54 protein-coding genes, 2 pseudogenes, 1 CRISPR repeat array and 1 riboswitch (2 of these 58 cut by a window edge) are annotated in these 57,671 nt (G+C 46.6%); of the genes and pseudogenes, 11 read left to right on the forward strand and 45 right to left on the reverse strand.

Features of this window, described 5'->3' with window-relative positions:
- The 31 genes from AC1S8V_RS27335 to AC1S8V_RS27485 all read right to left on the reverse strand — a co-directional run.
- Positions 1–488, reverse strand: the 5' portion of a protein-coding gene (locus AC1S8V_RS27335; RefSeq protein ID WP_482071491.1) for a peptidoglycan DD-metalloendopeptidase family protein. Its footprint begins 253 nt before the window's first position; 488 of the gene's 741 nt are visible here — the first part of the coding sequence; the start codon lies at positions 486–488; its stop codon lies beyond the left edge, outside the window.
- A 478-nt stretch (positions 489–966) separates the two neighbouring features.
- On the reverse strand, positions 967–2,301 hold the full coding sequence (gene spoIID / locus AC1S8V_RS27340) for a stage II sporulation protein D (protein WP_482071492.1): 1,335 nt from the start codon (positions 2,299–2,301) through the stop codon (positions 967–969).
- A gap of 470 nt (positions 2,302–2,771) precedes the next feature.
- Complete coding sequence (gene murA / locus AC1S8V_RS27345; RefSeq protein ID WP_082762960.1) at positions 2,772–4,118, reverse strand: UDP-N-acetylglucosamine 1-carboxyvinyltransferase; 1,347 nt, start codon at positions 4,116–4,118, stop codon at positions 2,772–2,774.
- Between the two features lie 521 nt (positions 4,119–4,639).
- The gene (locus AC1S8V_RS27350; RefSeq protein WP_017691941.1) at positions 4,640–4,897 is read right to left on the reverse strand and encodes a DUF1146 family protein; all 258 of its coding nucleotides are present in this window, start codon (positions 4,895–4,897) and stop codon (positions 4,640–4,642) included.
- 609 nt (positions 4,898–5,506) lie between these two features.
- Positions 5,507–5,911, reverse strand: a complete 405-nt coding sequence (locus AC1S8V_RS27355) for a F0F1 ATP synthase subunit epsilon (protein ID WP_482071493.1) — start codon at positions 5,909–5,911, stop codon at positions 5,507–5,509.
- Between the two features lie 60 nt (positions 5,912–5,971).
- Positions 5,972–7,375, reverse strand: coding sequence for a F0F1 ATP synthase subunit beta (gene atpD / locus AC1S8V_RS27360; protein ID WP_047840699.1), 1,404 nt, complete (start codon positions 7,373–7,375; stop codon positions 5,972–5,974).
- Between the two features lie 95 nt (positions 7,376–7,470).
- Positions 7,471–8,343 (reverse strand): ATP synthase F1 subunit gamma, encoded by an 873-nt coding sequence (gene atpG, locus AC1S8V_RS27365; RefSeq protein ID WP_482071494.1) that lies wholly within the window; start codon positions 8,341–8,343, stop codon positions 7,471–7,473.
- Positions 8,344–8,513: 170 nt separating this feature from the next.
- The gene (atpA, locus tag AC1S8V_RS27370) at positions 8,514–10,028 is read right to left on the reverse strand and encodes a F0F1 ATP synthase subunit alpha (RefSeq protein ID WP_047840700.1); all 1,515 of its coding nucleotides are present in this window, start codon (positions 10,026–10,028) and stop codon (positions 8,514–8,516) included.
- A gap of 16 nt (positions 10,029–10,044) precedes the next feature.
- Positions 10,045–10,593 carry a F0F1 ATP synthase subunit delta gene (locus AC1S8V_RS27375; protein ID WP_482071495.1) on the reverse strand — a complete coding sequence of 183 codons (549 nt, stop codon included), beginning with the start codon at positions 10,591–10,593 and terminating at the stop codon, positions 10,045–10,047.
- Positions 10,590–11,078 (reverse strand): F0F1 ATP synthase subunit B, encoded by a 489-nt coding sequence (gene atpF / locus AC1S8V_RS27380; RefSeq protein WP_482071496.1) that lies wholly within the window; start codon positions 11,076–11,078, stop codon positions 10,590–10,592. The genes AC1S8V_RS27375 and atpF overlap by 4 nt, the downstream gene beginning before the upstream one ends.
- A 115-nt stretch (positions 11,079–11,193) precedes the next feature.
- Positions 11,194–11,418, reverse strand: a complete 225-nt coding sequence (gene atpE, locus AC1S8V_RS27385; protein ID WP_090922866.1) for a F0F1 ATP synthase subunit C — start codon at positions 11,416–11,418, stop codon at positions 11,194–11,196.
- A gap of 77 nt (positions 11,419–11,495) precedes the next feature.
- Positions 11,496–12,314, reverse strand: a complete 819-nt coding sequence (gene atpB, locus AC1S8V_RS27390) for a F0F1 ATP synthase subunit A (RefSeq protein WP_482071497.1) — start codon at positions 12,312–12,314, stop codon at positions 11,496–11,498.
- 45 nt (positions 12,315–12,359) lie between these two features.
- Positions 12,360–12,737 carry an ATP synthase subunit I gene (locus AC1S8V_RS27395; RefSeq protein ID WP_482071498.1) on the reverse strand — a complete coding sequence of 126 codons (378 nt, stop codon included), beginning with the start codon at positions 12,735–12,737 and terminating at the stop codon, positions 12,360–12,362.
- A complete protein-coding gene (locus AC1S8V_RS27400) occupies positions 12,730–12,984 on the reverse strand; it encodes an AtpZ/AtpI family protein (RefSeq protein WP_145324430.1) in 255 nt (84 codons plus the stop codon). The genes AC1S8V_RS27395 and AC1S8V_RS27400 overlap by 8 nt, the downstream gene beginning before the upstream one ends.
- 186 nt (positions 12,985–13,170) lie before the next feature.
- Positions 13,171–14,328 carry a non-hydrolyzing UDP-N-acetylglucosamine 2-epimerase gene (wecB, locus tag AC1S8V_RS27405; RefSeq protein WP_482071499.1) on the reverse strand — a complete coding sequence of 386 codons (1,158 nt, stop codon included), beginning with the start codon at positions 14,326–14,328 and terminating at the stop codon, positions 13,171–13,173.
- 56 nt (positions 14,329–14,384) lie between these two features.
- Positions 14,385–15,014: a uracil phosphoribosyltransferase gene (gene upp, locus AC1S8V_RS27410; RefSeq protein ID WP_017691929.1), complete on the reverse strand. Its 630-nt coding sequence runs from the start codon at positions 15,012–15,014 to the stop codon at positions 14,385–14,387.
- Between the two features lie 443 nt (positions 15,015–15,457).
- Positions 15,458–16,705: a serine hydroxymethyltransferase gene (locus AC1S8V_RS27415; RefSeq protein ID WP_165980299.1), complete on the reverse strand. Its 1,248-nt coding sequence runs from the start codon at positions 16,703–16,705 to the stop codon at positions 15,458–15,460.
- A gap of 272 nt (positions 16,706–16,977) precedes the next feature.
- Positions 16,978–17,571, reverse strand: a complete 594-nt coding sequence (locus tag AC1S8V_RS27420) for a TIGR01440 family protein (RefSeq protein WP_427465425.1) — start codon at positions 17,569–17,571, stop codon at positions 16,978–16,980.
- Between the two features lie 141 nt (positions 17,572–17,712).
- A riboswitch (ZMP/ZTP riboswitch) is annotated at positions 17,713–17,794 on the reverse strand.
- A 96-nt stretch (positions 17,795–17,890) separates the two neighbouring features.
- Positions 17,891–18,463, reverse strand: coding sequence for a low molecular weight protein arginine phosphatase (locus AC1S8V_RS27425; protein ID WP_036612575.1), 573 nt, complete (start codon positions 18,461–18,463; stop codon positions 17,891–17,893).
- Positions 18,464–18,521: 58 nt separating this feature from the next.
- On the reverse strand, positions 18,522–19,082 hold the full coding sequence (locus AC1S8V_RS27430; RefSeq protein WP_482071500.1) for a manganese efflux pump MntP: 561 nt from the start codon (positions 19,080–19,082) through the stop codon (positions 18,522–18,524).
- Positions 19,083–19,228: 146 nt separating this feature from the next.
- Entirely contained in the window at positions 19,229–19,741 is a 513-nt protein-coding gene (locus tag AC1S8V_RS27435) for a hypothetical protein (RefSeq protein ID WP_482071501.1), read from the reverse strand.
- Positions 19,713–20,432 (reverse strand): HipA domain-containing protein, encoded by a 720-nt coding sequence (locus AC1S8V_RS27440; protein WP_482071502.1) that lies wholly within the window; start codon positions 20,430–20,432, stop codon positions 19,713–19,715. Before AC1S8V_RS27440 ends, AC1S8V_RS27435 begins: the two co-directional genes overlap by 29 nt.
- 120 nt (positions 20,433–20,552) lie before the next feature.
- Positions 20,553–21,662: an L-threonylcarbamoyladenylate synthase gene (locus AC1S8V_RS27445; RefSeq protein WP_482071503.1), complete on the reverse strand. Its 1,110-nt coding sequence runs from the start codon at positions 21,660–21,662 to the stop codon at positions 20,553–20,555.
- Positions 21,663–22,223: 561 nt separating this feature from the next.
- On the reverse strand, positions 22,224–22,883 hold the full coding sequence (gene spoIIR, locus AC1S8V_RS27450; protein WP_482071504.1) for a stage II sporulation protein R: 660 nt from the start codon (positions 22,881–22,883) through the stop codon (positions 22,224–22,226).
- 256 nt (positions 22,884–23,139) lie between these two features.
- The gene (locus AC1S8V_RS27455; RefSeq protein ID WP_482071505.1) at positions 23,140–24,360 is read right to left on the reverse strand and encodes an FtsW/RodA/SpoVE family cell cycle protein; all 1,221 of its coding nucleotides are present in this window, start codon (positions 24,358–24,360) and stop codon (positions 23,140–23,142) included.
- A gap of 457 nt (positions 24,361–24,817) precedes the next feature.
- Positions 24,818–26,038, reverse strand: coding sequence for an FtsW/RodA/SpoVE family cell cycle protein (locus AC1S8V_RS27460; RefSeq protein WP_482071506.1), 1,221 nt, complete (start codon positions 26,036–26,038; stop codon positions 24,818–24,820).
- Between the two features lie 85 nt (positions 26,039–26,123).
- A complete protein-coding gene (gene prmC / locus AC1S8V_RS27465) occupies positions 26,124–27,008 on the reverse strand; it encodes a peptide chain release factor N(5)-glutamine methyltransferase (protein ID WP_482074595.1) in 885 nt (294 codons plus the stop codon).
- A 24-nt stretch (positions 27,009–27,032) separates the two neighbouring features.
- Entirely contained in the window at positions 27,033–28,100 is a 1,068-nt protein-coding gene (gene prfA, locus AC1S8V_RS27470; protein ID WP_017691918.1) for a peptide chain release factor 1, read from the reverse strand.
- 552 nt (positions 28,101–28,652) lie between these two features.
- Positions 28,653–28,781, reverse strand: coding sequence for a hypothetical protein (locus tag AC1S8V_RS27475; RefSeq protein WP_482071507.1), 129 nt, complete (start codon positions 28,779–28,781; stop codon positions 28,653–28,655).
- Between the two features lie 259 nt (positions 28,782–29,040).
- Complete coding sequence (gene ychF / locus AC1S8V_RS27480; protein ID WP_340399644.1) at positions 29,041–30,141, reverse strand: redox-regulated ATPase YchF; 1,101 nt, start codon at positions 30,139–30,141, stop codon at positions 29,041–29,043.
- Positions 30,142–30,333: 192 nt separating this feature from the next.
- Positions 30,334–30,804 (reverse strand): GNAT family N-acetyltransferase, encoded by a 471-nt coding sequence (locus AC1S8V_RS27485; RefSeq protein ID WP_482071508.1) that lies wholly within the window; start codon positions 30,802–30,804, stop codon positions 30,334–30,336.
- 536 nt (positions 30,805–31,340) lie between these two features.
- Here AC1S8V_RS27485 and AC1S8V_RS27490 point away from each other — a divergent pair.
- Both AC1S8V_RS27490 and AC1S8V_RS27495 read left to right on the forward strand, forming a co-directional pair.
- A complete protein-coding gene (locus tag AC1S8V_RS27490) occupies positions 31,341–31,718 on the forward strand; it encodes a hypothetical protein (protein WP_482071509.1) in 378 nt (125 codons plus the stop codon).
- Between the two features lie 595 nt (positions 31,719–32,313).
- Positions 32,314–32,748, forward strand: a complete 435-nt coding sequence (locus tag AC1S8V_RS27495) for a hypothetical protein (RefSeq protein WP_482071510.1) — start codon at positions 32,314–32,316, stop codon at positions 32,746–32,748.
- A gap of 81 nt (positions 32,749–32,829) precedes the next feature.
- Here AC1S8V_RS27495 and AC1S8V_RS27500 read toward each other — a convergent pair whose 3' ends face one another.
- The 6 genes and pseudogenes from AC1S8V_RS27500 to AC1S8V_RS27525 form a co-directional block, all read right to left on the reverse strand.
- Positions 32,830–33,000: an aspartyl-phosphate phosphatase Spo0E family protein gene (locus AC1S8V_RS27500; RefSeq protein ID WP_482071511.1), complete on the reverse strand. Its 171-nt coding sequence runs from the start codon at positions 32,998–33,000 to the stop codon at positions 32,830–32,832.
- 291 nt (positions 33,001–33,291) lie between these two features.
- Positions 33,292–34,629 carry a transcriptional regulator gene (locus AC1S8V_RS27505; protein WP_482071512.1) on the reverse strand — a complete coding sequence of 446 codons (1,338 nt, stop codon included), beginning with the start codon at positions 34,627–34,629 and terminating at the stop codon, positions 33,292–33,294.
- Positions 34,630–34,811: 182 nt separating this feature from the next.
- Positions 34,812–35,609 carry a hypothetical protein gene (locus tag AC1S8V_RS27510; RefSeq protein WP_482071513.1) on the reverse strand — a complete coding sequence of 266 codons (798 nt, stop codon included), beginning with the start codon at positions 35,607–35,609 and terminating at the stop codon, positions 34,812–34,814.
- An 89-nt stretch (positions 35,610–35,698) separates the two neighbouring features.
- Positions 35,699–35,917 carry a hypothetical protein gene (locus AC1S8V_RS27515; protein ID WP_482071514.1) on the reverse strand — a complete coding sequence of 73 codons (219 nt, stop codon included), beginning with the start codon at positions 35,915–35,917 and terminating at the stop codon, positions 35,699–35,701.
- Positions 35,895–36,908: pseudogene (locus AC1S8V_RS27520) on the reverse strand (IS1182 family transposase); the annotation flags it as partial. The pseudogene AC1S8V_RS27520 and the gene AC1S8V_RS27515, both read right to left, overlap by 23 nt.
- Positions 36,909–37,092: 184 nt before the next feature.
- Positions 37,093–38,361, reverse strand: coding sequence for a hypothetical protein (locus AC1S8V_RS27525; RefSeq protein WP_482071515.1), 1,269 nt, complete (start codon positions 38,359–38,361; stop codon positions 37,093–37,095).
- Between the two features lie 287 nt (positions 38,362–38,648).
- Between AC1S8V_RS27525 and AC1S8V_RS27530 the strand changes: the two genes are divergently transcribed.
- Positions 38,649–39,134, forward strand: a complete 486-nt coding sequence (locus AC1S8V_RS27530) for a hypothetical protein (RefSeq protein ID WP_482071516.1) — start codon at positions 38,649–38,651, stop codon at positions 39,132–39,134.
- A gap of 426 nt (positions 39,135–39,560) precedes the next feature.
- Positions 39,561–40,540: a CRISPR direct-repeat array (repeat unit 33 nt; unit sequence ATTTCAATCCACGCACTCCATACGGAATGCGAC).
- Positions 40,541–40,750: 210 nt separating this feature from the next.
- Here the strand turns inward: AC1S8V_RS27530 and fni are convergent.
- The 5 genes and pseudogenes from fni to AC1S8V_RS27555 form a co-directional block, all read right to left on the reverse strand.
- Positions 40,751–41,818, reverse strand: coding sequence for a type 2 isopentenyl-diphosphate Delta-isomerase (gene fni / locus AC1S8V_RS27535; RefSeq protein WP_482071517.1), 1,068 nt, complete (start codon positions 41,816–41,818; stop codon positions 40,751–40,753).
- Positions 41,819–42,149: 331 nt separating this feature from the next.
- Positions 42,150–43,631 (reverse strand): phytoene desaturase family protein, encoded by a 1,482-nt coding sequence (locus AC1S8V_RS27540; RefSeq protein ID WP_482071518.1) that lies wholly within the window; start codon positions 43,629–43,631, stop codon positions 42,150–42,152.
- On the reverse strand, positions 43,628–44,368 hold the full coding sequence (locus tag AC1S8V_RS27545; protein ID WP_482071519.1) for a glycosyltransferase family 2 protein: 741 nt from the start codon (positions 44,366–44,368) through the stop codon (positions 43,628–43,630). The genes AC1S8V_RS27540 and AC1S8V_RS27545 overlap by 4 nt, the downstream gene beginning before the upstream one ends.
- Positions 44,289–44,468, reverse strand: a pseudogene (locus AC1S8V_RS27550) (NAD(P)-binding protein); the annotation flags it as partial. The pseudogene AC1S8V_RS27550 and the gene AC1S8V_RS27545, both read right to left, overlap by 80 nt.
- Positions 44,469–44,735: 267 nt before the next feature.
- The gene (locus tag AC1S8V_RS27555; RefSeq protein ID WP_482071520.1) at positions 44,736–45,683 is read right to left on the reverse strand and encodes a MerR family transcriptional regulator; all 948 of its coding nucleotides are present in this window, start codon (positions 45,681–45,683) and stop codon (positions 44,736–44,738) included.
- A gap of 266 nt (positions 45,684–45,949) precedes the next feature.
- On the opposite strand from AC1S8V_RS27555, the gene AC1S8V_RS27560 reads away from it, so the two are divergent.
- The 8 genes from AC1S8V_RS27560 (at position 45,950) to AC1S8V_RS27595 (ending at position 55,566) form a co-directional block, all read left to right on the forward strand.
- On the forward strand, positions 45,950–47,425 hold the full coding sequence (locus tag AC1S8V_RS27560; RefSeq protein WP_482071521.1) for a phospholipase D family protein: 1,476 nt from the start codon (positions 45,950–45,952) through the stop codon (positions 47,423–47,425).
- A 125-nt stretch (positions 47,426–47,550) separates the two neighbouring features.
- The gene (locus AC1S8V_RS27565) at positions 47,551–48,174 is read left to right on the forward strand and encodes a TetR/AcrR family transcriptional regulator (RefSeq protein WP_482071522.1); all 624 of its coding nucleotides are present in this window, start codon (positions 47,551–47,553) and stop codon (positions 48,172–48,174) included.
- Positions 48,171–48,512: a DMT family transporter gene (locus AC1S8V_RS27570; protein ID WP_017691902.1), complete on the forward strand. Its 342-nt coding sequence runs from the start codon at positions 48,171–48,173 to the stop codon at positions 48,510–48,512. The genes AC1S8V_RS27565 and AC1S8V_RS27570 overlap by 4 nt, the downstream gene beginning before the upstream one ends.
- Entirely contained in the window at positions 48,512–48,826 is a 315-nt protein-coding gene (locus AC1S8V_RS27575; protein WP_062836933.1) for a DMT family transporter, read from the forward strand. Before AC1S8V_RS27570 ends, AC1S8V_RS27575 begins: the two co-directional genes overlap by 1 nt.
- 163 nt (positions 48,827–48,989) lie before the next feature.
- Entirely contained in the window at positions 48,990–49,121 is a 132-nt protein-coding gene (locus AC1S8V_RS27580) for a hypothetical protein (RefSeq protein WP_482071523.1), read from the forward strand.
- 211 nt (positions 49,122–49,332) lie between these two features.
- Positions 49,333–50,280 carry a TetR/AcrR family transcriptional regulator gene (locus AC1S8V_RS27585; RefSeq protein ID WP_482071524.1) on the forward strand — a complete coding sequence of 316 codons (948 nt, stop codon included), beginning with the start codon at positions 49,333–49,335 and terminating at the stop codon, positions 50,278–50,280.
- Positions 50,281–50,313: 33 nt separating this feature from the next.
- A complete protein-coding gene (locus AC1S8V_RS27590; protein WP_482071525.1) occupies positions 50,314–53,550 on the forward strand; it encodes an efflux RND transporter permease subunit in 3,237 nt (1,078 codons plus the stop codon).
- Positions 53,551–53,901: 351 nt separating this feature from the next.
- Positions 53,902–55,566, forward strand: coding sequence for a PucR family transcriptional regulator (locus AC1S8V_RS27595; protein ID WP_482071526.1), 1,665 nt, complete (start codon positions 53,902–53,904; stop codon positions 55,564–55,566).
- Positions 55,567–55,581: 15 nt separating this feature from the next.
- Here AC1S8V_RS27595 and AC1S8V_RS27600 read toward each other — a convergent pair whose 3' ends face one another.
- The 3 genes in view from AC1S8V_RS27600 to preA are tightly spaced (each overlapping or abutting the next) and all read right to left on the reverse strand, a layout consistent with a single transcriptional unit that may run on beyond the window.
- Complete coding sequence (locus tag AC1S8V_RS27600) at positions 55,582–55,809, reverse strand: hypothetical protein (RefSeq protein WP_062836929.1); 228 nt, start codon at positions 55,807–55,809, stop codon at positions 55,582–55,584.
- On the reverse strand, positions 55,809–57,254 hold the full coding sequence (gene hydA, locus AC1S8V_RS27605; RefSeq protein ID WP_482071527.1) for a dihydropyrimidinase: 1,446 nt from the start codon (positions 57,252–57,254) through the stop codon (positions 55,809–55,811). The genes AC1S8V_RS27600 and hydA overlap by 1 nt, the downstream gene beginning before the upstream one ends.
- On the reverse strand, positions 57,251–57,671 hold the final stretch of the coding sequence (gene preA, locus AC1S8V_RS27610; RefSeq protein ID WP_482071528.1) for an NAD-dependent dihydropyrimidine dehydrogenase subunit PreA. It continues 875 nt past the right edge of the window; only the last 421 of its 1,296 coding nucleotides appear in the window; its start codon lies off the right edge, out of view; it ends in the stop codon at positions 57,251–57,253. The genes hydA and preA overlap by 4 nt, the downstream gene beginning before the upstream one ends.

The following is a 57,671-nucleotide window of genomic DNA, read 5'->3' on the forward strand; positions in this document are numbered from 1 at the left end:
CCGGCAAGTGCTGCTTTTACTTCAAACGTTTTGTTATCCCCACGTGCCAGATCCACACCCGTGTTCGGGATGAATGTATCATTGTACTGCACCATTGCCGCTTCATGTTCCTCAGTTGAAGCTTCGCTGTCATAGAAAGGTTTCACTACTGAAATTTCGGACGGTACCGCTACCGGCCATACAAAATTCTCCGACTTTGCAACAACTTCCACACTTTCTTCTTCTCCGCCTACTGCTGTTTCTTCTGTACCCGCCGTTGCACCTGTTTCTACTACCCCGCTAGCAGGGTCCGAGTTCAGCGTCTTGTCGCCTGTGCCCTGATAGACCCACACTAAGGTTAGTATAATACCTGCTGCTGCGATGTAGGCTGCCGGGAAGACCCAGCGTTTGGACATTGCTCTTCTCCATGAAGAGGGCTGGCTAGCCGGTACCCCTTGAGTTGTTTTAGGAGTTTCTTCTTGGATTGTTTTTTTGTTTTGTTCATTCATCTTAATCACCTCAGTAACAAGTGTTACCGGGTGCAACTCTTTTATACACGCGCGACTCTAATTATTTTCACGGAGGTTTCAGAGAGTGCTATATATATTTGGAGATGAGTGTTAGTTCATGCGCCGCTTCGGGGCCAGAAAACCTTTCGACCGCTGGTTACTACCAGATTTCTTCTATCACCTTCTCAAAGGTGAAATCCGGTAGTAAAGGCGGACACTTCGTTTCTACAGGTCTTTTCTGTCCCCTGCGCTCTCCATACGCTAGCACTCTCCGCACCTATAGCCGAATCTCGAAAGCTCCGGAATGGGTGGCTGGTAGAGAAGACTGGATTGCTGGTTTGGCTGTGATGGTCAACCCTTCTATGAAGTAAGTTTATCGGCTGAGAGCGAAATGATATAGGATGTGACTGAGATACCACGCGTCTGAGATTCGTTAGCGTATCCATTCGAATTAATTCGCCATCCCTGTTCATCTCTCCTACTTCGCTGCCAGCATCTTGGATGCCTGTCCGAATGAGATGCCGGTATAGTAATGTTTGAGAATCTGGGTGGCGGTGTGACCCTCCTGCGCCATACCGTTTGCTCCCCATTGGCTCATACCCACACCATGCCCATAACCGTACGTTGTAATCTCAACCTCATCTCCCACGGCCTTCCAACTGAACTGACTGGACCTTAACCCAAGCAGCTTGCGAACCTCAGGACCGTTGAATGTTTCACCTGCGATCTGCATTTCCTTAATTCGATGCCCTTTGGTTGTAGATAATACTTCCATCCACGATCCATCCTTCTGAGCAGTAACCGGAATAGCATCCAGATTCAATTTCTGCAGAATCTCGCTACGTTTCATCGTAACGGTCTGTTTGAAGCCCGGAGCCAGACTTTTATCCCATGGACTGTCTACACTTTGCAGATACGGTACAGCGTTCCCCCATACATCCTCCGCATTCTCGGTATACCCATTACTTGTGGAGAAAAAGGATGCCGTGATCGCTTTGCCCTGATATGTCATGACCACATCTCGACTTTCGCGTACAGCCTGTTGCAGCTTCTCCCATTCCTTCGCCTTCCCCAGACGAGTCCATTCCGATTTCACCTGATCTGGAGGAATAAACACCTGGTGGCTGACCGTATCCGTCACATCCGCCGCACCCGATGGAACACCGCTTGTATCACTCGCAGCGAGTCTTCGTACGATAAATGTGCGCGCTGCGATCGCCTGCGCCTTTAACGCCTCCAGTCTGAATTCCGCCGGCATCTCTGCTGCCACTACCCCGGTAACATAGTCTTCCAATGGCAGATTCATCGTTGTCCCCGTTGCAGACAGGTATACGCGTACTTTGGGTTCAGGGTAGGTAACAGGAACTGCTGGTGCAGGAGCTGGGGTTCTTGTACTGCTGTCATCGGTTGGAGCAGGGATTGGCTTTGGTGATTCGTTCGTCCGTGGCCATACCAGAATTACCGGAATCAGCAATGCCATTGCCAATAATGCAGATACAGCGGCAGCCGGTTGCCATCGTGTAGAGTTGCGTCCCCATCGGCGTTTTCGTCCGAATGTCCGCATTCGACGACGCTTCACCCGGCGGAACTGGTCCAACTCAATAACAGGTATATGGATGTGCTCGGCTGCCTGTCGGTCTAGTTTATCTGTCGACATCCGTTCTGGGCTTGAACATTTTGCAGGCTGTGATGGGACAGCCCTCAGATTCACTGGGGCAAGCTTGTCAACTCCAGAAACGATATTCTCCTCTGGCTCTTGCATACCCGGACGAGGGACAAGGGGTACCTTTACCTGTACACGAGCTTCTTTCATTGGAATATAACCCTCCGTTGTCTATGGCCGGTTAGGTGCCGGTTGTGTTGTTCAAATCCATAGTTTAGGGTATGAGCTGGCTTGATCTGATAGAACCTGATTTAAGAGAAACGGGGCCCTTTTCGTTCCGATAACTTTCCAGCTTTCTTTTACTATGTACATCTTAAAAAGGTTGATCTGTCGCTGAATACCGGTGTTTAGCTGGATACGACACCCTATATAAAGTACGCTCTTTCATTTTGTTCAGAATCGATACAGAATACGATGTTATGCTATACAAGTTAGGACCAGCTATTAATAGAATCAGGTATCAAACATTACGTCCGTCTTCTTGAAAATAAACACAAAAAAAGCCAAGCCGGATGGCTTAGCTTTATCATCTTTTACAACATATGTTCCATCGCATGTGTAATCCACACAACCGTGTGACTCAATACTACAGAACAGTATTCTTCTAATTCAATCCAGTGTTAAGCCAAAGTCGGTTGTACCTTAAACATCGGTACTTCTTTCTCCACTTTTTCACTAGGTGCTTTGGTTGCTTCCAGCTTAGGCTCATCAACCGAGATCCGATAGATGTCAGCTCCAAGTCCGTTAAGCTTCTCAGCGAGATGTACATAGCCACGGTCGATGTGATGAACACCGCCCACTTCCGTTGTACCTTCAGCAACAAGACCTGCAATAATGAGTGCGGCACCCGCACGCAAATCTGTAGCCGTTACTTTGGCACCCTTCAGTTTGGCATTCCCTGTGATGATGGACGAACGTCCTTCAACCTTGATCTCCGCATTCATCAATTGGAATTCATCCACATGCATGAATCGGTTTTCAAAAACAGTCTCTGTCACGACACTTGTTCCTTCAGATGCGAGCAAGAGCGCCATCATCTGAGATTGCATATCTGTCGGGAATCCTGGGTATGGTAATGTTTTTACATCCACAGCCTTAAGAGGACGATCTGCGATTACACGCACGCCATTCTCATCCGGTTGGATCGTTACACCCATCTCTTCAAGCTTCGCAATAACGGAGCCCAGGTGGTCAGAGATTGCACCTTCAATGTACACGTCACCACCAGAGATTGCAGCAGCAGCCATATACGTACCAGCTTCTACCCGATCCGGAATGACCGTGTGTGTAACACCTGTCAGTTTCTCCACACCTTCAATGCGGATTACTCCAGTACCAGCACCACGTACGATGGCGCCCATTCCATTCAGGAAGTTGGCAAGATCCACAATTTCAGGTTCTTTTGCCGCGTTCTCCAGAACAGTTACACCTTCAGCCAATGTTGCAGCCATCATAATATTTTGAGTGGCACCTACGGAAGCCACATCCAGATAAATTTTCGCGCCACGCAACCGACCTTGGCTACGAGCTTCGATATAACCCTGGCCCAAGCTGATCTCTGCGCCCATGGCTTCAAAACCTTTCAAATGCTGGTCAATAGGCCGTGTACCGATGGCACATCCACCAGGAAGTGAGATTCTTGTATGACCCATTCGCGTCAACAAAGGCCCCATGACCAGGAAAGACGCCCGCATTTTACTTACCCATTCATACGGGGCTTCACAGGAAGTAAGTTTCTCCGCATTTACGGTAATCACTTCGTCCCGGTATGTAACTCCCGCTCCCAGCGATTCCAACACCTTGTTAATCGTCATCACATCGTCTAGAGGAGGTGCGTCAATAATAACGCTTTGTCCTTCTTCCCCTAAGAGAGAGGCAGCGATGATCGGAAGAACAGAATTTTTAGCGCCGCTAACTTTGACACTTCCGGTCAACCTTTTGCCACCGCGGACGATAAATTTGCTCATCATGGTTCCCTCCGCGCTTTTATTCCCTTTTCTTCATTCCGGAATACGTAAGCCCCACTGTGGTAGAAAGGACTGTTGCTGTGTGTGGAATTTCGACATATTCTGGCATATTGCCACAGATGTCTGTTCAGAAAAGAATTGGTTTTTATAATCGATATCAATAATACCATGTGCCGTGCACCTGACAATTCAGCATGTAAAATCTGTGTTTACAAGCCAGCAGAGCATCAGAACAGACAGAGTGGGATGGTTATTGGCCGGCATGAACCGGATATCCCGTTTATAACTACAATATAAGTGAACAATTGTGAATTCCCTAACTTCCATCATAACATTGTTGAATTGTACGATACAAGCATTTTTTACTTAAAACATCTCAAATTCATCCAATTTTACGTCACATTTTTTTCTTAATTTCTTTACCGACAACTCATACTCTAATTGTTAACACAATTAATCGATGTTATTCGACAATGAGCACCTTGAAGATCCTCACAGATGATTAACCAACCATCTCAACATTAAAACAAATTACGCAACATTTGAGTCCAGGACAAGTAGTCAATGACAAAGCCAGCAACGGCATGCCCCAAAATAATGGCGAGCAACAAATGCAACAGTCTTCCCTGAGCACCTCGTGGTTGCCTGATGATTAAATCCAGTTTGAGATTTGTCAAAGCCCACCAAGACAACGCAATACATAACAGGGAGACGATGATTGAGACCAAGCCATTGGTGCTTAACGCCTGGTTCACCTGATTCGTCAGATCAGTATCCATATATTCTTTACCTCCACATTTGTTGCAGCGATCAGCATATCATATGCCCGGCACCCATAACTTGTTAGTATTACTGGAATGTCTTGAGCACAACATACTGAGCGTACTGTCAGATTTACTCCTGCCAGGCAGGAATCTCCTGATGCCCAATGGGCGAGCAGCAACAATCCGGCTGTGCATGACTATGGAATCTACTACGCAGCTTCCTGCTTCTGCTGACTCTATGGAATATAGGCTCTTTCATCATACATTGTCAATTACATTGATTTCCACTTCTAAAATATTTTAATTTTAAAAAGCCGGGATTTTGTAACTAAAACGACATAAAAGAGCGCTATTTCGATATCGATTCTGTCATTTCCTCGGAAATAATTTAAAATTCTTTCATGAAAAAAATGGTTCTCTTAGTGGTACATGCGCCCACTACTTTAGTCCTACATTCTATTCGAATCCTCATAATCTGTGAATAATCTGCTTAAAAAACTTCTGTTTAATGAAGGGATGTCATGGAAGTTGTCGTCAGCCATTTTGATATATTCGATAAAACAATTCTATCAAACAAACTCAAAGAAGCCCGACAGACTAAGCCGCCGGGCTTCCAAGAATCGTTTATTTGCCGTATACATTAATCCGGTTAACCGCTTTTTGCAGCGCAATCTCTGCACGACGGTGATCAAAGTGGTCCTGATTGCTTTGGCTTGCAAGCCGGCGTTCTGCCCGCTCTTTGGCCGCACGTGCACGATCCACATCAATGCTTTCCGGGAATTCAGCACTCTCTGCGAGTACAACAACCTTATCTTTACGCACTTCAATAAACCCGCCACCGATAGCAACTCGTTTATTTTCTTTTCCGTTACGAATATAGATTGGTGCAATCTGCAAAGGTGTAACCATAGGAATATGACCTGGCAAAATGCCCAGTTCTCCTTCAATACCACGAGCCGTAATGCTATCCACTTGTTCTGAATATACCAGACGCTCGGGTGTTACAATTTCCAACAAAAAGGTGCTCAATTCCATCCCTCCTGAAACTATCCGAAGGATAGCCCGCATAAGGACAATCCTGGATTCAGACTAAACCAGTGTTTTGGCTTTCTCCACTGCCTCTTCAATTGTACCAACAAAGAGGAAAGCTGCTTCCGGAAGATCATCATACTTACCTTCGAGAATCTCTTTAAAGCTGCGCACCGTTTCTTTAACCGGAACGTATTTACCCGGAATACCGTTAAATGCTTCAGCAACGTGGAAAGGCTGGGACAAGAAACGTTGGATTTTACGAGCACGGTATACAAGCGCTCTGTCTTCCTCACTCAACTCGTCCATACCCAGGATTGCAATGATATCCTGCAATTCATTGTAACGCGCCAAGATACGTTTAACGCCTTGAGCTACGCTGTAGTGCTCTTCACCTACAACTTCAGGGGACAAGATCCGGGAGCTGGATGCCAGCGGATCTACCGCAGGGTAGATACCCATCTCGGAAATTTTACGCTCCAGGTTCGTCGTTGCATCCAAGTGGGCAAACGTCGTTGCAGGAGCCGGATCAGTGTAGTCATCCGCAGGCACGTAGATGGCCTGGATGGATGTTACAGAACCTTTTTTCGTTGAAGTGATACGTTCTTGCAGTTGACCCATTTCTGTTGCCAGCGTAGGTTGGTAACCTACAGCGGAAGGCATACGTCCAAGCAAGGCAGATACTTCAGAACCCGCTTGGGTGAAACGGAAGATATTATCGATAAAGAGCAACACGTCACGGCCTTCTTCATCACGGAAATATTCCGCCATGGTCAGACCTGTGAGGGCTACACGAAGACGTGCGCCTGGAGGCTCGTTCATTTGTCCGAAGACCATTGCTGTTTTGTTGATAACGCCGGAATCACTCATCTCGTGATACAAGTCATTACCTTCACGTGTACGCTCACCAACACCCGCGAATACGGAGATACCGCCGTGCTCTTGTGCGATGTTGTTGATCAATTCCTGAATCGTTACCGTCTTACCTACACCGGCACCACCGAAGAGACCGATTTTACCACCTTTGGCATAAGGAGCGAGCAAGTCGATAACTTTGATTCCTGTCTCCAGCATCTCTGCTTGGGTAGTCAGTTCATCAAATGCAGGTGCTGAACGGTGAATCGGGTTCTTGTGCTCAGCAGCTACGGCACCGCCAGTATCAATTGCTTCGCCGAGTACGTTAAATACACGACCCAGTGTTGCTTCTCCAACAGGTACAGAGATTGGCGCTCCTGTATCTAATGCTTCCATACCACGAACAAGTCCATCCGTGGAGGACATCGCAATACAACGTACTCGGTTGTCACCCAGATGTTTCGAAGCTTCGAGTGTAAGGTTTACACTAACGCCGCTCTCACTTACTGTAGTGATCGTAATGGCATTGAGGATTTCCGGCAGACCGCCGCGATCAAACTCGACGTCAACAACCGGACCCATGATGCTCACAACGCGTCCTTTGTTCATCTTAACGTTCCCCTCCTACAAGCCTGCTACTTTTGCAAAAATAATGTACCGTTCGTTTATCTTTGCTCTGCAAGCCTTCATTAATAAAAAAACGGTTAGCCTTGTGCTGCGTTGGCACCTGCCACAATTTCCGTAATCTCCTGCGTAATCGCCGCTTGACGGGCACGGTTATAGGTCAATGACAAGTCGTTAATGAGTTTGGATGCATTTTTGGTTGCATTACCCATTGCCGTCATTTTCGCGCCCAGCTCACTTGCCTTACCGTTCAGAAGTGCACCATAGATCAGCGTTTCCGCGTAACGCGGAAGCAAAACCTCCAGTACAGTCTCAGCAGACGGCTCGTATTCGTAGCTTGCCGTTGGTCCTTCCGCAGCAGTTACCTCAGGTGTTTCCATCGGAAGAAGTTTTTCTACCGTAGGAATCTGGGTCAACGCATTCACAAAGCGGTTATAACAAATGTACAATTCATCAAATTCAGCCAGTTCAAACCCATGAACCGCTTCGTGTGCGATGGATTTGATATCTGCAAATGAAGGCGAATCCGACAGATCCGTTGTTGTGGATGCCATCGCCATTTCACGACGTCTGAAGTAGTCGCGTCCTTTACGTCCAATGACGAACAATTCGTAGTCATCCTGGGAGTTGTGGCGCTCTTTGAGCGTTTGATTAACCTGACGCAAAACGTTCGCATTGTACCCACCTGCAAGACCACGGTCCGATGTAATGATCAGGTAAGCTGTCTTTTTGACCGGACGGCTCTCCAGCATCGGGTGCTGTATGCCTTGCGTGCTTGATGCAATACTAGCTACAACTTCTTTCAGTTTCTCCGAATAAGGACGGGCTGCTTCCGCTTTTTCCTGCGCTTTACGCAGTTTTGCAGCAGCTACCATCTCCATTGCTTTGGTGATCTGCTTGGTGCTTTGTACGCTTTTAATTTGCCGCTTAATTTCGCGCATGCCTTTTGCCATGATTTCACCACCTTAAAACTTTGACGGGGTCAAAGTTACTTCGTAAGCATCACCACTAGTTTTGACAAAGTCAAAACTACATCGTAAGCATCATCTTTTTTGACAGAGTCAAAGTATTACATGCAGACATGCGGAATCGGTTAGACAACTCCGCACCTGCAATCATTTATTTAGACAGAGACAGCAAAGCTCTTTCTGAACTTCTCAATTGCGCCTTTCAGCGCGTTTTCGTTGTCTGCAGTCAATTCTTTAGTATCACGGATCGATGCAAGAATTTCCGGATGGCTGCTCTCCATGAACGCGAGGAACTCACGCTCAAAACGAGTAACATCACCTGTTGGAATTTCATCCAGGAATCCTTTAACTGCAGTGTACAAGCTGACTACCTGTTGTTCTACAGGCAGAGGCTGGTTAACACCTTGCTTCAGGATTTCCATCATGCGTGCACCACGATTCAGGCGGGCCTGAGTCGCTTTGTCCAGATCGGAACCGAACTGGGAGAACGCTTGAAGCTCACGATATTGAGCGAGGTCGAGACGCAGGGAACCTGCAACCTTTTTCATCGCTTTAATCTGAGCAGAACCACCGACACGGGATACGGAAATACCTACGTTGATCGCCGGGCGTTGTCCAGCATTGAACAAGTCAGCTTCCAGGAAGATTTGTCCGTCCGTGATGGAGATTACGTTTGTTGGGATGTATGCAGATACGTCGGAAGCTTGTGTTTCAATAAACGGCAGTGCGGTTAAAGAACCACCACCAAGTTCATCATTCAGCTTCGCAGCACGCTCCAGCAAACGGGAGTGCAGGTAGAAGACGTCACCCGGATAAGCCTCACGGCCCGGTGGACGACGAAGCAACAAGGAAAGCTCACGGTATGCAGAGGCTTGTTTGGTCAAGTCATCGTAGATAACCAGAACGTGCTCGCCTTTGTACATGAAGTACTCACCCATCGAACAACCGGAATACGGTGCGATGTACAAGAGTGGTGATGGATCGGAAGCTGCTGCAGTTACAACAATGGTGTACTCCATTGCGCCTTTACGACGAAGAGTTTCCACAACTTGAGCAACCGTAGACTGTTTCTGACCAATAGCCACATAGATACACTTCATGCCGCTACCTTTTTGGTTCAGGATCGCATCAATCGCGATGGATGTTTTACCTGTTTGACGGTCACCGATGATCAACTCACGTTGTCCGCGACCGATTGGAACCATTGCATCAATGGCTTTGATCCCTGTTTGCATCGGCTCATGAACTGATTTACGATCCATTACGCCTGGTGCTTTACCTTCAACCGGACGGAATTCCGTTGTAGCGATTGGCCCTTTGCCATCTACAGGAATACCGAGCGGGTTCACAACGCGTCCAATCAATGCTTCGCCTACAGGCACTTGCATGATTTGACCAGTACGTTTCACTTGGTCACCTTCACGAATATCGTAGTAAGGTCCCAGGATAACGACACCGACATTGCTTTCTTCGACGTTCATGGCGAGTCCCATAACACCGCTTGGGAATTCAACCAACTCGTTGGACATGACGTTCTCAAGTCCGTAAACACGAGCGATACCATCACCAACCTCGATTACCGTTCCGACTTCGACTACATCGATATCGGTCTTGTATTGTTCGATTTGGCTCTTAATTAATGTACTGATTTCTTCTGGTTTGATACTCAAGTGTCCTCACCCCAATCTACTGTACTCGTCTGTTAAAAGACTGCTCAAGACGTTCGAGCTTGCCAGCCAAGCTGCCGTCATAGATCGTATCGCCAATGGCGACTTTCAATCCGCCCAGCAGAGTCGGATCAACAATGTTCTCGATACGAATCTTTTTATTCACACGGCCACCGAATTCACGGGCTACCGCTTCTTTTTCTTCATCATTCAACGCATAAGTCGAGTAGACACGTGCATCAGCGATGCCCAGCGACTCACCTTGGATCTTCCGATAATCATTCAGCAAGTCTCCCAGCAATTCAACGCGTCCGCGCTCAATCAACAACAAGACTGTACGAAGGACTGAATCGGATACCTTGCCATCAAGACTTGAGTGAAGCACGTTCTGCTTGGCTTCATCAGAAATATTAGGGGATACGATAAATTTTTCGATATCTGCATCTCCGGTCAATGCACTGACTACTGCAACCAGTTCCTGTTCAACCTCAAGCACCTGCTGTTGCTGAAGAGCAACTTCGAACAATGCTTTCGCATAACGCTTGGCAACAATCGTATCGCGGCTCATTGTCGGCCTCCTACCTCATTGAGGTATTGGTTCACAAGCTCTTCTTGTGCAGGACCGTTCTCAACTTCTTTTTTGATCAACTTGGATGCAATCTGAACGGAAGCAGTACCCAGTTCGCTGCGAAGTGCTGCGACTGCTTTGTTCTTCTCGCTCTCGATTTCGCGTACTGCATCGTCTTTCAGACGATTAGCTTCAGCTTTTGCATCAGCCAAAATCGATTCAGCTTGTTTACCACCCGTTTGTTTGGACTGTTCAATGATGTCGTAAGCATCTTGGCGTGCTTGCTCAAGAGCTTGTTTTTGTTCCTCCACATAGGCAATGGCCTGTTCCCGAGTCTGTGCAGCCTCATTCATCTGCGTCATCACGAGTTCACGACGTTTTTCCATAATGGAGAACAAAGGCCCGAAGGCATAACGGCTAAGCAGCCAATATAAAATTGCAAATGCAATAATCGCAAGAAGCGTATTTTCCCATATGAAACTCAATCTGTTCACTCCTTCCTGGAGGTATCCTTGAAACATTCATCTGCAAGTAGCAGACATTACCTAAAAAGAAGGCGCGGATGGCTATGGCCTTCCCCGCCAAACCTTTAAAATTTAATTAAGCCGCACCGTAGAACATGAACGCGAGTACCACACCGATGATCGGCAATACCTCGATCAAACCTACACCGATAAACATTGTTGTTTGAAGAGTGGATTTTGCTTCCGGTTGACGGGCAATACCTTCCACCGTTTTGCTGATTACCATACCGTTACCAATACCTGCGCCAAACGCGCCCAGTCCTGCAACAATTGCTGCTGCGATTAATGCCATTGCTCCCATTTGTATATCCTCCTTAAAATGATAAATCGAATTTTTTATTGTTCAGCCTGGTGAAGAAATCTTCGTAGGCTTGAAACTTAATGCTCGTCGTGCGTCTCGATGCTCTGTGAAATGTACACCATCATCAAGATAACAAACACAAATGCCTGGATCGCGCCGATAAAGATACTAAAGCCTTGCCACACCATTAGTAGCGGAATCGCTGCAATAGCACCAAACACTTTGAATGTGGTCAGTTTCAGGATCGTTGCGATCAGTACCTCACCCGCGAAGATATTCGCGAATAGACGCATACCGTGTGTCAACAGCTTGGATGCCGTCTCAATCAAGTTGATTGGCAAGAACAAGGCGAAAGGCTTAAGGTAATGCTGGAGATATCCTCTGGTGTTACGGAACAATCCGAGTCCATGAGATACAAGGAACGCTACAAGAGCAAGTCCCATCGTTACAGACAAATCGGCTGTCGGTGATTTCCACCAGGCCAGTTCAACGTGTGGATGTGCTTCCGGGTCCTTGGCATGCGCTTTTTCAAACGCCTCCACCGCTGTAACAATCGGCTGACCGAACACCTGCGCATGTTCTGCGCTGTCCACTGCAGTTACCGCTTGGAATGGAAGTCCGAGCATGTTTCCTACAAAAATGAACATGATCATGGAAAGAGCGAGAGAGATAAAATGTTTACCTTTCTTCATATCCATTGTACTGGAAATCAGATTGCGGACGAATTCTACTGCCCACTCCATAAAATTTTGCAGCTTGCCGGGGTTTTCAACGGATAGTCTTCGTGTGGCCAGTACAGCAAAAATAAAAACAAGGGCACCTGTAACTACCAGCATCAACACAACCGATAGATCCAGTCGAAATCCGCCAAGCATAATAATTGGAGCTTCATGCATATTTTTCTCACCCCTTTCTCGACTTGAAAGCTGCAGCACCTAACATCATTCTGCTCTGCGGGAATGGACAATCCCTATAATCAGTAAGGAAAATTGTGCAATAACGAGACCGCCTGCAACCGCATATGTATTGAAGTACTGCGGAAAGCGCATCGATATGAATACACCGAGCACAGCGAGTGCCGCTCTTGTCAAAAATCCCAGGTTCACACGCTTCAGGTTACCTTCTGCCGCATCATCAGACATTTTCCTCACTTTGTAGCCCAGGTAAAATGCATTGATCCAGCTAATTCCTGTACCCAGGGCCAGTCCCAAAGCAATTGTCTCCACACGTGGCATAAAGGCCGCTGCGAGAAAACAAATCATAAGAAAGTACATGATGAAAACAGTCATCGATCTGCGGTATCTGGTTAGTTCACTCATCACTTTCCCCCATGACTTTTTTCGCGATAAAGTAGATGCTTACACCGCCTGCCGCAAGAAAAAAGAGAACGCTTACGGCGATCCATATTCCGTTACCTCCGATGGTCTTGTCCAACCAGGAGCCAGCGTAATATCCGGCAACAGCGAGAATGGCAATCTCGATCCCAAAAGCTGTCACGAGTCCCATTGCTTTCCATACGTTATCGTCATGGTTACGGGATGAATTTGGTTTGTTCGAATCGGCCATTTTCCACGCCACCCTTGCAATCCCAGTTAATTTTACTGAATGATGAGAGCCTTTGTCAATTGAATGATTTTAGCGTTTTAAAGGGTAAAACGACGGGAATACAGACCCTCAAAGCCCATAAACCCGCGTAAACCGTACAGTTTAACTGTATACTATGCCCTTTATAAATCCGTCAGAAAAAATGTATTATTTTTTGAATTTTCTGTGAAATGATTCCGGACGCTCACTATTTACACCGAAATGGTGCAAAATCGCATTGACAATTCTTTCCGAAGCATGTCCATCACCGTATGGATTGGCAGCCTGGCTCATGCTTGCATACCGTGTTTCGTCTGTAAGCAGAGCTTTGGTCCGTTCATATACACGTTCCTCTTCTGTACCTATCAACTCCAGCGTTCCAGCTTCAATACCTTCCGGGCGTTCTGTTGTATCGCGCAATACGAGCACAGGCACACCAAACGAAGGCGCTTCTTCCTGCAAACCGCCTGAATCAGTCAAAATCAAGTGAGTGTGCGGGTAAAAGTTATGCAAATCCACCACGTCTAGTGGATCAATTAATTGAATACGGGGATGATTCCCCAAAATCGCGTGAGCCGGCTCCTTCACAGCAGGACTTGGATGCACCGGGTACACGATGGCAATATCTTCGAATTCGTCGGCAATCCGTTTGACGGCCTGGAAAATGTTGCGGTGAGGCTCGCCCTGAGATTCACGGCGATGAGCTGTCATCAGCACAAGGCGTTTGCCTTGGGCCCAATCAAGTACCGGGTGTGTGTAGTCCTCCCGTACTGTATATTGAAACACATCTGTTACCGTGTTGCCTGTGACGTACGTACTAGACTCCGATTTATTTTCTTTGGCAAGATTGGAAGAAGACCAATCCGTAGGCGCAAAGTGTAGATCAGCCAGTACTCCCGTCAGCTGACGGTTCATCTCTTCCGGATATGGAGACAGCTTGTTCCACGTCCGCAGCCCCGCTTCCACATGCCCTACCTGAATCTGTTGCAGGAATGCTGCGTAGCTCGCTACAAAGGTAGTCAATGTATCCCCATGAACCAGTACAATATCCGGTTTAGCTTCAGCTAATACCGGCTCCAGACCACCTAGTACACGAATCGTAATTTCATTCAATGTCTGACGGTCTTTCATCACATCCAGATCATAATCGGGATGAATGTCGAAAACTTCAAGTACCTGATCCAACATCTGGCGATGCTGCGCAGTTACGCAAACAATAGATTCAATAGACTCGGGATGTTTTTGCAATTCCAAAATAAGCGGAGCCATCTTGATGGCTTCCGGACGCACCCCGAAGATCGTCATGACTTTAATTTTGTTGGCCATTCGAGCAAAGCCCCTTTTCTATAAGTTCCGAACCTCTTACAAAGCATGCGATATGCTTATTTAGTGCCGTATAGACGGTCTCCTGCATCTCCAAGCCCTGGAACGATATAACCATGATCATCCAGACGGTCGTCCAATGCTGCTACATAGATGTCCACATCGGGATGTGCATCCTGTACAGCTTTGACGCCTTCCGGTGCTGCCACCAGGTTCATCATTTTAATTTGAGTACAGCCGCGTTTTTTGAGCACGTCAATGGCTGCAATTGCCGAACCGCCAGTTGCCAGCATCGGATCAATTACAATCAATTGACGCTCTGTTACGTCTGTAGGCAGCTTGGTGTAGTATTCTACCGGTTGCAGTGTTTCCGGGTCACGGAACAGACCAACATGTCCAACTTTTGCCGCTGGCAACAATTTCACAACGCCATCCAGCATTCCGAGTCCTGCACGCAGAATCGGCACCAGTCCGAGCATACGTCCAGAGATGACTTTACCTTGTGTTGCAGCTACAGGTGTCTGTACATCAATCGTTTCGAGTTCAACATCTCTTGTAATCTCATAAGCCATCAACGTTGCTACTTCATCCACCAATTCACGAAAATCTTTCGTATTCGTACGCATGTCGCGTATAAACGTCAGTTTGTGTTGAATCAAAGGGTGATCACATATTACTAATTTTCCCATCTAATTTGTCCCTCCGGTAAGTTCTTCATGTTCAGCATTTCCAAATATACCTAGCCACCATTCATGGGCTCGATAAATCCTGTATATTATATCATCACCAACAACGAATTACACCATCAACGGGCACCCAATCATTACAGATTACCGAATCCTATAAAAAACAGGACCGGAAAATGATCCATCCGGTCCTGTTTTGCTCATGTTGTTATGTCGTTGAGATAAGTAAAATGATAAATACAATTGCACTCCGCCACCAGAATGCTCCTTCGATCGCCGTTATCCCCGAATTTTATGAATCACCTTATAAAGGTGAAAATCCGGGGATAAATGCGAACGCTTCGCTTCTACGGCCTCATTCTGTCTGCTTCGTTATTTTGTATTTCATTTTAGAGACCCTCAAATACAAACACCACGAGCAAAGTTTTTAGTAATATTTAGTAATACTAGTATTTAAGGTCGGTATAGAGCGGGAATTGGTCTGTCAGTGCAGTCACTTCTGCACGAGCTTCATCCAGCTTCGCTGTATCTTTTGGATTTTTCAGTGTTTTGGCAATGATCTTACCGATCGCTACCATAGCTTCTTCGTTCATGCCACGGGAAGTTGCAGCAGGTGTACCAATTCGAATACCGCTCGTTACAAATGGGCTCGTAGGGTCGAATGGAATTGCATTTTTGTTCACGGTAATGCCGATGGAATCGAGCACATGCTCAGCTTCCTTACCTGTGATGTTCACACTGCGTGTGTCGATCAGCATCAAGTGGTTATCTGTACCACCAGACACGATGTTCAATCCTTCAGCGATCAGGGTTTCAGCCAGAACCTGTGCGTTTTTCACGACATTCTGTGCATATGTTTTGAACGAAGGTTGCAGTGCTTCTCCGAAGGCTACCGCTTTGGAAGCGATCACGTGCATCAGAGGTCCACCTTGGGAACCAGGGAATACGGCTTTATCAATCGCTGCTGCCCATGCTTTGCGGCACAGAATCATACCACCACGAGGGCCACGCAGCGTTTTGTGTGTTGTTGTTGTTACGAAATGCGCATGTGGAACCGGGTTTGGATGCAAACCTGCAGCAACCAGTCCTGCGATATGAGCCATGTCCACCATGAACAAAGCACCTACATCATTGGCGATGGAAGCCAGCTTTTCAAAATCAATGGTACGCGGATATGCACTTGCACCTGCAACGATCAGACGAGGGCGGTGTTTGAAAGCCGCTTTGCGCACTTCATCATAATCAATCAGGAATGTATCTTCCTGTACGCCGTATGCTACGAAGTTGTACAGCAAACCGGATGCGTTAACCGGGCTACCGTGTGTGAGGTGTCCACCATGGGCAAGGTTCATACCAAGTACAGTATCACCAGGTTTCAACGCTGCAAGATATACCGCCATGTTCGCTTGTGCCCCGGAGTGAGGTTGAACATTCACGTGTTCTGCTCCGAACAATTCTTTTGCACGATCACGCGCAATGTCTTCAACGATGTCCACATGCTCACAGCCACCATAGTAACGTTTGCCTGGATATCCTTCAGCGTACTTGTTGGTCAGAACAGATCCCAATGCTTCGATTACTGCTTCACTTACGATGTTCTCGGATGCAATCAATTCAATGTTGTTCTGTTGACGTTTCAGTTCAAGATTCATCGCTTCCAGTACTGCCGGGTCATTCTTGCGCAATTGTTCCATGATTAAATTCCTCCCAGTTTATAAGTAAAGTTATAAAGCGAAACTACAGTGGTTACACTCCTGACTTCGATTGCATCACCATCTTCCGATCGCTGTTATCCCCGGATTTTTCTGAACTCCCTTATAATAAGGGGAAAATCCGGGGATAGCGTATGCTTCCGATGTAGCTTTCCTTCGGAAAGCTTTCAGGCGAACGCTTTGCTTCTTCAGATTGGTGTTGCACTCTCCGTTTTCGTGTAAAGTCTAATTTAGCTTTATATTGGTTGAAGATATCAGTCACAAAATGTCGAATCTGGTTGTTCTTCCATACGATACACCGCGCGTTCGCCGCCAATCAACTTCGGACGAGTCAACGCTGTGGTCACACGTGCATCTCCAACATAGCGGAGCGCTGTACGATAGGGTACGGCGACATGCCGGAGATGCATGCCAATCATCGTCTCCCCAATGTCCAGTCCCGCATGGGCCTGCACATGTTCAGCCAGGCATGGATCGGTCAGCGAACGATATGCTGCGGATGCCATTGAACCTCCGGCCTTAGGCACGGGTACTGCACCAACCTCAGTCAATCCGAGACGAGTAAGCAGAGAACGTTCCATTACCAGCGCACGGTTCAGATGCTCACAACATTGGAATACCGTGTCAAAACCGAACTCCTCCTGCACCTCGCGTATACCCGCAAGAAGCTGCTGTGCCACTTCAATGGCACCACTCGTACCAATCCGAGCGCCTGCGACTTCACTTGTGCTTGTACCGATCACAACGATCTGTCCAGGCCCAAGCTGTCCGGCAAGCGCCAGTTCATGCAGAATGGACGCGGTCTGTTCCTGCAATCCGGGTTGTTCCGAATCTAACTCTATAGTCATCCTATCATCGCCTCCCGATAAAATCATGCCCGCTGTCTCTTGGCTGTCCTTCGTATTCTTGCACGGCATCTCAGGTACTATTATAGCGAATAATCAGATGAAAGACGAAAAAAAGAGCAGTCTGCGGGTAACGCAGAATTGCTCTTTTGCCCAGGCGACCGGCCGTTTGTTCCGGTGCTCCATCGTGGTTATGCCCACTTCGTCGCCAGTTACACCGGATCCCTGTTTTCCCCTTCATCATAAAACAACCCGCGGTTAAAATCAACGGTTAATTTACATCACGTGTCCTATTTCTATAACCTGCCCCGCAGGATCAGAATTATCCCAGCTTATCCAAAAGCCGGTCCAATGCCGTCCGAATCTCAGCTGCAGCTATATTGTAATCATCACGACTTCCCCCAAACGGATCGGAGATGTCGAAACTTGGAATTCGTTGTCTAATCTCAATGGCTCGCTCACGCTCCGATGCCAGGATCTCTTGCCCAAGGGCACGTTTCATCTCAAGCGTCGCAAACAGGCTGTCCAACTCCTGAACATCACTTAATACCTGTTCATCATCCTCCACATATTCTTTCAATGTATAGGTTTTGTGGACTGAATCGGGAAAAACCTGCATGACATGCTGCTTATGACTCCGTGTTAATGTAAGAACCAGATCGGCCCAACCTACCAGGTTAGAGCTAAGCTGTGTGGAATGAGGTGGTCCTTCAACGTTATGATCTCTCAAAACCGCTTCAGCATGACGGGAAATCGGCATACCCGACGTTGCTGCCACACCTGCGGAACGAACCTCTACTTGAATGCCACGCTCCGATGCCAGTTTTCGCAAAAGCCCCTCTGCCATGGGGCTGCGGCACGTATTTCCTGTACATACGAATAAGATATGTTTCATTGTGTTAGCCTCCCCATTTTACATATGATGCGAATGATATGATTACTCACGTTTTATTCTAAAATATAAACAAAAGTCCAAACGCAAGCAAGATTGCGCCACCAATAGCTTCCCCGTAATCACCGAGATTCTGACTCACCCGGCGGCCTAATAGCAGACCCATAACCGACATCACCCCGCCACACACGCCAAAGGCAAGGACGGTCAATATCAGATCACTGCTAAACATCCCTAGTGAAACGCCAACAGAAAATGAATCCACACTCACACTGAGGGAGAACAAAACAACGCCGAGCAGGGAACGGTGGTTCACCAGCTTGGTATCGCCTTCACGGAATGCATTTAGAATCATATGAGCACCCAGCAAAACAAGTAATCCACCTGCCACATACGTCGTAATGTCACCGAGCAGGGAGCTGACGTATTTGCCCATATACATGCCGATGAGCGGCATGATGATATGAAATAGAGCCGTTACAATACTTATTCGCAATACATCCCGCAGCCGAATGCCCTTCATGCCAATTCCGATTCCAAGCGAGAATGCATCAAGGCCCAGCGCAACAGCCATGATCAAAATGGTTACCAACTGCCCTACATGGGCAGACACATCCCACATCCCCATACCCCCAAGTCACGTCAAGGTTCTTGTACACGATATGCGGACAAGGACCTAAACATGACCCATGAAAGGTATTTTAGAACAGAATATAATCTATTTCTAATAAATCATTCAAACTGATTTAATGCTAGTAATATACGTATTCACTCAACCCATTTAGTAGCTAGATCTTCCCTGGGTTCTTCAAAATCCTCAAAATCTTTGATCTTCTTTATTGGGTCTTGTAATGTAGACTGCGCAGCCAAATTGTTAAAATGCTCAACAGTAGCATGATAAACATTAATATTTTCGAAAGAATCTTCCACTCTGTTACTCATCCAGTAAAAATCGTTTAGACTTATAGCGTTTGTCTTCTTCGCAATTTCCCAAGAGTCATACGTGGACAAGCCCAGCGATTCAAGTATTTGATTCGCTCCTTGACGTTCCTTAGGGAAAACACGCTCACTTAGCCAGAGTTTTATGTCTTCTTGGCTTGGCTGTTTATCCCTGTCAATATAGAGTTCTCCCGAACTAGCGTGGATGAGCTTATACAGTCCGAAGGGGTACCCCGCATCTCCCAATTTTTTAGCTTCCACTGTTGGCGTATATTTTTGTCCATCCAATGAAAATTCTCCAATAATAATATTTTTATATTTGAGAAAATAAACGTTGGACATGTCTATACCTCCTAGCGACAAACTGCTTAATAAATTCTATTCTTTCTATAGACATCAACGGTGCATATCTGTCAATTACAGCAATAACTTCTTCAATTGAAATATTAAGATTAATTGCCTCTAAATTATCTTTATCCACCAATTCCAAAGCTCCGCTTAAACTGGTAAAAGGCTTGCCTATAGAAAACCCTAAAATTTCTTGATCTTCGTTCACGATATCAGAGTCACTAAACTCAGAGCAGAAAGCTAGACCATGATCAAACAAAGGTGCAAAAGACAACTTTCCTGCTTTTCTATCCACTATGAACCCAAAATTTTTCTTATGCCGATCTGTGTTATGAATAATGTAATCAAATATAATCATCTGATCTATATTTTTCTTACCATCCTCCAGACCTTCTGCCGTTAGTTCCTTATATAACTCTTTTCCCTTTTTCCTTGTAATTACATCACAGCTAGCAAATTCCTGATGCGGAAGCTTAAAGGACTGACTAACGCTTACCAGAACTTTGTTCTGATCTGCGAGAAGTCTTTCAAAAGAGTTGCCTTGATATTGTCCTTTTGGCCTTTCAGATAATTGCTCAACCTCTTCCTCTGAGAGAAACAAATGTATATCGACAATCCAAAGTTTATAATGAACCACATTAAAACCTAACAACTCACCTATCTCACACGCTATCTTTTCTGACATAGGTTGATCTATGGAGAAGAATGTACCCCTACTATATCCAGATTTCACATATAGAAGCCCTGATTTATCATGATGTATATTAAACTTCCTTAGACCATAGACCCATAGTTCCAGAATGAATCAGTCTTTAAGCATCGGGGGTTGCTGGTTGCCAACTTGTATGAGTTGGTTACCCGCAGCCTTGAGCAGCCGATTCATGACGGCTGCTCCCAGCCCTTCGCGTGAGCAGGCTTCAGCCACAATATATGTGGCGCCTTGCTCATCGCAGCTGCGCAGCGCGGCGTACAGCCGGCGCGCTGCTTCTTCCAGCTCGCTGGCGTCTCCCAGCGAGAACACGGCATCGGCGCGGTACTGCTCCGCGTGCTCGGCGAACGCCAGCACCGCGGTGCGCTCTCCGCGCTGCGCCGCCTCTGCGAGGGCGGCGCTGATCCAGGCCGCCACCGCTGCGGGCGGCCCCTCCACCACGCACAGCGCCCCTGCGGGTGCGTAGTGCGTGTACTTCATGCCCGGCGAGCGCGGCGCCGGGCTGCCCACGCCATCGGCCCCCTCCGCGAGTAGCGCGGGGTCCGTGGCGACACGGGCGGCAACGGCGGACAGCTGTTCCGCCGTAATGCCGCCAGGGCGCAGGATGGTGACGGTACCGTCGTCACCGACCTGCACCACCGTGGATTCGACGCCCACCCCTGTGGGGCCGCCGTCCACGATGCCGCCGATGCGGCCATCCAGATCCTCGCGCACATGGGCTGCGAGTGTCGGGCTTGGCCGCCCGGAGCGGTTGGCGCTTGGCGCAGCCACAGGGCATGCCGCCGCCGCGATCAACTGCAAGGCCACCGGATGGTCCGGCATGCGCACGGCCACCGTGTCCAGACCGGCGGTGACACGCGGAGACACCGCCCCCGGCCTAATCGGTAGCACCAGCGTCAGTGGTCCCGGCCAGAAGGCCGCCATCAGCGCTTCGGCTGTCTCGTTTACTTCCGTGACCAGAGTATCCAACTGGTCACGGTGCGCGATATGCACAATCAGTGGATTGTCGGAAGGTCGGCCTTTGGCGACAAATACAGCCTCCACAGCTGCTGTGCTACGCGCATCAGCACCCAGACCATAGACCGTCTCGGTCGGAAAGGCCACCGTCTGACCTTGACGAATGCAGGCCGCGGCAGCCTGCAAGTCGGCGAGCGCCTGTTGAGCGGCGCTCCCCTTTTCCAGAGCCAACGTTTCAATATTACCCATTCCATGATCATTCTCAGCGCTCTCCAAGACGCGTACATCCCATATAGCGGTGACCAGCTCTCCCGGAGCTTTCGTATCACGGTCTTCTCTACCATCCCTCATCTCAGAGGTGTGTTGCAATGGTTCGTTTTCTCTGCTCATATATCATCATTCCTAAACTTCAAGTAGGTTAGTTCATATCCATATTCAATATAAGAGGTTGTTCAAAAAGTACGCTTTTGATTACGATAGATGCCTAGCAGCATCATCAACGTCGAATATGAAATTCAGCCGAAATAAGCGGGAGGCTTACGAAGTATGTTTCCGAAGGAAACATTTTGGTTGCTCACGTAGTTTGCCTACGCTCCGCTACTCCATTTCTAGCTTCATTCCATCTTCTTGGTACTGAAAACCAGACTTTTTGAACACGCATTATAAGTAATTATAACATACCTGCCCCGCCTCGGATGCCCTTCACACTTCGCTCCACACATGAGTCTCACTGTAACTTCGCCACCAATCCATATGTAAAGGGCAGCTTCCTGAAACGAAGGTACCCTTATGTATATCATTAGTACATTGTTATGCGAATAATCCAGTAACCCAACTCCATAATTTCACAGCCATGTCCCACAGAAAGAATCTCGCTTCCGGTGTATCTCCCTGCACAGATGCCTCTGCATCTCCTGGTTCAGCCGCTGCGGCTGATACGGTTGAAGGTTTCGCCAGTGCATCCCCGGTCCCTGCATCAATGAAGCACAGCGGCGGGAACAACACACACCACCAGTTCTGACCTTTGCCTTCGCCCAGCGTGATCCGAACCGCTTCATAATCTCCGGCAGGATACACGGTGCCACCATATAGTTTGGTTGGGAACGGAACAGAACCCAGCTCCACCTGATATGCATAATGCAAGCCACGACTCGCCAGCTCTTCTCCTACTCTATTCTCGATCTCGGACAAATGCTCACGAATGACCTTGCGCGCTTCGTCCAGACTTTGCGGATTCTCCAGCTCGGCTACCCACTCACCCATCTGAGCAACGACAGCATCCCGAATCTCACGTTTCACCAATTGATCTCCCGGTGCATCCGAGTTTGCTAGAATACGTAAGCGAATCGATTGTTCAGGAATCGCTGTGGCCGCCACAGCTGCATCCGTTTTTTGACCTTCCCACATCATGATAATCATCATAAGACATACAATAATAAGTCCAATTTGCTTTACAATTCGTCTGCTCATTCCGTTCTCCCCCTCGGCTCTCTGATCACGTTGCCTGCAACTTTCTCATGTCTATCAGTATGCCCCGACGAACCGGAAGTAAACCTAGCATTTGCAATAAATCTACTAAATCAATTCTATGATTTACATTCGCTCACCAGTCAAGTTAAAAAGGCTGATCTGCACCTGGTTACAGGGCAAATCAACCTCTTCATTCCTACGAACGATCACGTTATACGCTCCACCGCTTTACTTCTCACCCACACCGACTTAACAGTTACACAGCACTTTTCTCTTTCTTGAGCATATTCCATAAACGCTCCGACAACCGGGGTTGCTGCTCCCCCATCAGAAGTTCATCCTCCTCTTCTTGCCCGTACAACTTAATGCTCATGACCACCCCAATACAAGCCATATTAATAAGCAAAGAGGTGCCGCCGTAACTGATGAATGGTAACGTTATGCCTGTGAGCGGCATCAGCCCGAGGAACGCCCCCACATTCTCGAACACCTGATACAACAGCATACCAATAATGCCTACAATGATGACGGGTCCTGCGCGGTCTTTGCATGTCAGAGCAATCAGCACCATACGGTGGATCAGGATAAAGTACAACAGAATCAGTATGGATGCACCTACAAACCCAAACTCCTCTGCGATCACGACAAAAATGGAATCAGAATACGTATAGGGGACTCGTCCACTCTGAACGGATGTTCCTTGCAAATAACCTTTGCCGATGATGCCCCCTGAACCGATGGCTAAACCTGCATTTTTCGTATGCCAGGAAGCCTTGGAGGTAGCTTTTTCCGGTACAAGCCAGGGATCAATACGCTCTGCCCAATGCTCACGTTTTATCTTTTCAAGAAAAGTGAATACTTCATCATGGTAGAAGGTATAAGCTTTGACAAAACCAAAGAACGCCACTCCCACAATCGCCAGTGCAATCAATGCGTGCTTCAGTCTCATATTTCCGATCCAGAATACCGCAGCCAGAATCACCACATACCCCAGCGCATTTCCCAGATCATTCTGAGCCATAACAAGAGCAAATGGAATAAACGCCCAGCAGCCAATGGGCAAAATATCTCTCCAGAACTCCAGCGTGCTTCGTTGCCTCTTCACAATTAAATGGGCGAGGAAGAGAATCAGAATCATCTTGAACAGCTCTGCCGGTTGAAACGAAAAGTTCTCGCCCAGCTTCAGCCAACCGTTGGCGTTATTGATCGAACTTCCCAGGACATTCGCAAGGATCAATAATATGATCCCCAAGCCATACAAATAAAACGCATATTTCACGTATAACTTGTAATTCACAAGCCCGATCACGAGCACCGCAATGAACCCGGCCACATAGAAATACAGCGTTTTGACATGATGATTCGCCAGTTTGGCATCTGTCTGCGTTCCGCTATATATCGCAAATATACTAATTATCATGAGCAACAGCATTACAAAAAGAATCACACCGTCCATCTTTTTCAGCATTCTCAACACGACTCCGTTCACCCCCTGAAAACTAGCATTCTATGATTTCCAATTATACTCAATAATACCATTGTATATAATTGGATAATAAAATGGAAATCCGGATCGTTTCAGGTTAAAAAGCAAACTATTCAATGGCCTCAATCCCACCAAAAAAAACAATAAAACCCCAAAACATCCACCCAATGTGACTTGGGTTGGTCTGTTCCAGGGTTCTATAGTTATATATAAGGTAAACTAAGGATTATTTACACTGACACTACGATGACAGAATAACCTTCCAATCGCTGTTATCCCCAGATTTTTTCGATTCCCTTTTTTCAAGTGAAAATCCGGTGATAAAGGCGAACGCTTTGCTTTTTCAGTTTTTTTCTGTCCTCTCCGTTATTGTGTAAAAGATTAGTTCAACTTATATAGCTTATATACATAAATCTGACGTGCTATTTCACGGTTGGATTCAAGAACGTTATTGCTCCTGCTGGGATGGCTTGCGTCTTAGCAACTTCATCACCAGATCTGTAATACTCGGTTGTTCCGCAGAGCCGAGAATATCCTCGTCCTCTTCCGTGTGGACCTTGATACTCATCACAAGACCCATGCTGATCATGTTGATCATAATTGAGGTACCACCTGAACTTATAAACGGCAGCGTAATCCCTGTCAACGGCATCAGACCAATGAATGGGCCAATATTGACAAAGATCTGGTAGAGCAGCATCGCTATAATACCTACAATTAGATATGGCCCAGCACGATCCTTACACTCCAGTGCAATTAACACCAGCCTGTGAATAAGGATAAAGTACAGGAGAAGCAATACCGAGGCACCGATGAAGCCAAATTCCTCCCCGATCTGAACAAAGATCGAGTCGGCATAGGCCAGCGGCACCCGATTCGACTGAATCGTCGTGCCCTCCATATAGCCTTTGCCCGTAATACCGCCAGAACCAATCGCAAGCTTTGCATTATACGTCTGCCAGAGTACATCTCTTGAGGTCAGCTCTGGTACAAGCCAGGGATCAAAGCGATCCGCCCAGTGCGAACGTCCAATGTCATTCAGGAATTTAACAATCTCATCATGATAATGAATGTACGCCTGTGTACCGCCGATAAAAGCAGCTACAGCAATCATAAAGCCAATGAGGGCATGCGTAAATTTAATGTTGCCGATCCATAATAGGCCCACAAGAATAATCACATAACTTAACGCATTTCCCAAGTCATTTTGAAGCAATACGAGTAGTAATGGCGGCAGAACACAGAGTGAGATCGGAATAACATCACGTCCGAAATAGAGCGGACGATTCTTCTTTCGGGCCAAAAAGGCCGATAAAAACACAATCAGGCATAGCTTGAACAACTCAGCAGGCTGCAAACTGACCCCGAAGATGGACAGCCAACCTTTTGCACCGTAATACTCTTTACCAAAGAACATAACGAAAATGAGCAGCAGCATACCCACGCCATAGATATATAAATAATTTTTGATTATGAATTTATAATTGATCATCGACATTCCAAAAAAGACTACGAATCCCAAAATATAAAAGATCACTGCACTTTTCGGGAGTCCCTCCAGCTTCGGACGACCAAACGTTGTACTGTAAATCGACAAAATACTGATAACCATTAGAATAACCAGTATAAACACAATAGAATAGTCTATCTTTTTAAATTTGTGCAGCATGTGATTATGTTCCCCCAAGCATTCAGAAATCTCCGGTATATCTCATTGTAGAGGATTTCACGGCAAAAAGAAAACCCGCGGAACCTTACATTTTCGTCACCTGTTCCGAAGTACGAACACCCAGGACATGCCGCTCGATTCCGGCAAGGTCCGGTACAATGATGATTTCCGGCCAATGTCCCGCCGTTTCAAGCAGAGCCGCGATGTCACGAGCCTGCCCTTGGCCCAGCTCAAAACCAATGATTTGCGGCGGCGCAGGTAACAGCGCCAACTGCTCCAGCATGACACGGTACGGTGCAAGCCCGTCCGGACCGCCGTCCAGTGCCATGCGCGGCTCATGATCGCGCACCTCTTGCTGCAACCCGGCGATATCTGCCGCCGGGATGTATGGCGGGTTGGACACCAGGATGTCCACCCGTGCCCCGGCGAACGGGGCCAGCAGATCGCCTTCACGGAAGTCGATCTGTACCCCGTTCGCGGCCGCGTTCCGCGCGGCCACTTGCAGGGCAGCCGCCGAGAGATCCCCGGCGCCAACCTGCCAGCGCGGGCGCAGTGAAGCCATCGTCACCGCGATGGCACCACTGCCCGTGCCGATATCGACGGCGAGCGGAGCGCCGTCAGGAAACACACGGTCGGCTTCGCGCAGCACAGCCTCGACCAACAGCTCGGTCTCCGGCCGCGGAATCAGCACGGCCGGCGTGACCTCGAACGGCAGCCCATAGAATTCCTGGCTGCCGATAATGTATTGCGCCGGCTCACCCGCAGCCTTGCGCGTGACGGCGTCCTCCCAGCGGCTGCGATGCTCGCTGGGAAAGGGCTCCGGCTGCATCATGTAATACGCGGCGCCATAAACGCCGAGTACATGTTCCAGCAGCAGCCGGGCATTGTTCTGCGGCTCGTACACGCCGCACTTCTCCAAAAAAGAGGAAGCCTCCACGAAGGCTTCCCGACAGCTCTGTTCCGGCGTCATGACAAACTGCGCGCGGGTCACAGATTATTCTCCTCTATCCATCAACTCGGTCTGCTGAGCAATTGTCAATGCAGACAAGATATCTTCAATCTCCCCGTTCATGATCTGATCCAGCTTGTGCATCGTCAGACCGATACGGTGATCCGTCACACGGCTTTGCGGGAAGTTGTACGTACGAATCCGCTCACTGCGATCGCCCGTTCCCACTTTGCTCTTCCGCTCAACAGAGATTTTCGCTTCCTCTTCCATACGTTTCATATCAAAGATACGTGTACGCAGAACCTGCAACGCTTTTTCCTTGTTGGAGTTCTGTGATTTTCCATCCTGACACGTCGCCACGATTCCCGTTGGAACGTGCGTTACCCGTACTGCGGATTTCGTGGTATTAACCGATTGTCCACCGGCACCACTGGAACAGAACGTATCAACACGGATGTCTTTGTCATGAATTTCAATATCGAAATCTTCGGCTTCAGGCATGACCGCAACCGTTGAAGTTGACGTATGAATACGTCCGCCGGATTCAGTTGTTGGAATACGTTGCACACGGTGTGCGCCGCTTTCGTATTTCATTTTACTGTAAGCGCCGCGTCCGTTGATCAGGAACACAACCTCTTTGAATCCACCGAGATCATTTGTGTTAACGTCCATCAGCTCTACACGCCAGCCTTGTGCATCTGCATAACGTGTGTACATCCGATACAGATCTGCTGCAAACAACGCTGCTTCATCTCCACCAGCTGCTCCGCGAATCTCAACAATAACGTTTTTGTCGTCATTCGGATCTTTTGGTAGCATAAGCACACGAATCAATTCGTCCAGTTCCTTCTGGCGAGTGCTCAGTTCGTCAATTTCCATTTTGACCATTTCACGCATCTCATCATCCAGTTTCTCCCCCTGCATTTCCTTCGCAGCTTCGAGATCCTGACTTACCTGTTTGTATTCATTGTACGCTTCATAAGTCGGTTGCAGATCCGATTGTTCTTTGGAGTATTCCCGCAGCTTTTTGTTGTCACTTGCCACATCCGGGTCACACAAAAGCTCGCTCAACTTGTCATAACGGTCGGCTAACGCCTGTAATTTATCCAACATGTATAGTCACCTCACGCATTATTTTGTCCAAGCACATAACATTTTCAGTAATGATTTCAATTCAACATTAATTACATCTATAATCTATATTCCACAACGCACAGGATTCTCACTGAATCCCCTGACCGCAGCATGTATTCACATTCATGTATGATCGACGTATAACATCGCTACAACGTCATCAAATCCTTTACTTTTAAAGTGATATCAAGAAAACGTGTACCCTGTATGAAACCCGCTCCAGCTCATCTGTTACAGCGCGAATTTTAACGTGGTATACGACTCTTAATTATAGCATATTCTTATGGTTCTGAATAGTAACTGTTCCGCAGGCGGATGAACTAATTTTTGTGTTGCAAAATACAAAATGAAATTATTGTTCGATGTTGTTCCGAAATGTTCCTACTGTGGTATAATACAAGTATAGCAAGTGTAAAATAAACAAAAGCCACGATGCGCTAACATCGTGACTTCTCTAACAAAGGCCGGTGGGCGACCACGGCGAATTTCAATCAAACGAATGAAAAACCACCGGATTGCAAGGCGACCAACCTAATCCCGGTGGTTTTTCTTGTTCCGCGCTACTTTCCACGCACTGCATAAGGCTATTAACCCCACTGCAATACTAATTAGCTTGTCGCTAATTTCCAGGAAATGCTGCACTACTGCAAGAAATGACACGGCGTCACCCCCTTTCGGGTAAGCATCGCCATGTCGATAATCCACCGGTTACTTTGTCTCCTCTATTATACCATAATATGCCTATTCACAACTCTATTTCAGCAGATGATTTTGATTATGAAAACAAATAATTCGTTCTCATGGAAGACTATTTTTCAGTTGCATCCTCATCTGCAAAACTCTAAGTCAAAGACCCCACGAACTTCACGAGAAGGTCGCAGGGTCATGTTATTTAATCTACATATAAAGGTGTAACAACTTATACGTTGAAACGGAAGTGCATAACGTCGCCGTCATTTACAACGTACTCTTTACCTTCAAGACGGAGTTGTCCGCGCTCTTTGGCACCGTTCATGGACCCCGCTGCAACCAGATCGTCGTAGGAAACAACCTCTGCCCGGATGAATCCACGCTCGAAGTCGGTGTGAATGACACCCGCTGCGCCAGGCGCTTTTGTACCCTTACGGATTGTCCATGCACGAACTTCCTGTACACCTGCTGTGAAGTATGTGTACAGACCCAGCAATTTGTAAGCCGCTTTGATCAACAGGTTCAGGCCGGAATCCTCGATACCGAGTTCTTCCAGGAACATTTGTTTATCTTCGCCTTCCAGCTCGGAGATCTCTTCTTCAACCTTCGCACTGATTGGCACCACTTCTGCGTTTTCAGCAGCTGCGAATTCTCTTACTTTTTGCACGTAAGCATTGTTCGCCACGTCGCCGATTTCGTCCTCAGCTACATTGGCTGCGTATAGAACAGGCTTCAGGGTCAGCAAGTGCAGATCGCGTACGATCAGAAGCTCGTCATCCGTAAGCTCCATGCTGCGTGCCGGCTTGTCATCGTACAGAACAGCCTTCACTTTCTCCAACACTTCTACTTCTTGAGAGGCAGACTTGTTGCCGCCCTTCATGTTTTTCTTGGAGCGATCGATTTTCTTCTCAACACTCTCGATATCGGCCAGGATCAGCTCCAGATTGATCGTCTGGATGTCGCTCACCGGGTCAATTTTGCCATCGACGTGTGTAATGTTCTCATCTACAAAGCAACGTACCACGTGTACAATTGCATCTACTTCACGAATGTGGGCAAGGAACTTGTTACCAAGACCTTCGCCTTTGCTCGCTCCACGAACAAGACCTGCGATATCCACAAACTCAAACGCCGTTGGTACTGTTTTCTTAGGTACAACGAGTTCTGTCAGTTTGTCCAAACGCTCATCTGGTACTTCAACGATCCCCACGTTAGGGTCAATTGTACAGAACGGATAGTTTGCCGATTCGGCACCTGCTTGTGTAATTGCGTTAAACAATGTAGATTTACCAACGTTAGGCAAACCCACGATTCCAGCTTTCAAAGCCATGTATATGACAACTCCTCATTGATTACTTGTTCGGTATGGATAATCCTATACATTATATATGACAAACCTCAAGGCATCAAGGAACTTCGCCAATTCGACCTGAGTCCCATCCGCTTCCCGAAATCCCCGGTTACTGCGGATAATTCGTTTTGCCCAGATCTTAAGTTCGGCCTAGATTATCCGTTTTTAGATTTACCCTTTGATTTCCTTGTACATCGTCAGATCCGTTACCTCATATCCCATCTTGCGATACAGGCTGCTCGCCCGCACATTATGTCCAAACACATGCAAACCAATGCGATCCACGCCAAGACTCAAGGCCGTCTGTTCAAGCGCCTGCATTGTCTCTGTTCCGTATCCCTTACCACGGTGTGCTTCTTCAACTACAATATCCAGCAAAAAAGCATCTTTTCCACGACGATTATCCGTGATATTAAACCAGATATAACCCACATTGCCGTCCACAGGATGCACCAGATTGTAGAGATACGCTCCGGGTGTGTTCAAGCCTTCTGGCAGATAACGTTCATAAGATTCCTCCGCCAGTTGCTGCGCCTCTTCCTCCGGCCAGGTGCCCGCTTCTACTTTTTCCTGTGCAAAATCCTTAATCGATCGAGTGCGAAAACTCGCATAATCTTCCTGATTCATTGGTACCAATTCCATATGATGTTGCTCCCCTCACACGCTTGAGTCTCTATGTATAAAGTTATTTGAACTTCATCGTATTATACTCTGTTTTAATCAGGTGTGTATGCGGCACTATAGGAAAATAAAATCATACTCAACTTTGGACTCTCTCGTTACGTTTATATCTGTATAGGTTGAACAAATGAGTTTACACTGGACCACTCCCACTGTGCTGCCGAACCGTCTTTCGATAATGATCTAGAAAGAAAGGAGCAATTGTCCTATGCATACACGCCGTCCCATTTCAAAGAGAAAATCGTTTCGCTCCCCTCCGAATCACCATTAACAACCAATGTAAACAAAACCCAATTGTAACTCCTTTTTTGGAAAAAATTTGAATTTTATTGAAACAAAAAAACTTCTTTTACCGTCTAAATAGGAGAGGGAGGAGGTGGATCATCATTTTGAAAAAATATTACTTAGGGATTCTTGCTCTTTTTATCCTTTTTAGTTATTCATTTCAAATAACAAATCAATCCTCCGCATCGAGTGTAGAAGGAGGTACTTCCACAATGGACAGTAAACAAAATCCTTTTGCGGTTACCCTTTCTCTACCACAAAAAGTTAAGGCCAATGAGGAATTTTCAATTAAAGCTAGTTTGAAAAATGAAAGCCTATCCAATTTGGAAATTTTAAGTAGAACGCGGCTGTTTACTTATGTAATTAAGGATGCGAGTGGGAATCAGATCAATTCTTATTCTGTTAAAGATGGAGGAAGTGCTTTTATTTTAAACGGTAAAAACAATATTTCGGAGGGTTACACTTATAAGATCAAGAAATCAGGCACTTACTATGTCTCGGCGGTTGCTGAATTTTCGATTATGGATAATGGAAATAGTAAAGATGTGAAAATTACAGAAACCAAAAAACTGGAGGTTAAGGAAATTTGAAACGGGGTTCTGCGAACGGTCTCGCGGACTGGCCTAACCGGAGCTACTTGATATTTTCGATTCGTACCGGAATTGCGGCCCTATACTAGGTTTAGCCTATTGAACGTGCCGGTTGCAATTTTTTTAGTTCAAGCAACCGACAGTGATGGAGACAAACATCTGTTTCAGTATGGGAATGAAGTAAAAAACATGATTTTTATGGGGGGAAGGATTTCAAGCCACGTACTCCAAACGGAATGCGACGATGGCCGTGATGGGTTATTGTCGCGTATTGATGTATTTCAATCCGTGCCCGCTTCTACTTTTTCCTGTGCAAAATCCTTAATCGATCGAATGCGAAAACTCGCGTAATCATCCTTATTCATTGGAGAAAGTTCCAACTTATTCCCCTCCTTATTTCGAGTGATCTTCATTATGTATGATCTCTGTGCAGTCCTTTTTGCACTACTAATATCTTATTGTATCCTGTTCTCTGGCTTAGCGCATGAAGTTATTCTGACGATTCGGATTTCAATTTTCATATTTATCCATTTTAATTATAACTTTTGATCTCTTCCCATCGTTTATACCTCATGAAGGAAAGGAGTGGATCATAATGAACACACGTCGCCAATTCTCCAAAAAGAAAATTATTATCTTATCCGCTATCATACTCGGAATCGCCATCATCGCTTTTATGAGCTTTCTGAATGCATTCGATCCCTTTCGCCACTTAAGGATCACGATCCACAATCAGTCCGACTATGACCTCACCAATATTCAGACGAGCCTGACTACAGGTGGCAACTCGTTCAACACGAATGAGAAGGGCTCCCTACATTTATTGGAGGAGAATATCCCCAGCGGTGAGAATCTAAAATTCGCTCCACAGCTGCAAGTTTCAGGAGAATCGTCTGTTTACCTTACGTTTAAGAACAGTCGTGGAGAAACATATAACGAGGTGGTATGTGGTTATACGGAATACTTATCCGGCAATTCCTACGTTACTGTAACCAATGAGAATGTCACCGTGAAAGAGGAATGTATGTAATACGATACTTCACTCCGTGGACTTATGTTAAAATATAGGGGCGAGCGACCCGCCAAAGTTTCTCGCCCAAAGTCGATTGAATTATTCCATCGGCTTTTTTATTTTAACCTGATTGTATTGATTAATTAGATCATCCAGGACCATAGATTGCTGTATAACATGAGGATGAAGCAGATCTCCATAGTCCATCTTGAGTTGATAGAGCTTTTGTCTCGCTGCTTCAATCTGCAACTTGAGCTCACCACAATCCATATTCACCCCTCCATGTTGTAACATTCTAGTCCATTCTGCTAATTAGTAGGAAATCAGGCGAACTCCAACACGAAAAAGCTCCCTTCAACGTAGACAATTCACCATTCTACTTGAGGGAGCAGCTCATATTAAATTCAGAAGTGCTGGTTAACTTCCCATGCTATGGCCATTAGTTGTCATGATTACTGGACGGTCTTTTTCAACGGGGGTGGGTTGAGTAGTAGGAACAACTACGCCTACTGCGATAATGCATGTAAATATCAATATTGCCAATTTCATCTTCTTTTATCTTCAAAGCTCCCGAATCAATTTATTGTAACGCAGTTTAACTTCTTCGACTGCACAATACCGAAACTCCTCAAACAAAGATTCGAGAATACCCTCTTTATTCTTAATTTTAATTGCAAAATCCATACCTCTAAGGATCAACTCATATCCTTTGGTAAAATCTTGATGTTGTAGATAGTATCTCCCTAGGCCGACAAGCAAAGTAACATATTGATCATTCGTATACTGCTCGCTGATTTTTCCAATACGACTGCTCTGTTCTTGGTACATAAAATAAGAGTCATACGCTTCAAGAACTGAATCAATGTTGATATCAAACCGATTTGCCGCATTCACAATTGCACATAAAGCAGGAAAGATCTCATTTTCTCTCTCAGAGATGTAGTCTATATAACTTTGGATAACCTCTGTTTTACCTGACATTAGTTCATATAGATATCGGTTGCCTTCTGCCCATTCCTCAAACTGACGAATAACAACGGTTTCCTCTTCGCTCGGATCATTTACCCAACTATAATCGGTATACAAAGAGACATATTGAAGTGCTTTTTCATATTCTTCATAATAGAAACAAGCCTCTCCAAGCACCAAATATGCGTACAAAACGTAAAAAACATACTGCTTTTTAGGTTTCCCCTCCGCTGCTCTCACTGTTTTATACAACTCATAATGGATCATTGCTTTTAACTTTAACTTGTCAGCAAGGCTCCTCACCTTATCCCATCGACGCAACGATGCATACACATTAATCAAATCGTTCAATCCATCTAGCTGGTAGGGCTCATCAAGCCGATCTACAAAAAACTCAAACTGCGTAGCAAGTGTAAGATTGCTTATCTGATCCTTGGAAAGTCCGATAGTGAACAAACGATACTGACTGAGCGCCAAGCGTTCGGAGTGTTGCATTTTTTCACTCTCGGCTACACAACGATACAGGGGCTTGGCCGCTTCCAACTTTCCTTCACGATATAACTGCTCAGCCAACTCGAACAAAAGTGGTGAATAGGAAATATTATCCACAATGAGGTTAACGACTTCTTCCATATAATCGATCTTACCGAGTTCGGCACAACGGTATAAAAAAGGCCCCAGTCTTCGCCAATCCGGGCTTGTATGTACAAAACACTCATGTATGTATAATTCATAGAAGTAACCCTCTGTTAGACCCATCCCGGCAGTAAGTCGATCCAACTGCTTCATGCCTATGGGACGCAGCCCGTTCAGCGTACCGCTCAACGTCCCTGAGTTAATTCCCGATATCTCAGAGAATTGATTGAGTGTCATATGGTTCGTTTTTAAGTAGTCTGCTAAATGATCACGTATTGTGGCTACTGAGTTCAAAGGTACACCACCTTTCCAAGCAAAACTAAGTAATGGTCAATAAAATAATACTATATTTTTGAATTTAATATCAATATTTTACTTGTAAATAATTTACTTTTGTTTAAATTTAACATATCTATTGTCACATTAAAAAAGCCGAACGATATTACGCTCGGCTAGTTAGCATTCTATTATTATTATTATTTGCTGATTAGAAGCATCTGAGACAGAAAGACATCTGTTGTTGAAAGAAAAAAGACATTTGGAAAATACTTAGCCAGCTTCTTCATCTCTGTACTATCCATGACCTCTTCTTCCCTCCAACCCACACAATAACATATAAAATAAGGAGCTAAGGCTAGTTGTAGCTGAACAAATTCAATAAATTTCATTTCTTGTTGAGTAACTTCTAAATCACAGATTTCTGATGTATTCGGCCTATACTGGTAAGTGACATAAGGAGTGTGAATCAATGGTTGCCCTTTTACCCTACTTAAAAAGGACAAAATAAATGGATTTAAGCGCCCCTCCGTATACAACGTATGATAGCCATCGTATACCTTCTTCATCGAATCTGGATTTGATAAAGTAATCTGAATATGAACCTTCCCGTTTTTGTATGCAACTCGTAGAGAGTCGAAAAGCGTAAGTAGCTTCATGACCAGTTTTTCATTTAATTGACCTTCTAACTCTGGATAGTGTAGTTCTCCTACATACTTAGGTTGGTTGGTCCCCGCTTGGAGTTCACCCTGATAGATCATATAGAATTGGAACAACGCAAACTGTATATCCACATTAGACAAAATAACTTCTTTTAAATCCTGCTTTTCGAATACAATTTCGTTAAATGCCACTCCACTATCTAAAATTTTTCTAACGACTATCATGTTTTCTTGAATAGAATAAACCTCTTGCTTCAATACTTCTTCATGCTCTGGATCACTAGTCAAGGTATTGAGTCCACCACTATCTATTTTAAAAAGAGTTTTTTCAATCATATCAATTAACTCCTTACAAAAATATAGTTTTTAAGCAAAAGGCGTGTAGCTATCGCCACACGCCGAAATATATACTACTTGTACTAGAATTAGAAATAATGTTCCCAATCAAAGAATACATCAGCATTCGACCAACCGCCAGTTAATTTCACAGTCGCGTATCCCTCAACCATAATCATGCTAGTGTCAAAATTAATTTCGATATCACTTTCCTCAGTAACATTCACAGTTTTCAGAGGTAAGAAATTGATATAATTAATATTCATTCTTACTCCTTCTGCATTAGCTGTAATTTTCTTCGCTTCCATATCCTGCATCGGCAATGACGGTCTTCGGTCTTTTGCCGAGCCTTTCTTCCAAATGATCGAGATGGGGCTTCAGACATTTCGTGTCAGTGGGTCGCTGGTGCACCGTGTAACCCAAAATAAATTGGTTTTCCGTTCCAATCTGCACATTGTACCCTGGCTTCAATTGACCATTTCGCATATGATCTTCTTTCATTCGCATGAACGTGGCGTCCGGATCGGTTTTGCTATAGCTATTGCGCTCCCCTGCGGTTTGGATCTGGTGCTCATACTTTTGCAGCCGCGGTAGCAAATCTTTGCGTAACTGGCGCACGGCTTTCTTTACGGCTTTGTTTTTCGGTTTTTCTTGTAAAGATTCCTCCAGTTGCTGAACCGCTTTTTCCAGCTTTTCTGCCGTGAGTGCGGAAGCTTCCCCGAGCTCATGGAGGTCTGTACCCGCGTAGAGTGCATCTTCTTCACTTTCGGCCGCTTCGATGGCTTGGAACAGGGTATGTACTTTTTCTTGCAGCTTCGCCTGGTACTTGACGACAGCCTTTTTCCAGACGAAGGTGTACCGATTCGCATTCGCTTCAAGCTTGGTTCCGTCCAGAAAGTAGTGTTCCAAGGATACGTATTGCTCCTGAACCAGCAACTCCAGCACATGGGTAAACACGGTTTCCAACACTTCTTTCATCCGCTCCGAACGGAAGCGATTGATGGTACGGAAATCCGGTTGTTGCCGCCCGGCGAGCCACATGAACATGATATTTTCGCGAACGGCCGTGGCGATTTGCCGGGAAGAATAGATGCGCTGAGTATAGGCGTAGATGATGATTTTGGTGAGCATTTTGGGATGATAACTATGGCGTCCGCCGCCAGGGTATGCGGCGTCGAAAATGGAATCGCTCAGGCGATGGACTGCGTCATTTACCACACGAACGAGGTGATTTTCGGGGATATCTGTCTCCAAATCCATTGGCAAGAAAAGTTGATCCATGGTATATTGAATGTACAAAGAAACCGTCTCCTTTCAAATGGTGGGTCGCACTTCCATTTTACCAAGGAACGGTTTCTTTTTGTTTTACAATTTGGAAAACAAGGCTGTCTCTAGCCATTTTTATGACTTATGGGACAGCCCCTTCTGATTACGATCTATGGTTATACCAAACACTCAATGATTATATTTTGTAATTCGTTGCTTAATAACTGTTATCCGTATAAACCCCTGACATTCCTAAACCATCATAGACATAACTATACTTCGAAAAAACTTCACCTGTCTTTGTACCATTATAAACATAATTCCCTTTATAAATCCCTTCTACGCGAGCATAATTTTTGACTCCATTGTTTGCGATGGAATACGCCAAGCCTCCACTATCACCACCGATTAGTCCACCGTACTCAGTTCTCACTAAATGCATTGGGTTTCCAGGAATACTTAGATCAGAATCTATTACTTTCAAAAGGGAAGTACCAGTGCCACCTTTAGAAGTCGCATGAATTTTAACGTAATCACCGACTTGTCTATACGCCCCGGAATAATCAGTAGTACCAACGGTCATTGTACTTCCGTTAAGGAATACACTTGGCTTCACTCCTGATACATATTTCACAAAACCAGCATCATAGCTCGAACTTGAGCTATTATTTGCATTTGACATTGTACCAATAGAAGCTGATCCATCTGACAAATCATAGTATGTGCCGTTTGAACAGTGTCCTGCAGTCACACCAACATCATTTCCACTCGCTCTTCCATTAAAACCAAGACTACACACTCCCCAGGAATTTCCATCAATGTACCTTTCAATACGTTCACCTGGAAATAAATCATAAGCATTGTCTTTAATTTCAACATCGCCAACTATCCAATTAATCATATCTTCATTTAAATAGTTGCTTACAATCTCGTCCTTTTTGCTATCTAAATTCTCTTGCGTAATATAAACATTGACTTTATTCTGTGTGGTATCGATTCCTACGGCTTCAAGGTCTAAAGATTCCGCATCTTTAAATATTTTTTCCTTTCCCTCGTAAAGTTCATTTTCGCTGTACTTTACATATTTAAATTTCAGTTTATCTGTCTTTTTGCTTTTACTCTTCAGCACTGTTTCGAGGTTATTACCCGCAAGGCTTTTAGCTTTGCTTTCGCTAGTTAGAAGTATTACATTGGTTCCATCTTCTTCGGTATACGCTCCAGCATAAGCATCTTTAAAGTTAGCAGCAATGTATTCCTGCAATTGGACACGATCATTCTGTGCCAGGGAAAACTCCTTACCCTCGGAATCCTGAGCTACCGCTACTGTATTAACTGGAGCAGGTCCGGCATCAATGGGTATTTCAAAATGATTTGAAGCAGGATTCGGAACACCCCCAAGTTCAGGACCATTTGCAAAAGCTGAAGAAGATAAAAGCATTATTGACATGGTAAACGTTGTAGCAATTGAGATCAGCTTTCTTTTCATTCTTAAACCAACTCCTTTTCAACAAAAAATTTCCTGGATATACTGCAGGGGCACAACACATACCTCAACTTTTTTCCAGGTATACTTTTAATAACGTTGCTTTCAACCAAAATGTTCCACAAAAATACAAAAAATAGTATCCAATGTATTTTTATAGACTTTCCGCTCTGACCGTCAGATGGTTAGTAATGAATAAAACAATTGAAGATCTGCGAGATCGTATTGCAACATCCTTACTGAATATAGCGTCAAATATATATCAACTAATCGATCGGAGGCTGTTAAAGATGAAAACTGCGGGTATGCTGAAGTTGATCGCCCCTTTGCTCCTATTCGTTATTTCAGGCTGTTCATTTAACGAAGCGAATAATAAGCCGCTTTTCCTTCTGGATGTAGATGCACCAACTGAGGTCAAATTTAATGAACCGTTTACTGTAGAGGCCTTCTTACGGAATAAAGGTACAGATACGATTCAATTGGAGCATGGAGTAAATATGTTTACCTATACTCTTTTTGATGAAAAAGAGAAGGCTATAGATCTTGGAACAGAAAATTCGATAGTAAATGGTATTGGAATCAGCACATCCATCAAATCGGGGGGCAGTTATAGTTATGATGGTAGTGAGTATATACCTTCGCCACAAAATGTACTAGAGTTAAAAACTCCTGGGACATATACTTTGGTAGTTCGTGCAAAGTTTAGGGCACAAATTGACGGTCAATGGAAAGATATCGAATTAACCTCCGCCCCTGCTTCATTAACTGCAAAGTAAAAAAATACTGACAAAAAGCGGATTCCGCTTTTGCATTCGGCTAGGTCACCCCAATCCTGTCTGATTCCTGTATTTAGTTTTTTGAACAATCTGCAGGCAATGACAGGAAATGACTTTACTCTTTCAGATGTGTTAGCGTACATACCGGATGATGATGAGGGGTAAAAAAACAAACTGGGCTAAACATTGTCAACGGAGCGTAACGCTTTCTCACTTTTAAAGAGAAACATAAAAAAATCCATCCATTTTTCTTTGGACGGATTTTTTTGTATTCTCATAACTTCTAAATTGTGTTAAAACAAAAAGTCTTACGTACTTATCCATGCTAAAGTATGAGATAGACAAGACTTTGTAAGGATTTGATTATATTTGGCACCCCATATACAGAACCAAATATAGATGACACAAACAGCGTTGACCCGAGAGATTTCAATCCACGCACTCCATACGGAATGCGATGAACTGGACTTAACACCGGGTTATCCACAGTATATTTCAATCCACGCACTCCATACGGAATGCGACATGTCATAAGATATTCCAAGCCGAATTCCTTTGGTGATTTCAATCCACGCACTCCATACGGAATGCGACTTTTTTCTAGCACCTTCAATGTTCAAGTCAAGTAAATTTCAATCCACGCACTCCATACGGAATGCGACTTCCTCGTCAATGATGTCAACTGTGTCTCCGAGTTCATTTCAATCCACGCACTCCATACGGAATGCGACCTAAAGTGGTTGGGGTTACGCCTGAAACTATGACACATTTCAATCCACGCACTCCATACGGAATGCGACCTAGTTCGAACCTTTCATCGCCTACAACTTCACAATTTCAATCCACGCACTCCATACGGAATGCGACGCGCTTGCTTGGGTGAAAAAACGCAATGAATGGAGATTTCAATCCACGCACTCCATACGGAATGCGACGGGAGCATCTGCACTGTTTCTGTACTACGCATTCAATTTCAATCCACGCACTCCATACGGAATGCGACTACAAATACCAGGAGTATGCGAAGGCAACCAAGGATTTCAATCCACGCACTCCATACGGAATGCGACACAAAACACCCACGCCCGTTTATCACAAGACGTAATATTTCAATCCACGCACTCCATACGGAATGCGACATAGACACGAGAAAGGATTTCAAAACTTATGATATTTCAATCCACGCACTCCATACGGAATGCGACGGGGGCATTGATAATATCCCGGTAGGCTTAAAAATTTCAATCCACGCACTCCATACGGAATGCGACTTTGTTCTTAGCCAACGACCATCGTGTTGAAAGAATTTCAATCCACGCACTCCATACGGAATGCGACCGCTCCGTCCCTCTAACATGCCAATCTCGTGAATTATTTCAATCCACGCACTCCATACGGAATGCGACAGCGAAAAATAACGTAATAAGTTTAATTATCTGATTATTATTACGCATTCCCGTTAATAGAATCATCATCTATGATGAAAAATCAGTATAAATCCCAAATGAGCATTGCCAAAAGGTCACGAAAAAGACGTTTTCGACAAAGTTCGAGGTGCGAATCCCCCAGGGAAATCATGTGAGCTTGGGGTTCGCACCTTCATTTTAACCCCCGGACTAACGCCGCTCCACCAGACGTGACGTCTGCTTCAGATCCTCAATCCGACCTGCACCAATGCCAAACATCACGGTACGAAGTTCAAACTCGACCTGTTCCAGCCGCTCATTCAGCGCATCATCGGAAGCTACTGCAGATTCCAGCAGAGATCGGCCAAAACCAGCCAGGTCCGCCCCGAGCGCGAGGGCTTTGGCCGCATCCACGCCAGTGTACAGTCCACCACTGCCAATCAGGGCTCCGACAGGATTCAGCGCTCGTACTTCCTGAATACACTCCGCTGTCGGAATGCCCCAGTCGGCAAAAGCTTCAGCTGCCGCCCGGCGTACCGGGTTATTGTTACGATACTTCTCTACCTGCACCCAGCTTGTGCCCCCTGCTCCGGCTACATCGATAAACGCGACACCCGCTTCATATAGCCGCTGCGCCGTCACACCATCTATGCCAAAACCTACTTCTTTCACGCCAACAGGTACGTCTAGCTCACGACACAAGTTCTCAATCCGCTGAAATAATCCACTAAAATTGGTATTGCCTTCTGGCTGAAAGACTTCCTGCAACGTGTTCAGATGAAGCACGAGCATGTCCGCACCCGCAATATCTACGGCACGTTGGAAGTCAGCCGTGGTGAAACCATAGTTCAGCTGCACCGCGCCCAGGTTGGCAATGACCGGGATGTCCGGTGCCCAACGGCGGACATCGAAGGTACTTGCCAGTTCCGGTTGTTCCACGGCAGCCCGGATCGAACCTACGCCGAGCGCCCAGCCTCTGGCGTTTGCTACTCGGGCTAGGCGCTCATTGATGGCGCCCGTTGTTTTGCTTCCACCCGTCATCGAACTGATGAGCAAGGGTGTGCGTACTTTTTTGCCAATAAACGAAGTCTCCAGATGCACCTCTTCAAAATCCAGTTCCGGCAGTGGATGATGGCGAAACGCAAACCGCTCCATACCGCTGGTTACCCCTTCTCCTGCCACATTCTCCTCAAGACAGAGGCGCACGTGTTCCAGCTTCCGTTCTCCCGTAGCCACTTCGGGAAGCAGCCGTTCGCCGGCTCGCTCTTGTTCATTCATGATGAGACCTCCTATGTGAGAATCGTGCGGATCGACAAGATAACCTGCCCGTTCCTTGCTTCTATGTATATAAGTCTTTTGTAAAAAAGACAAAACATTTATTAAATAAGCATTACAGCTCAACTCTATCCAGTATAACGTTCCAAACCATCTATTGAAAGGATGCCCCGACACCAAATGTCTCACTTGAATCACAGGGCATCAATAACTATTTTATGCCTACTCAAAAGCACGGATCATCCGTCTCACCTTCAAGGCTAGTTAGCATGGACAATACGCACGCACATGGATCAACAGAACACATTTCACTCCATCATCCTGCACAACGAACTTATCTCAAAATCTCAGATGCCAACTGCTCACCAACAAGCTGACCGGACAACGTCACAATCGGGGTTCCACCGCCTGGATGTGTCGTTCCGCCGACGTACCAGAGTCCTTGTACATCTTTGCTTCGGTTACCCGGCCGCATGAAGGTCTGCTTCACCGAGTTGGACGAAATGCCGTAGATCGAGCCTTGATGCGCCAAAGTATCCCGTTCGATATCTTGCGGCGTGTACCGGATCAGCACATCGGATTGGTTCAACCCGGTAATTCTCCGCGCTGCCAATCGTTCCAGTACAAACGCACCGTAACGTTCCCTCTGTTGCTCCCAATTCCACGAATCCGACAAGTAGGGGGCATTGACTAGAATGAATAGATTACTGGCTCCCGCCGGAGCCATGCCTTCTTCCGAATAACCGGAATAACAGATGTAGATCGTGGGATCAGCGGGCATTTTACGTTCACGGAAAATATGGTCGAACTCCGGTTCATACCGTTCCGGGAAGAAAACTGTATGGTGCAGCAATGCATCATATTGTCTTCGCACACCCGCCAACGTTACAAATCCCGAAATGGATGGCTCATACTTCCGTATGCGGGCATCGCTCATCTCTTTCCGATGCTCCGGTGCAAGCAATAGTCGATTCACACTGAGTACATCTCCATTGGCAACCACCTGATCGGCTTCCCGGAAGCCTTGATCCGTATCCACACCGGCCACTTTGCCATCCCGGACAACAATCTGCCGGACCTCTGTGCCGGTAATGATCTGTACGCCTTTTTCCTGTGCCAGCCGAGTCATTCCTTCGATCAGTTGATAGGTTCCGCCTTTGACCCCGTAGATGCCGACTTCTGCTTCCACATGACCCATCATGGCAAAGATGGAAGGCGACTGATATGGCGATGATCCCACATAGGTCGCGTACCGTCCGAACATTGCCAGCGTATGCGGATGTTGGAAATACGAGCGCAGCAACTTATCCAGCTTCACCGTTGGCCGCACGCGGAGCAGGCTGCGCAGCATCTGAAGATTGTATTTGTCAGAAGGCGACAGCAGCAACTTACCGAGAAAATGACGATCGGCTTCCGCATACAGTGCAGCAGATTCATCCATAAATGCATCATAACGAGCCGCATCCTCCAGACTGTACGCCGCGATCTGCTCCTTCATCCACCCGCGATTGCCTGACAAATCTACCACAGTGCCATCTGCGAATACATTACGCGTACGCGGCTCTAACTCATATAACTGTACGTAATCTTCCATCGCTACACCCGCGTGGTCGAACACTGAACGAAAGGTGGATGGCATCGTGATTGTGCTTGGTCCCCGGTCAAAATGATACCCGTCCCGCTCAATCTGTTGCAGCTTGCCACCTACGTGCTTCTGCCGTTCCAGAATGGTCACCTGCACACCTTGTGAAGCCAGTCGTATCGCACATGACAGACCTCCGAATCCTACACCGATAATCATGACGTTACCTCTCATCTGTACCGCCTACCTTTCCATACATCCCCCTTGCCGGAGCGGCCTGCCTGCCAGGAAGCGAGTCCGATGGCAATGACACAGGCCATGCTGACCGGTTGCAGAAGGGCAAGCCACCAGGGTTGTCCGCCAGCATGATCCGCTACTCTTTTCACAGCCATACCCAGTAATGTTCCTAACAATCCATACAGAACAGACAGCGAACTACCCGTCATGATTCCAATAATCAAGCTCAGCGGAGGCACAATATACATCAACGTATACATCAACATCGTGCCAAGCAGCAGTACGTCTTTGCGCCCCATACCTTCGTACATGTTTTTCTTGTATCCGTTCCATACTTCTGCACCGTTCTGATACATGCGGGTATTCGTTACGTCATGCACGTCTGTCAGCATCACCGGATGACCTGCACGCTTGACTGCTTTGGCGAGACTCATATCATCCACCAGATGCGCCTGAATGGCAGCATGACCGCCAGATGCTTCGTAACTAGAGCGATGAATTAGCAAAAAAGCCCCCGTAGCGGCCACAAACATCGGACTGGATGATCTGCGTATCATAAAAATGGGCAGATGACTGATGATGGTGAAGACCATCATCGGTACGACAAGCTTTTCCATCCACGTCTTCGTGACCTGATAAGGAAAACCGGTTACCAGCCCCCCGGTCGAACCGATATTCGCCCAGCTGCAATCTAGCAGAACGTCCCCCGATGACTGGCTGTTTCTCATAGACATCTACTTCGTATCCCTGACCGGACAATAGCATGGCTGCTGCAAGTCCACCTGGACCCGCGCCAATGACAGCTGCACGTTTGCGTTGTTGATTCGGTATCATGCCACTCACCTTTCTATGTAGGGAATTCCTGTAGTTCTCTAGCCCCTAACCTATTATTAAACCGCCCAAGAACACTTTAAGCGGGTAACTAGCAAAACATTATACAAATATAATACAAATATTATACGAGCTTGTAAACTAAAAAATGACCCATTGGTCAAAATACAGAGATAATCCATTTATAAACATAAAAAAACCACCCCTTGACCACTTTCGTCAAAGGATGTCCTTTATACCCTAACCTATTCATATCATTTGAGATTATGTTTAATTATTGGCCTGTCCGAACCTTGCACCAGGTGGTCGCTCTGCGAAATACTCCCGCTCCATCCATGACTGCCAATCTGCTGAACTGTCAGGCATGATCCACTGCGGGTAACGAGCATGCTTTGCGCGCTCGTAGCCCTTCCCACCAAGTACAAAGCGCATTTGTGGAAACTCGCTCTTGATTCTCTCTATCAGCTGATCACATTTTTCAAGAAGCCCTGGACTTGTGATCGAAAGGCAGACCAACTTGATCTTCTGCTCCCGGATAATCGGAAAGAGACCTTCCTCTGGGGTGTTGGCACCGAGATACAATACTTCCGCCCCATTTTTACGCATAAACAGAGAGAACAGCAGCAACCCAACCTGATGGTGCTCTCCTTCCGGACACAGCGCCAGAACTTTGGGCAGATGCGGATAGATCGGGAAAAGATGGAAGAACTGATAGAACCGCTGGGAAATCAGCTGTGTCATGAAGTGTTCCTGTGCTACCGAAGCCCTGCCTTGCTCCCACACATCCCCAACCCGAACCAGAATGGGCACCAGCACATGATAGAACATCGAGTCGTAACCGTACATGGTAAAACCAAAATCAATCAAACCATTGGCACGTTCGCCCTGAAAGTTGTAGAGCGAGTCATAGATCTGATCTGCCATGCGTGCATAGGCTTCTTCCATCGTGGGCACCGGAGCCATGATCGGCATGGGTACGGCCGCCTCGGGCGGATTTAATTTGTTTACTTTCAACATCCGCACCGCTTCCGAAATATTGGTCTGATGTAGCTCAACCTGTTCTTTCAACCAGCGCAGATCCGCAACATTCTCTTCGGTATACATTCGATAACCCGATTCCGTCCGCTCAGGGGTGACCGCACTGTACCGATTCTCCCAAGCCCGGATTGTTACCGCCCTGATACCGAGCATGGCTGCGACTTGTTTGATGGAATACACCTTATTACCCACTTTCTTTCCTAAATGTCCAGATTTCACAGGTTATATCATTGGTTCCCCGTCCTTGTCAGGCATATGAAAACCCTAACATTCCACAAAAATAATACACTCATTATACACAACGCTCAGACACCTGTCGATTGCATCCTGTCAATTTTGCCATATGCATTTTACAGATATATTTGCTCTCCTTCGGTCTCTACTGCGTCAACGTTAACATCCGTGTGGTAATAGAAGTCAGCAAGAACAGAAGGGGGAGTCCACCGTTGGTCTCATTACGCCGCCATACATCAGACCGCAAGTCTTCACGCGGCAAATTTCCATACATACGAACAGGGCTCGCCCTATTAGCATTATGGCTCATCGCCGTCATGCTCTATAAGACCTACAAACCATTACCACCGGGCATCTCCTATGAAAGTCCAGAGTACCGTGTAGATCAAGTCGAGTTCCTGCATGACCTCACCTACCCTTCATCTGACGGACAGATGCAGCACGAACAGCAGATCTTCCAGCGCATGATGCAGATTGTGGAGGAAGCAGAGCAGTTTGTCCTGGTGGATATGTTCCTGTTCAATAATTATCAACACAAAGGACAGAACTTCCCACCTGTAAGTGCAGAATTCACCGATGCTCTGGTCGCCAAAAAAAATCAGCATCCTGATATGGACATCTGCTTTATTACAGATGAAGTAAATACCAACTATAACTCAGCACCCAATCCGTTGCTGGAACAAATGACAAGAGCAGGTATTCACGTGGTCATCACCGATGTGAACCCTTTGCGTGATTCAACTCCCGTATACTCTGCGGTCTGGCGAACCTTCTTCCAATGGTTTGGCCAATCCGGGGATGGCTGGATTAAGAACCTGATGGCCACAGATGGTCCTGATGTAACCGTGCGTTCCTATCTCAAGCTGCTCAATGTGAAAGCGAATCATCGCAAAGTTGTTGTTAGTGAAAAGACGGCGATTGTCTCTTCTGGCAATATCCATGATGCGAGCGCCTACCACTCGAACATTGCCTTTGAAGTAACAGGTCCAATCATTGGAGATATTCTTCAGTCAGAGCAAGCTGTACTCGATATCTCAGGCGGGGGCCAGGTTCCTGCCTACACCGTGCCTTCCACGGATTCGAACACGGGAGATTTGCGAATACGCTATCTAACTGAAGGCAAAGTGAATGACACTGTACTCTATGAGATCAATCAGGCTGGCAAAGGTGACACCTTATGGATGGGCATGTTCTATGTGGCCTCTCCTAAAGTATTAGAAGCCCTGCTGGAAGCCGCAAAACGAGGAACCGAGATCCGGCTTGTACTTGATCCAAATGAAAATGCCTTTGGTCAGGAAAAGATCGGCATCCCGAACCGTCCTGTCGCTGCCGAATTGCATGATAAATCCGATGGCAAAATACAGATCCGCTGGTATAACACCACCAAGGAGCAATACCATACCAAGATGATCTATCTTGCCAAAGCAACCGGAGATCATATTGTTCTCGGTGGCTCAACCAACTTCACTCCAAGAAACATGAATGACTACAATCTGGAGAATGATCTATGGGTTGCTGCTCCTCCAGACAATAAGTTCACGCTTGATATCGTGAATTATTTCGAGCGTATTTGGAATAATGATGATGCCGAGTTTACGCTAAACCTGGATGAGTTTCAGGAGAAGACTACGTTTTTGAAAGGTATCCTATATAAGCTGCAGCTGATTCTCGGTTTTACGACCTTTTGATCAGAAACTAAATCCCTATCTATTATATCCGTCTGTACTCTATTGTGCAGGCGGATATTTTTATCTTGACAGGCAATGTGAAGTGTGAAAATATATTACCTAACGACCGTTAGGAAGGTGATCTGATGACTGCACAATCCATTCGGGATGCAGCCCTGTTCCATTTTGCCAGAGATGGCTATGAGGGGGCTTCTCTAAGAGCTATTGCGGATGAAGTCGGGATTAAAAAACCGTCCATATATGCACATTTTAGCTGCAAGGATGACTTGTTTTTGCACACCCTGGCCTTTGCTTTTCACGAAGTAAAACGACACACACTGGAATATTTCCGTGATCATGCGGATCTGCCATTGGAGCAGAGGCTGAAAGGCTTGCTGATCTGGTTCGAACAAGAATACAATGCCCATGCTTCGGCTCGGTTGATGTTGCGCAATTGTTTTTATCCACCACTTTCTCTCTATAGCGAAGTGATGGATCTGGTGTATCCGTTTATCGATGGCATGGAACGTGCACTGACTCGTCTGCTGCAAAGGGCAATGCGTAATGAAGATATACCGCCCCTTCCCGCGGAACAAGCCGCCATTGCATTTATGACGTTTCTCGACGGTATTACCGTGGAGATTATCTATGGAAGCTCACGTCGGTACAAGAGACGATTGGAAGCATCCTGGCCTGTGTTCTGGCATGGCATTCATCATCTGAACGAAGAGGCACAAAGCGTTGTGCCGGAAGGAGATTCAACATCATGAACCGCAACTGGTTATATGTGTTTATCGGTGGAATTATTGAGATTGTCTGGGTAAGCGGGCTGAAACATGCCTCCAATGCCTGGGAGTGGACTTTGACGGGGATTGCCATCGTGATCAGTTTTGGACTGATCATTGCCGCATCCAAAAGGCTGCCTGTCGGTACGGTATATGCCGTCTTTACGGGAATTGGTACGGCGGGTACCGTCCTTACGGAAATGGTACTGTTCGGCGAGCCGTTTCGCTTAGCCAAAGTATTGCTCATTGGACTGCTGCTCTGCGGCGTAATCGGACTGAAGCTGGTTACGGATCAGCAAGAAGCCAAGGGAGGTGCTGTATAATGGCTTGGATGGCAATTGTAGGTGCAGGGATATGTGAAATTTTCGGCGTGATCGGCATTAATGGTGCTTCTACTCGCAAAGGATGGCCTTACATCGTTCTGATGCTGGTATCGTTTGTGTTCAGCTTCTCGCTGTTATCCTATGCCATGACATCCATTCCCATGGGCACAGCATATGCCGTGTGGACCGGGATCGGAACGGTCGGCAGTACGTTAACAGGCATGTTCCTGTTCGGTGAGCGAAAAGAAGCGAAGCGTATCTTGTTTATTGCGATGATTTTGGTGGCAGCCGTTGGGTTGAAACTGATCACATAACGGAACAACTGAATTACACTCTATATCTCCGGTGATAAAGGCGAACACTTCGTTTCTTCAAGTTGGTTCAGACGACTTTCGATCAGGAAGTCGTCTTTTTTTAGATATGATAGAAATAAGGAACTTCCCTATACTCTGCTACGTAAGAAAGGATGTCGTAATCATGAAAAAGATATTATCACGCATGGGTTCTTTTACAGGGTATACCCTTCTGATCGGCATAGCCATCTTCTATCTCATCGCTTTAGTCGCCATTATTATACTCGCCTTGTACGCCTTTACTGGAGTAAACTAGCTTATCCAATCTTGATACCTTATCCATATCGTACATACAAGCTGCCTTGTTACTTGCCGTCTCTCCTTCCCTTTGATCAGCCCCTTTTCTCCATATATATTTTCCAATTTACTCCCATTTGAATTCTTTCAACCAGATCGTTTATACTTAGCTTGACCCTAAAGTCAATTTAAGAACTCACAAGTTCCCTGATGAGGTGAAAGTATCGTTAATGAACCCTATACACGAGATGAATGAGAAGAAAAAACTCATCATTACTACAGCACTCAAGCTATTCTCGGCAAAAGGCAGTGCAGCAACCTCCATGCAGGAGATTGCAGAGATATGCGGGATGTCCAAGGGAAGCCTTTACCTTATATTCAAATCCAAAGAGGAATTGGAAGACAGCACGATGGAGTACTGTTTATTTACGCTCATAGACGAACTATCCCAGATCGAACATGAAGCTGACCTTACTCCGAGAGAACGTTCACACAAACAGATTGAGACACTGCTCGGCCATGTGTCCGAGCTAAAGGAATTTTTACGAGTGCAAATGCAAAGCATGATGATGAATGATGAGCCACATCGCAAGGAAAAATGCAACCCGCAGCATAAAGATCTGGAGATCCTTACGCTACACGGTTTCAAGGACAAACTGGAAGATATGTACGGACCGGAGATTGAACCCTATACGATAGATCTTATTTTGCTCATACAGGGTCTGTTCCTCTCCTACGTTAAGATCTGGTTTACGGAAATGCCTTCCCTTACCGTCTCCAAAATGGCAACCAATATGCTGCAAATGATTGATTATGCAGCTTACGGATTGCTCGATCAGCGCCCTGCGCCTTTGATTTCTTTGGAAGACTGGCCCGCATGGAGTAGTGATCCAAACACAGACTCCACTGTGATGCGTCATCCCATTCACATCATCAAGCAAATGCAGGATATCGCTGGTTCCGATTTGCCCGCAGGGCAAACAAAGAATGATGTGCTCGAAACCATCGCCATTCTCAGACAGGAGATGATGGAATTCACGCCGCGGCGTGCCATCATTCTCGGCATGATGCACAATTTGGAGAGCGTATCTGCCATCAAACCTTTGCACTCTGAGCTTAAGCACAGTCTGGATGCCAAGTATAGCCGGTTTATCCAGGCTGACTCGTCACATATATAAACAGGAGAAACAGAGAGGAGAAGAAACCATCGTATGAAAGGTATTATTAATTTTTCACTGAACAACAAGTTTGCGATCTGGATTCTGACGATCATCATCTCTTTCGCAGGTTTGTACAGCGGACTGACGATGAAACAAGAGACGATTCCGAACATCAACGTACCGTTTCTGAATGTCACTGCCATTGATCCGGGGGCTGCACCGGAGGGAATTGTTGAGGATGTTACGAAGCCGCTGGAAGTAAAACTACGCAATGTGGATGGCGTGAAGACGGTTACCTCCACTTCCATGGAGAATGCAGCATCGATCACACTCGAATTTGATTATGGCACAGATCTGACCAACGCGACGGCAACCATTCGTGAGGCACTGAATGAAGTACAACTGCCTGACAGCGTGCAGAAACCGACCATTTCCAAGTTCAGCATTAACTCTTTCCCGGTTGTATCTCTAAGCCTGTCCGACAAGGACGGTGGTGACCTGGAACAATTGACACGACTGGTTGAATCGGATATCCAGCCTGCACTCGAAGATATTGACGGTGTAGCTCAGGTTCAGGTTTCCGGTCAATATGTGAAAGAAGTTCAATTGAAGTTTGATCAAGCCAAAATGGCTGAGCTGGGCCTAACTGAAGATACGGTAAACGGCATCGTTCAAGGTTCATCCATTCGTGTACCCCTTGGACTGTTCGAACTGGATAAATCCCAGAAGGCCGTTGTCGTAGATGGGAACATTATCGACATCGATGATCTGAAAAACCTTGCCATTCCAGTCGTACCCGGGGGTGTCGGCGCTTCTGCAGGCAATGGTCCAAGCACTGCTCCACAAGGCTCTGGAGCACCAACTGGTGAAGCTGGTCAAGGTACCGCTCCTGGCTCTGCACAAGGAACGGACCAGGCTGCAGGCCAAGCTGCTGGCGGCAATGCCAGTGTAGGTAGTCCTTCAGGCGCTGCCAACGCGCCTGGCATTCCAACTGTAAAACTAAGTGAAATTGCCAAGATCGAAGTCATCGGTCAAGCGGAATCCATTTCCCGGACAGACGGCAAGGAATCGATTGGTATTTCCATTGTAAAATCCAACGATGCCAACACGGTTGATGTTGTTAACGCAGTCAAAGACAAAGCGGAAGAGTTGCAAACGCAGTTCAAAAATGCTTATTTGACTGTCCTGCTCGACCAAGGTAAGCCGATTCAAGACTCGGTGAACACGATGCTGGGCAAAGCCGTTTTTGGCGCTTTGTTTGCCATCCTGATCATCCTGCTATTCCTGCGTAATATTCGTTCAACCATTATCTCCATTATCTCGATCCCGCTCTCCTTGCTCATGGCATTGACTGCGCTCAATATGATGGATATCACCTTGAACATGATGACGCTGGGTGCCATGACGGTTGCCATTGGACGGGTTGTCGATGACTCCATCGTTGTTATCGAGAACATCTACCGCAGATTAACACTCAAAGGTGAGAAACTGAAAGGCCGTGAACTGGTTCGCGAAGCAACTCGCGAGATGTTCGTTCCTATCCTTTCTTCCACGATCGTAACGATTGCGGTATTCCTGCCCCTGGCATTGGTAAGCGGTATGGTGGGTGAGCTGTTCCTGCCATTTGCACTGACCATGGTATTCGCCTTGCTGGCATCCCTGATCGTTGCCATTACCATCGTACCGATGCTCGCGCATACCCTGTTCCGTAAAGGGTTGAAGAACAAGCAGAATCACGAGGAAAAACCAGGCAAGATGGCGGAAGGTTACAAACGCCTGTTGAACTGGACACTGTCACACAAACTCATCACGGTTAGTATTGCAGTGATTCTACTGGTCGGAAGTTTATTCCTGTACCCGTTCATCGGTGCAAGCTTCTTGCCGGAACAACAGGATAAGTATGTGACCATTACGTATAGTCCACAAACCGGGGCTTTGCGTGAAGATGTGGAAAAAGAAGCACTCGTTGCCGAGAAGTGGTTGCTGGAACAACCGGGACTGGAGAAAATGCAATATTCCATCGGCGGCACGAACCCACTGAGCAGCATGGGTGGCGGTGGCGGAAACTCAGCACTCTTCTATATCGAATATAACGAAGATACAAAAGACTTTGCTCAAGTGAAAGAACAGCTTGTCGAAGGTCTGAAGAAGGAAGTTACTGTAGGAACCTGGAATGAGCTCGACATGTCCGGCGGTCTGGGTGGCAGCGGCCTGAGCCTCTCCATCTATGGCGATAATGTAGAGCAACTCAAACCTGTATCGGATGAAATTCTGAAACTGGTTGAAGCGGATACGGATAATTTTGAAAAAGCAGATACTACACTCGCTGACACCTACGGGCAGTATACACTCGTGGCGGATCAAGAGAAACTGAGTTCCCTGGGTCTGACTGCAGGCCAATTGGCTATGACATTAAGCCCAGCACGGGAACGTCCTGTGCTCACAGAAGTCGATATTGATAACAAAACGTATAAAGTATATGTAGAGACAGACAACAAAACATTCAGCAGCATTAAAGAGATTGAGGATGAAACCGTCACTTCACCGCTTGGCATTGAAGTACCGATCAAAGATGTTGCCAAAGTGGAAGAAGGTACATCCCCGAACTCCATCATGCAAATTGATGGTAAGGTTGTTGTACAAGTGACAGCCAACATCCTGGCTTCGGATGTACAGAAAGCTTCGAGCAACTTACAGGCTGAGATCGACAAGCTGGATCTGCCTGATGGCGTTGAAGTGAAATTCGGTGGTACAACCGAACAGATTAATGATACCTTCACTCAACTGGGTCTCGCCATGCTTGCAGCCATCGCCATTGTATACTTCGTGCTCGTTGTTACATTCGGTGGCGGATTGGCACCATTCGCAATCCTGTTCTCCCTGCCATTTACGGTTATTGGTATTATGGTCGGCTTGTTCATCGCGGGTGGTACGCTTGACGTCTCCGCCATGATGGGTGGACTGATGCTCATCGGAATCGTGGTCACCAACGCCATCGTGTTGATCGACCGTGTTATTCACAAGGAAAAAGAGGGTATGCCTACCCGTGAAGCCTTGCTGGAAGCCGGTGCAACACGTCTGCGTCCAATTCTGATGACCGCTCTTGCAACCATCGGTGCCCTGTTGCCACTGGTAACGGGTCTCGAAGAGAGTGCGGGTATCATCTCAAAAGGATTGGGAATCACCGTTATCGGCGGTCTGATCAGCTCCACGCTGCTCACACTGGTTATCGTACCGATTGTGTATGAGTTCCTGATGAAATTTAAAAAGAAAAGAATCGAAGATTAAGAAGTAGAGAGTCGTGCTCATGTAACGGTTCGAGTACAACTTAAATACAGACTATAATATTTAGCTTCTCGCCCCTTAGCGCATATTGGAATGATTGAATTCCGATGTGATGTTAAGGGGCTTTTTTTTATGTAAATTCACACGAGACATAGACTGACATATAAATTCACATTTTAATCAAAATCACAAAAAGCACAGTTCCATTTGTCATTTGAAACAAATGAACGTTAGATTTCAGCCCATCGGCTGTAAATCGAATTATAATATGGATTAATTATGCAAGTTGAAGGATTCCAGACTCCAGATAGATCACATGTATTGCGGAAGGACGGTGGTTGTGTGGGGGAGACCATGCTTCATATTCAAGTCAGAGACATGTTAAAACGTCCCGTATTTCGCAAGGCAGAAGTCCTTGCCAGTGAACGCGCACTGGAGCGGTATGTTCGCTGGGTTCATATCATGGAGGTTCCTGAGGTAGGCGACTTACTCAATGGCGGGGAATTGGTGCTGACGACAGGCATTGGCTGGCAGGAAGGTGAGCAGCAAGGTCTGTCTTTTCTGCGTCAGTTAATTGCACGTGGGGCTGCCGGACTCTGTATGGAACTGGGGGATCACACCAAGTCGCAGCTCGGGGCTATGAAAGAAATTGCAGTCGCAGCAGATTTCCCGCTGATCTGGTTCCGTGAACAAGTCCGTTATATTGATATTACGCAAGACCTGCATTTTACCCTGATTCGCAGTCATCAGCGGATGATTGCCGAACTCGACAGTCTCACCACCTCCTTTAACCAACTTCTTCTGAATGGAGACGGGGTACAACCCCTGCTTCGATTATTGTCACGTACAACCGGATATGCCGTGGCGTTATATCCACTTGAAGGGGAAGCAAGTAGTGTCCCCTATTGCCCTCCAGAGCAGCTGGAGACTCGTCGGCAGGATTGGTTTTTGCAACGAGGACATTCGGAGGGAGAGGATACTACAGCGTTAAAAGCATACATGGATAACACATTGCATGCGTTCAGCATGCCTGTTCGGGCGTTAGACTACACCTTTGCCGATCTTGTACTCATGCATCACAAATTGCCAGAGCACGATTCAAGCATACCGATCAAACCCTCGGATGAATTCGTCATTCAGGCACTTGAACGTTGCGCGGCCGCGATTGCCCAGGACTGGATGCGAACCAAGTACATGGAAGAGAAACGTCGCTACAAAGAAGATATGTGGGTCATTGACTGGCTTAACGGACATCACTCCACGAAGGAAATCCATGAATATGTATCTACCGTTAATCCCCATCTCGCAACGAGCAAAGCCACGATTATCTTATACGACAGTAACCCTGCATACACAGACAGCCTCAAACTTCAGAAATTATTGATCCAACGCAACATCGTCGCCCGTTCCGTTTTTGCTCGGGAAAACTTCACCCTCTACAGTACCGTTCTGAACCACCAGATCATTCTCATCATTCTAGACCCACTATCTGGATCTCAGCGCAAAAGCAGTCTCTGGCGCTGCATCGAACAGCTGCAGCAGCACGAGCAGGAACAGACCCACTGCCTCTTCTCAGGCCTGTTCGGTATCGGTCATAGCTGCGCGGACCTCTCCCGTCTCAAGGATAGTCTGGAATCCGCAAAGGAGACACTGCGAATTCAGAAGGACATTGGTGTGATGCAGCAGCCCTTTTACAGTAACCTTCATTGTTACCGCATCATTGCCAGTATGAAACAGAGCGGTAATCTGGATGATTTCATCGAAGAATATCTGGGGCCGCTCATCCGTTACGATGTAGAGAAAGGAGGTCAGCTGCTACGCACACTCAAGCAATATCTGGTCCTGTGCTGCTCCAAGCAAGAGACGGCCACCGCTCTATTTATTGTTAGACAGACGCTGTATCACCGTTTGGACAAAATCGAAAATTTGCTCGGGGAGGACTACATCCTCCCGGAGAAGCGGGTAGCGATCGAACTTGCACTCTATGCCTATGAGTATGTTCATGGGCCAATCACTTGAAGAGCTGGGCATTGTCTAAGCTCCCCGCTGCTCCTGAAGCTGCCGAATCAGGATGTGACTGAACCACTTCCGCCCAGACGCCGTGCCCACGTATTGCTCTTGTTTCTCTTCGGGAAGATCCGGGTGCCCCCATATCACGTGAGCACCCTCCAGATGTTCCCGTACCGCATAGATCCGATAACCCTGTGCAACCATTCGCTCTATGGCGATTCTCTCCGCTTCAAACACATCATGATCCGACATCAGCTTCTCCCTCCATTCACTGCCGTCACAGGCTGTTTCATCGGTATGGGTGCACCTGCATCATACTTGTTGCGCTTCACATATTGGCCTGCCCCTGCTGTTCCGGCATACTGCCGATCTCGAATGACATATTCCCCGCGGCACAACACCGTCACCGGACACCCCAATACCTGCATGCCTTCAAATGCACTGTAATCCACATTCATATGATGCGTATCTGCCGAGATCACTCTGTTAACAGATGGGTCAAAAATAACGATATCCGCATCCGTCCCTACAGCCAAAGTCCCTTTCTGCGGAAATAACCCAAATAACTTGCTCGCTCTTGTCGAGCATAGATCGACCCACTGATTCAGCGTGATCCGCCCCTTGACTACACCTTCCGAATATAGAATGCTGAGGCGATCTTCGATGACAGGCCCCCCGTTCGGAATTTTGCTGAAATCATCCTTGCCCAGGTCCTTCTGCCCTTTGAAATTAAACGAGCAATGATCGGAGCCAATTGTCTGCAACTGACCGCTTTTTAATGCATTCCACAGTACTTCCTGATGAGCTGCTTCCCGGAGCGGTGGTGACCAGACATACTTTGCACCCTCGAAGTCAGGCTGATCCATGATCGACTGATCCAACGTCAAATACTGCGGACAGGTCTCCCCCCAGATCCGGTAGCCCATTTCACGCATGCGTGCGATCTGCTCCACCGCTTCCGCACAGGTCACGTGCACCACATACAGCTGTGAATCCGCAAGTGCAGCCAGACGCGCCGCACGCCCTGTCGCTTCTCCCTCCAGCATGGATGGACGAGTCAGCGCATGATGAATCGGCTCCGTACGCCCTTCGGCGAGCGCCTGTCGAACCAGCAGGTCAATGACATCCCCGTTCTCGGCATGAACCATGACAAGTGCGCCGTACTCTTTTGCCTTTTGCAACGTCTGGAAGAGAATCCCGTCATCGGCCTGAAACTGGTTTTTATATGCCATGAAAACCTTGAAGGATGACACACCTTCTTCTTCAATGATCTGCGGTAACTCTTCCAGCACCTGATCATTCATCTCCCCGATCATGAGATGGAAACCGTAGTCGATGGCGGCTTTACCCTCGGCTTTGGCATGCCATTCCTGGAGGGATTCGATTAATGGGCGGCCTTTTTGTGTCAGGCAGAAATCAATGATCGTTGTTGTGCCGCCAAAGGCTGCCGCTGTCGTTCCCGTCGCAAAATCATCCGCCGTTACCGTTCCACCAAATGGCATATCCAGATGTGTATGCGGGTCGATACCGCCCGGAATGACGTAACACCCCGCTGCATCCACAATTTCCGTTCGTTCGTCAGGCACCAGTCCGATGCCAATCTGTGTGATTTTACCCTTTTCGATCAAAATATCTGCTTCAAAGGTATCTGACGCTGTGACCAACACACCATTACGAATCAATTTGCGGGTACTCATGATATCGCCTCCTTGGTTGATTGATCTCTAACCGATTGTAGCATCGCAATCGCAGACTGACGTTCATTCCAGGTTACAGCTTCCTGCTCTGGCAAAAGTTCAACCATCTCAATCGCCCCATCCACCGGGCAAACGATCGAACACAGATTGCAGCCAACACAGTCCTCTTCCACCACTTCCAGATAGGAGCCGGACGGGTCGGTCAACATATCAATACACTGATGCGAGGTGTCCTCACAAGCAATATGGCATTTGTTGCAGTTGATGCAGACATCGCGGTTGATGCGGGCGACCACTTTGTAGTTCAGATCCAGATTGCCCCAATCCGAGTAACGTGGAACCGTCTGACCTACCAGTTCTGCTACACTGCTCAGACCCTTTTCATCCAAATAATCGTTCAAGCCATCAATCATGTCC

It is taken from the genome of Paenibacillus sp. B46(2026) (assembly GCF_056786355.1).

What these genes read in the sequence shown, in the direction of transcription:
- AC1S8V_RS27440 (WP_482071502.1), bottom strand. Translation starts at nt 20,432, where the DNA reads ATGTCAGAAAAGATAGCGTGTGAGATAGGTGAGTTGTTAGGTTTTAAT.
- prmC (WP_482074595.1), bottom strand. Translation starts at nt 27,008, where the DNA reads ATGACGCCGGAACAGAGCTGTCGGGAAGCCTTCGTGGAGGCTTCCTCT.
- AC1S8V_RS27435 (WP_482071501.1), bottom strand. Translation starts at nt 19,741, where the DNA reads ATGTCCAACGTTTATTTTCTCAAATATAAAAATATTATTATTGGAGAA.
- AC1S8V_RS27590 (WP_482071525.1), top strand. Translation starts at nt 50,314, where the DNA reads ATGAAAGGTATTATTAATTTTTCACTGAACAACAAGTTTGCGATCTGG.
- AC1S8V_RS27430 (WP_482071500.1), bottom strand. Translation starts at nt 19,082, where the DNA reads ATGTGGGATGTGTCTGCCCATGTAGGGCAGTTGGTAACCATTTTGATC.
- AC1S8V_RS27415 (WP_165980299.1), bottom strand. Translation starts at nt 16,705, where the DNA reads ATGGAACAATTGCGCAAGAATGACCCGGCAGTACTGGAAGCGATGAAT.
- AC1S8V_RS27530 (WP_482071516.1), top strand. Translation starts at nt 38,649, where the DNA reads ATGAAAACTGCGGGTATGCTGAAGTTGATCGCCCCTTTGCTCCTATTC.
- AC1S8V_RS27445 (WP_482071503.1), bottom strand. Translation starts at nt 21,662, where the DNA reads ATGGGTAATATTGAAACGTTGGCTCTGGAAAAGGGGAGCGCCGCTCAA.
- atpE (WP_090922866.1), bottom strand. Translation starts at nt 11,418, where the DNA reads ATGGGAGCAATGGCATTAATCGCAGCAGCAATTGTTGCAGGACTGGGC.
- AC1S8V_RS27540 (WP_482071518.1), bottom strand. Translation starts at nt 43,631, where the DNA reads ATGAGAGGTAACGTCATGATTATCGGTGTAGGATTCGGAGGTCTGTCA.
- AC1S8V_RS27485 (WP_482071508.1), bottom strand. Translation starts at nt 30,804, where the DNA reads ATGGAATTGGTACCAATGAATCAGGAAGATTATGCGAGTTTTCGCACT.
- prfA (WP_017691918.1), bottom strand. Translation starts at nt 28,100, where the DNA reads ATGTTGGATAAATTACAGGCGTTAGCCGACCGTTATGACAAGTTGAGC.
- AC1S8V_RS27395 (WP_482071498.1), bottom strand. Translation starts at nt 12,737, where the DNA reads ATGAGTGAACTAACCAGATACCGCAGATCGATGACTGTTTTCATCATG.
- AC1S8V_RS27600 (WP_062836929.1), bottom strand. Translation starts at nt 55,809, where the DNA reads ATGTCGGATCATGATGTGTTTGAAGCGGAGAGAATCGCCATAGAGCGA.
- AC1S8V_RS27350 (WP_017691941.1), bottom strand. Translation starts at nt 4,897, where the DNA reads ATGGATACTGATCTGACGAATCAGGTGAACCAGGCGTTAAGCACCAAT.
- AC1S8V_RS27575 (WP_062836933.1), top strand. Translation starts at nt 48,512, where the DNA reads ATGGCTTGGATGGCAATTGTAGGTGCAGGGATATGTGAAATTTTCGGC.
- AC1S8V_RS27595 (WP_482071526.1), top strand. Translation starts at nt 53,902, where the DNA reads ATGCTTCATATTCAAGTCAGAGACATGTTAAAACGTCCCGTATTTCGC.
- ychF (WP_340399644.1), bottom strand. Translation starts at nt 30,141, where the DNA reads ATGGCTTTGAAAGCTGGAATCGTGGGTTTGCCTAACGTTGGTAAATCT.
- AC1S8V_RS27375 (WP_482071495.1), bottom strand. Translation starts at nt 10,593, where the DNA reads ATGAGCCGCGATACGATTGTTGCCAAGCGTTATGCGAAAGCATTGTTC.
- spoIIR (WP_482071504.1), bottom strand. Translation starts at nt 22,883, where the DNA reads ATGAGCAGACGAATTGTAAAGCAAATTGGACTTATTATTGTATGTCTT.
- wecB (WP_482071499.1), bottom strand. Translation starts at nt 14,328, where the DNA reads ATGGCCAACAAAATTAAAGTCATGACGATCTTCGGGGTGCGTCCGGAA.
- AC1S8V_RS27500 (WP_482071511.1), bottom strand. Translation starts at nt 33,000, where the DNA reads ATGGATTGTGGTGAGCTCAAGTTGCAGATTGAAGCAGCGAGACAAAAG.
- AC1S8V_RS27400 (WP_145324430.1), bottom strand. Translation starts at nt 12,984, where the DNA reads ATGGCCGATTCGAACAAACCAAATTCATCCCGTAACCATGACGATAAC.
- AC1S8V_RS27460 (WP_482071506.1), bottom strand. Translation starts at nt 26,038, where the DNA reads ATGCTGCACAAATTTAAAAAGATAGACTATTCTATTGTGTTTATACTG.
- upp (WP_017691929.1), bottom strand. Translation starts at nt 15,014, where the DNA reads ATGGGAAAATTAGTAATATGTGATCACCCTTTGATTCAACACAAACTG.
- AC1S8V_RS27490 (WP_482071509.1), top strand. Translation starts at nt 31,341, where the DNA reads ATGGACAGTAAACAAAATCCTTTTGCGGTTACCCTTTCTCTACCACAA.
- fni (WP_482071517.1), bottom strand. Translation starts at nt 41,818, where the DNA reads ATGAATGAACAAGAGCGAGCCGGCGAACGGCTGCTTCCCGAAGTGGCT.
- AC1S8V_RS27525 (WP_482071515.1), bottom strand. Translation starts at nt 38,361, where the DNA reads ATGAAAAGAAAGCTGATCTCAATTGCTACAACGTTTACCATGTCAATA.
- murA (WP_082762960.1), bottom strand. Translation starts at nt 4,118, where the DNA reads ATGAGCAAATTTATCGTCCGCGGTGGCAAAAGGTTGACCGGAAGTGTC.
- spoIID (WP_482071492.1), bottom strand. Translation starts at nt 2,301, where the DNA reads ATGAAAGAAGCTCGTGTACAGGTAAAGGTACCCCTTGTCCCTCGTCCG.
- atpB (WP_482071497.1), bottom strand. Translation starts at nt 12,314, where the DNA reads ATGCATGAAGCTCCAATTATTATGCTTGGCGGATTTCGACTGGATCTA.
- AC1S8V_RS27510 (WP_482071513.1), bottom strand. Translation starts at nt 35,609, where the DNA reads ATGATTGAAAAAACTCTTTTTAAAATAGATAGTGGTGGACTCAATACC.
- AC1S8V_RS27565 (WP_482071522.1), top strand. Translation starts at nt 47,551, where the DNA reads ATGACTGCACAATCCATTCGGGATGCAGCCCTGTTCCATTTTGCCAGA.
- AC1S8V_RS27425 (WP_036612575.1), bottom strand. Translation starts at nt 18,463, where the DNA reads ATGAAACATATCTTATTCGTATGTACAGGAAATACGTGCCGCAGCCCC.
- AC1S8V_RS27515 (WP_482071514.1), bottom strand. Translation starts at nt 35,917, where the DNA reads ATGGAAGCGAAGAAAATTACAGCTAATGCAGAAGGAGTAAGAATGAAT.
- hydA (WP_482071527.1), bottom strand. Translation starts at nt 57,254, where the DNA reads ATGAGTACCCGCAAATTGATTCGTAATGGTGTGTTGGTCACAGCGTCA.
- AC1S8V_RS27570 (WP_017691902.1), top strand. Translation starts at nt 48,171, where the DNA reads ATGAACCGCAACTGGTTATATGTGTTTATCGGTGGAATTATTGAGATT.
- atpG (WP_482071494.1), bottom strand. Translation starts at nt 8,343, where the DNA reads ATGGCAAAAGGCATGCGCGAAATTAAGCGGCAAATTAAAAGCGTACAA.
- AC1S8V_RS27545 (WP_482071519.1), bottom strand. Translation starts at nt 44,368, where the DNA reads ATGTCTATGAGAAACAGCCAGTCATCGGGGGACGTTCTGCTAGATTGC.
- AC1S8V_RS27495 (WP_482071510.1), top strand. Translation starts at nt 32,314, where the DNA reads ATGAACACACGTCGCCAATTCTCCAAAAAGAAAATTATTATCTTATCC.
- AC1S8V_RS27585 (WP_482071524.1), top strand. Translation starts at nt 49,333, where the DNA reads ATGAACCCTATACACGAGATGAATGAGAAGAAAAAACTCATCATTACT.
- AC1S8V_RS27420 (WP_427465425.1), bottom strand. Translation starts at nt 17,571, where the DNA reads ATGACTATAGAGTTAGATTCGGAACAACCCGGATTGCAGGAACAGACC.
- AC1S8V_RS27580 (WP_482071523.1), top strand. Translation starts at nt 48,990, where the DNA reads ATGAAAAAGATATTATCACGCATGGGTTCTTTTACAGGGTATACCCTT.
- atpD (WP_047840699.1), bottom strand. Translation starts at nt 7,375, where the DNA reads ATGAACAAAGGACGCGTTGTGAGCATCATGGGTCCGGTTGTTGACGTC.